This is a genomic window from Companilactobacillus nantensis DSM 16982, assembly GCF_001435815.1.
Classification (GTDB): Bacteria; Bacillota; Bacilli; order Lactobacillales; family Lactobacillaceae; genus Companilactobacillus; species Companilactobacillus nantensis.
In genome coordinates this window covers 57,672-115,342 of record NZ_AZFV01000006.1, presented here as the reverse complement: position 1 = coordinate 115,342, position 57,671 = coordinate 57,672, and the positions used below count along the sequence as shown (strand labels likewise).

The following is a 57,671-nucleotide window of genomic DNA, read 5'->3' as shown; positions in this document are numbered from 1 at the left end:
TTAAATTACACCAATTAAAATGGTTCATTAAGGGCGCTAACGCCGAGAATTACAAAGCAGTTTTAAATCAAACAGTTGACGAGAACAACGCTTGGTATGATAAGATAGCCGATGAATTACTGGACGAGGGTGAACTTCCTCCTTCAACAGTTAAAGAATATTCTGACTATGCAATGATTAGTGAAGATGGTAAGAACAAATACTTGAGTGCCGAGGAAATGCTTCAAACAGTTGTTGATGACTTCAGTACCGACAATATGTTTGTGACACGTGCTATCAAGTTAGCTGAAAATGAAGATCGTCCATTTATGGCTCAAATTTTAGTTCAACTATTAGGTTTCAATAACCACCAAATCAGAATCTATCAAGCTTTATTAGGCAAGAGTGCTCATGAAGGTTTTGAAGAGGAAGACGATGAAGATTTCGATTAAGGAGCAATAATTAATGGCAAAATTAGCGCATGACCATACTGCAGAAGATTGTGTGGAGTTAGTTTCGATCTTTGAAAATTTATCAAAGGCTGATAAAAAGACCATCGCAACGTTGGTGACTCACCATCACTATAAAAATGGAGAATACCTATTTTCCGCGGGCGATGCAGCTGATTCACTAATTATCGTCGCGCATGGTCAGGCAAAAGTTTTCCAAATGTCTGCCAATGGCAAAGAGCAGATGCTCCGGATTTTACAAACAGGGGACTTCGATGGCGAAGCAGCCTTGTTCGCAAACTCAGATCACAACAGTTTTGCCCAAGCTTTAATGGACACCGCCGTTTGTCAGATAACCCGAAGTGATTTCCAAAAGTTGATGCAAGAGACACCAGAACTAGCCGTCAATATGGTTAATGCCTTGGGACGTCGAGTAGGCCAACTTGAGCAACAGACAACCGAGGTCACTACAGCAAGTGTCGAAAGTAGGTTGGCAAATTATCTTTTGGAAACAAGTGCTGGCTTAGATGACGATGTGTTCACCCTTCCACTTAAAAAGAAAGATATCGCAACGTATTTGGGGACGACGCCCGAAACAATCAGTCGGAAATTAACATCCTTGGATAAACAAGGCATGATTGAAAAAATCACCAATAATAAATTTAAAATCTTAGACGCAGATCGATTGATGATGATTGATTAAAGATAGGGAGCTAACCGCCCCACCGTAGCTCGTTTCAGAACCGTCGCTAATATAATTTTTCAGTTAATGAATTATCAAAAAAATCAAATAAAAAAATCCCTGGAATTCCAGGGATTTTTTTGTACGATAAATTTCTTGAATATGACTTATGAATGAATAAAAAATATTCAAAAGATAAATTAGCCGGAGGGAGTACGACGATGGAGTCAGCAGTGACAGTGGTGTTAGGACGTTTCGTCCTTACAGCACAAGACGTGTTTTGAAATTCGCGATTTGTGCGAAGTTCAAAACCGAGGTACGAGATCTTGGCTCGGACCAGTCTCACAGCAGACTCCATCGTCGTGCTCCCGGAGGCGGCAAACAAAAAGCCATTTGTTTTATTAAGGAAATATGTTACTTTAAACATAAATATATTAATAAATCGTCATATAGAGACTATAATTGGTATAGATATATTTTAGTTAAGAAGGAGGATACGATGCGCAAAATATTTTTCGCAATACTCATTGCTTTAGGAATTGTCAGTACGGGGATGACTACAGTTGTGAAAGCTGATGATACGAATAAATTTGGCATCACGATTGATGGAAATTTTGATGACTGGAAAGATAAACCTAAGGTTGATATTCATAACCCTTGGAATAGTGATCCGGTCAAGCAGGAATCGCTGCTAACTGATGGTAAGTATATTTATTACTACATTACTATGTCAAAATCAGGTCAAGATAATTATCCAATGCAAGTTAACAGTTATGAGTTGACAGTTGGAGGTAAAATGCACGATATCAATATTAAAAACGCATGGGATTTGCCAAAGAATGCTAGTAAAAAAGTCATGTTACAAGATTCAACCATGGGTGAATATAATATGGTACATTCTCCAGCCATCATAACTACTTATGAAAAAAATGGTAAAAGTTATTCAGCAATGGAAGCAAAAATGACATATTCTGATTTACATGCAACTCAATTTACGGATCAGGATATTTCAATGGCAACGCCAATTCTAGGATCCCAGGTTGTCCATGCAAAAGGTGCCAGCACGGGACCAGTTGTGTTAGCAAGTGTTGGTTTTGGGATAGCGGTACTAAGTCTCTTCACAGTACCAAAATTAAGAAAAAAGTTTGCCAAATAAATAAAAAATAATTATAAATTATTGCCATTTTTGAAAATTGTTATTATTATGCTGTCTTCTCTTTAATGGACAAATGTGTATACATTAGTCATATTATGTCTATTTCATGATGATATAATGGAATTGAAGAGAGGGGATTGCATGAAAAAAATAATTTTAGCAATGTTAGTTCTATTAGGATTAGCATCTTTTAGCGTGACGACAAATGTTCAGGCTGCTGTTACAAGCAATCCAGCAAATAATACATCAGGTATCAAAATTGATGGTAATTTTGATGATTGGAAAGATAAGCCAATTACTGACATCACATCAGGAACCGATGATTACAATGTTAAACATGAATCTTTATTAGCTGATCAAAATAATATTTATTTCTATTTGGATATGTCTCCGGAACACGGTAATGGATATAGGGATATGCAAACGGCAGGGTATGAAATGACAGTTGGTGATAGACAATTTTCTTTGAGAATGATTGATTTGGGTGATCTCCAAGAAAATAAACCGCAGAAAGTTAGATTTCAAATCTGGGAAGATGATGCTAATAATCAGGGTCGTGTAAATAAGGCTTCTACAGAGACTGAAGCCTATGTTAATAAAGTTCCGACAAGTGTTGATAAGAGAGTTGTACATGGATATACTGATGAGCTTGAATTTAAGATGCCATTATCAGAACTAGGTATCACAGGAACAACATCACAAGAAATAACAATGACCAATAAGACATTAGGTGACCAAACTTTGCACGTTATGGGTGGAAGTACCGGCCCTGTTGTATTGGCAATTAGTGGCTTTGCAATTGCTTTATTAGCAGTTGTTAAAATGCCCAAGATAAACGAATTAAGGAAGTCGCTGCATGAATAGTATTTTGCTATTCGGCATTATCATTTGGATATATATGCTGTCAGTTCTAAAAAGAGCTAAACTGACGGCATTTTCTTTTATCGTCGGTAGTGTCGGTTTTTTCTTCATTTTAATGGCTATGAGTACACCATATTGGATATGGTTTTTTACCCATGCAGTCATTGATGGAGTGGCGGGTCTAACTAAGTTGGGCCATATGAGCCAGATTTATCCGAAATATGGTCTAGTTTATATTGTTAACAATGTGTCGCCAGTTACGATGCAAATAGATTATGAGTGTTCCGGCATCATTGAGACGATGGCTTATGTCGGTTTGTTAACTTTTTATCCGACCTATTCACGGAAGGAAAAAGTTTTCTATTTGTTGCTAGGAATGCTTTGGATTTACTTATCTAACGTCTTACGTTTGATGCTGGTTATCGTCATGGTTCATTTCGGAGGCGCCGGTCTCTTTTATTTGGCACACTCGATTTTGGGCCGAATTGTTTTTTATCTACTGGTTATTACACTTTATTACAATGTCTTCACATATTCTCGACTATCCCAAGGAGTATATAAAATTTTTAAAGAAAGAATAAATCGAGCATGAGATATTTTTGGTATCTAACAGTCAGGCAAATGGGATTTTGGTTAACCTGGATCTTGATTCCAATCATTGTTGAGATAGTTCCTGCATTTATCTCAGCGTTTATTTTGATGTTCAAAAATAGACATCCGGTTGCCGAACCCGTACCAATGAAATTACCTTTTATTACGGTAATTGTTCCAGTTTATAATTCAGAAGATACGCTTTATAACTGTGTTAAATCAATTAAGGAATCAACCTATCCAAGCAATTTGATTCAAGTTATTTTAGCTGATAATCAAAGTACGGATAACAGCTTTGGTGAATTTGCTCGAGCCCAGACTGATTTTGGTTTGAATATGCAGTTGATCAAAACCAAAAAGGGTAAAGCTAATGCTTTAAATGCATCAATTTATCAGTCAATCGGGACTTACATTATTAATATTGATAGTGATGGGACCCTTGAAGAACACGCTTTAATGAATGTCGTGTTGAAGTTTGAAAACAATTTAGATATTTCGGCATTAACAGGTACAATTTTGCCACGCAAAGATATGGTCAAACGGACGAAAAAGTTCCCACTACGACTATTACGGAAAAATGAGTATTTCGAGTATGCTCAAGCATTTCTATCAGGTCGAGTTATTGAGTCATACAATGACCAATTGTTTACCATGTCAGGAGCCTTCTCGGCCTTTCGCAAGTCGACGATTATGAAAACTTTTATGTACGATACGAAAACTTTGGGTGAAGATACGGAAATGACATTCCAAATTCGGGATCGTTTGAAGAAAAAAGTTTTGATTTGTACGGATGCTATTTTTTATATTGAACCGATTAGTGGTTTAGATGAATTGTATCGTCAAAGACAGCGTTGGCAACGTGGTGAATTGGAAGTCGCTAAGTCATATATGAAAAATGATGCCAGTCTAAAGAACTTCTTTACTAACTTTTTAGTTAGACGGATGTTGATTGACCATACGTTTATTTTTCCTAAGATGATTTGGTTGTTTGCCAGTTTCGTTTTACTATTTTTGCGCTATTCGCCGGTTATTTTAGGGATGTCGTATGTCATTATTTATCTTTTGTACGTCATGGTTTCAATGCTGAATTATGCCTGCGTGAGAATGTTGTTGAAACGGTTTGAAAATGAAGAACGATTTTACGCCAAACTTTCTTGGGTCGCATTAACGTTGCCAATGTACAACTTTATTTGTTCGTGGTTCAGATTGATTGGTTCACTCAATGTTTCTGGCAATGAGCAATGGAATTCGTTGAGTTTTAAGGATGAGTCTAACAACGCCGTTAAAGTTGTGAAAGGCGATGTTCGGAATTTAGAGAGGAATCGAAATTGAATATAAATGGTTTTGAAACATACAGTACTTATAAATTAACATCATATATTAATGCCAGTCACGCTGTCCGTTGGGAAGGTGGCATGGGTAAGGAACACATGCATACGTGGGCTGTTATTTGTGAGATTCACGTCAATGATAATCAGATGGTGCCGTTCAATCAGATTGAAAATGAATTGAAGGAAGTTTCCTCACGTATTTCTGGTAAGTTTTTGAATGAAGTACCACCATTTGATCATGTTAATCCAACATTGGAAAACTTGACGACGTATTTTTTCCAAGTTATCACAGAATTATTGCGGAAAAATAATGCCATTTTGACACGTTTGGAAATTGGTGAATCACCAACGAGATTTTATTGCATAACTTTAAAGTAATAGGTGATGAGGATGAAAGAAAAGTTTTTTAGATTTGGGAGTAAACTAGTTAAATATTTGTTTTACTTCTTGTTTTTACTAACATTTTATTTTGCCATCACTTCACCCAATTTGATTTTAGGTGACAATAGTATAACGGGAGCAGGAACAACGTTTTATACGACGATGTTCATCATTTTGACCGTTATTTTATTAGTGACTTTTTATACGTATAACTCATGGTCAGATTTATTGAAATTTTGGTTCGTTGATCGACAGTGGATTACCGCTAGCATCACGCTTGGCTTAGCTGTTGTCGTTCAAATTATTTTTGTTTGGAATATGCATCCAGCTATTGGATTTGACCCGGGAGCTTTGCATAACGCACTGTACAATACAACTGATCCTGAAACTAGAGGATATTATTCATTGAATCCAAACAATATGCCGATTATGTTGTTGATGCATCAATTAGCACTCTTTTTTCACAGCAAATCCTGGCTGTTGTTTGATTTTATAACGGTATTTCTAGTTGATCTTTCAGCCTTATTTAATATTCTTTGTATAGAGATTATTAATCATAAAAAAATTCCTTTGGCAATGTATATTCATGCGTTATGGCTAATGCTGTTTCCGATGATTATTGTCCCGTATACTGATGCGTGGGTATTACCACTAGTTTCGTTGTATACTCTGCTATATGTTTTACTCAGATATGGAAAATTTGCTTGGGGTTGGAAAATTCCGATTGCTTTATTATGTGGTGTGTCCATTGTTTTAGCATATTTTATGAAACCTTCAGCTATTGTTGGAGTTATTGCCATAATTTTGATTGAATTTTTATATCTTTTCAAAGGAAAATTTTCAAAAGAAAAATTAGTTAATGAATTTATTTTTCTTTTAATTGTTATCATTGGAATGGTTCCAACATATTCCATTACTAATTATGCTATTGATCATCAAAAATATATTGTTGTTAATACTTCTCGTGCAATTCCACCAATTCATTTTATGAGTATGGGTGCTTCTGGTGATGGTGGTTATAATGCCAAAGATGCGTTAATGATGGCAAAGTTGCCTAATAAACAAGCTCAAGTAGATTATTCAAAGAAAATGTTGATTAAACGTTTGAAAAAAATGGGCTTTGTTGGATACATTAAATTCCTCTTTAAAAAACATGCGAACAATACAACTGACGGAACCTTTGCTTGGATCAAAGAAGGGCACTTTATTAGAGGTAATACGAAACCGTCGCATAAGGGATTTGCAGGTAAAATGCGGAACTTCTTCTACTTGTACGGAACAAATTTAGGAGATTTTCGTTATATTGCCCAAGTTTGGTGGGTCTTTTTGTTAGCGACGATTGCTTTCAATTGGAAAGATAATCGGAAGTTGATTCAAATGTTACGATTAACAATTATTGGTGGGTTCATCTTCTTGCTACTATTTGAAGGTGGCCGTAGCCGGTATTTGATTCAGTATTTACCAGCATTCTTGATTCTAGCTACATTATCTTGGAGCAATTCTTGGAAATGGATTAAAGGGATGTTTTCTTGGGTTGATTCAAGTGAAAAATCTTAAAACAAAAATAACGCAGATTATAATTAATCTGCGTTATTTTTATGGATACGTGTTATCCGTATGATTTTGTTAAATCTAATTGATATGTTCGGTAATTGATGATATTTTAATTACACTAAATGGTGTATATGGGAGATTAAAATATGTTTACTCCAGAAGAAATTCTGCAAAAGAGTATTACCGCCGGGGTCAATAAACTGAAGAAGACTTTGATTGCGAAGATGATTTTGGGATTCATTGGTGGGGCAATGATTTCCATCGGCTTTTTAGCTTATGTCCGCGTGACGGCTTCAATTCCGAACGATTTGGCAAGTGTGAAGGCTTTAGTTGGAGGGGCAGTCTTTCCGATTGGGCTGATTGCCATTCTTTTAGCTGGGGGTGAGCTAGCAACTGGTAATATGATGGCCGTGGGAACTTCGATTTTCTCTAAGAAGGCTAACTGGCTTGATTATGCTAAGAACTTGTTTATCATCACGTTATTCAATTTTATAGGGGCTGTTTTTGTTGCCTACTTCTTTGGACATGTGGTTGGTTTAACGCATGCTGCACCATTTCAACAAGCAGTGATCAACATTGCCGCTGGTAAAACAGGAGCCAGTTTTTGGTCAGCTTTTGTCTCAGGGGTTGGTTGTAATTGGCTAGTTGGTTTAGCAGTTTGGCTATCGTTTGGTGCCAAAGATGCTGCCGGAAAAATCTTGGGTATTTGGTTCCCAATTATGATTTTCGTGGCAGTTGGATTCCAACATAGTATTGCCAACTGTTTCATTATTCCGGTCGCTATTTTTGAGGGTGGAAGCACTTGGGGCTTGTTCTTCCAAAACTTTGTGCCAGTATTTCTGGGAAACATTGTTGGTGGACTAGTCTTCGTGGCTGGGTTTTATCATTTAAGTTATAAAGCTAAAGATTAAAGTTATTACAAACTATCGTTATAATCCATGATAGTCCAAGTTAAAGTTCCGCTATATTGTTTGGAACTAGATAGACCATAGTTTTTCAAAAGCAAACCTGTGTCAGCTGTCCAATTATTGAGATTAGCAATGGAAGTTGTCGTTTCCTTATCGTATGAATTGGCATCTGAAGCAATGACCGCAGGATTGTTTGTCAAAACAGTAGTGTTGTCGGAACTCTTGTTGACCAAAACACCGTTGAATTTAGCATCACCATTAGTTAATTCGGAAGCTGAAACTTGCAATTTCCAAGGATTACGATAGCTAGTTACTGTAATATCGTAGTCGTTAGCTCGTTTAATGTAATCCTTCAGAGATACATAATTAATAGTCTGGAATTGTAAATATTCATCAGCATTCATTTGTAAAAGATGATTAGGTTCGACTTGAACGTTGTAAGTGGCGCTGTTAGAAGTAATACCATCATTGTCAGAGGCAGTAATCGTTACCTGTTGCGTTTCATTATTTGGGAAAAGAGACCAGAAATCTATTCCGGCATCTTCAATGATCTTCCGAAGGGGAATTTCATTGCTTAGACTTGCACTATCAGCTGGAACAGTAACGTCATAAGTAAAGTTATGACCTTCCAAACTAATTTGGTAATGAATCTTGTCGTTGGCAGCAAAGTTAGGACTAGTTTTACCAGTGTAATCAAGATTTGTATCCAAATTTAATGTGGCATTGTCTTGTTGATAGATTAATGTAATTGGATCAGACATTTTATTAGTTAAATTTAATTTCCAATCTTTTTTATACATAATTGTGAAATCAGGGGTACTGGTTGATGAAATATCATTAGAACCTGTGAAAACAGCTGGTTGATTCTCAACGGCAATGTCGGCCTTAGTGTCATTTACGGCGACACCGTTGATGATGATATCGGCTATTTTTGATTTGGCAGATTTGTCACCAAGATTTTGAAGAAATTGGTAATTGATTGTTTGTAGTTCTGTTCCGTCAGTTGTTACGGCAGAGGATGGGATAGGTTCTGAGTCACCATTCTCATATTTGATTGTCCCAATACTATTATTGGCTGTGTCATATTTGATATTCTTTGGCAACTTGATTTTTGCGACAATATCTTGCCAATCTTCACGACCACTGTCGTAAGTTAGCTTGTAGTCCAATTCTAATTCGTCATCAGCGGCTACCTTACGGTCGGTGCCATCGTTACTTGAACCACTGTCGGGATCATCATACATAACCTTGTTAAGAGTTTTGTCAGTAAGGGTTGTTTTAACGGAAGTGTTAACTAAATCTGGGATTGATTCAACTGACACCAGTTTGCTAGCAACTTCACTATTTAAATTATTATTTGCTCCTGTAAATCCCCAGTAAATTTTACTTCCCTTTGTGATTGTTCCCAATTGACCCATATCAACAGTAATGTTTTCATCTGTTCTATCTGAGGAAGTGTTGATTGATCCATCGATATCTTTGTCATTATATGAATAAGAAACTGTTGCTGTTTTTAAATCGTCTGAAGGCATCCATTTGAAGGTCAGATGATGCCAAACAATAGGATTTTTATTTGGATCTGTGTCATCTGCTAAATCAGCTTCTCTACGATGAATGTGGAACATGGAATATGCTTTTGTAAATGGATAAGATGTGTCAGTTGGGACCCCTGTAAGTCCATACTGAGTATTGGTTGCATAGTAAGTGTTGGGATTAGCTGGATATGTTAGAGCAATATGTCCAAAAGCCCCCCCAGATCCCAATGATGTCTTGTCAGGAAAGCCGCTAGGTGCAGAAACGCTAGAATTTTTAGTATCAAAACCGTTCATAGAGTAGTTTTCGGAAGTTAACAGGGTTTCCCTACCAGAATATTTAATTGGCGGATATGGCGAGTCAGTCATGATTTCTTGATGCTGTGTGTCAAATTCAAGTGCAATACTATTTTGGATAGCCGTTTTAGCAACGTCACTAGAATTAATTAATGAACTTTTGGTAGTTTTATCGTATCCATAAACACCCAGTCCTTGTTGACCAGCGCCCATTTGAGTCGATCCATTAGGATTGTTTTGGAGAACAAGTGCCAATCCTTGACCATTAATTGTCTCGGAACCACCACCTGAACCGAAACTTAACCAGGCAGAAATTGTTTGAGGCTTACTTGCATCAAAAAAAGCTGTACTCATGTTAGACCAGGCTGAGCCATAAGAGCCGGTAGCATTTGTAACTGAACCATCAAACATTCCAGTATTATCAGCACTATTAGTTTTAGTTCCATGAGCCAAAACTAAAACTTTATTATTATCAGAAATAAAAGCTGAATTTGACTTGAATCTAAATGAACTATCAGAAGAGTTATTAGTAGGATCTTTAATAGTGAAGTAATTACTCATTAATAATCCTGTTGGAGCAGCATTGACAGTTTCTTGATCTTTAGAACTCAAATCAGCGTCCGCAGCAATGACTGTTTTAAAATTGAAAGACATGAAAATAGTAACAATTGAAATAATAGAAATAAGCGATATATTTAATCTTTTACGGTGTCCCATTGTTTTTCCCCCTCAAAAAAAAGCAAATGAAATAGTATACATAATGTACACTATTACTAACAACTATTTAATTCATAATCCGATATAAATCTATATAAAAAATGAATCGGTATATAAACCAATAAGTTGACTTTTTAATAGTGAAATAAGGTTAAATCAGCCCAATATTGGACTGATTTGTATTTCTTTCGAAGCCAAAAGCTTGCTGTGTCAGAAATTGGTACTATTTATAATTTAATTAATGATTATTTTATCAACCGTATAAATGATATCCGACTATATTTCGCTTTTTAATTGATATTATTATAGGTTGGTCTTCTTTGAAATCACTAAAATTTAGTGGTAACATTATATAACTTAAATTTAAGAGGTTATTATGATGACAAACAAACCTAAAGTTAATGAAGTAGACGAAAAACAAAAAGAGCAAGCACATTTAAACGATGTTGTTGCTCAAATTAAGAAGTCTGAAAGTCGTCTCCAAGCACATATGGATGTTGCTGAAGAAGATTTGAAAGTTATCAATAATGCTTTTGATGACATTCATATTGGAATGGATGGCGATTCAATTTCGATGGATGCGGCTTTGTCCATTCATCAACAACAACAAATGCTCGACGAAAGAAATAATAGTTGGCAACAATCAAGACAACGTTTGGGAATTCTTCAAAAACTAGAAAAGACACCATTCTTTGCTCGTTTGGATTTCCAAGAAAAAGGGGAACCTAAGAAAGAAACAGTTTATATTGGTTTGAGTTCATTTACTGATAAAGCTGATCATTTCTTAGTTTATGATTGGCGCGCACCGATTTCTTCTATTTACTACGATGGAAAATTAGGTGACGTAACATACCAAACACCAGATGGTGAACAATCCGTTGATTTATTCTTAAAACGTCAATTCCTAGTTGAAGACGGCAAAATCAAGGCTTATTTTGATACCCAAGAGACAATCGGTGATCAAATGCTTTTGGAAGTTTTGGATGGAAAATCTTCAACTCATATGAAGGGTATCGTTAAGACGATTCAGAGTGAACAAAATAAGATTATCCGTGATACTAAGTCACGACTCTTGTTTGTTCAAGGTGCTGCTGGATCTGGTAAGACATCAGCTATTTTACAAAGAATCGCGTTCTTACTGTATAGATATCGAGGAACTTTGACATCAAGTCAAGTTGTCATGTTCTCACCAAACTCCTTGTTCAATGACTATATTAAAAATGTTTTGCCTGAAATGGGTGAACAAAATATGGTTCAAATGACATACAAACAATTTTTGGCACGTCGTTTACCAAACTTGAATGTGGAAAGTTTGTCAGAGCAATTTGAGACGGTTGTCGATACAGATAGTAAGAATATTAGTAAATTTGTCTCTGACATTGAATTTTTCAAGATTATGACTAACTATAGTAAATTACTTGGTCAAAGTGGAATTGCATTTAAGGATATTAAGTTCCAAGGCAAAGTTTTCATTCCTAAAGAAAAAATTCAAGAATTTTATTACAGCTACGGTCCACAATATAATTTGGGCAATCGTTTGGATGCGACAGTTGACCGTTTGATCAAGTTGTTACATCGTAAAATTGGAGCCGAAATGCGTTCAAACTGGGTTTCTGAACAGATTGAAAACTTGAGTAAAGAACAATTACAAGCTTTGTACAATACGGCTGATCAAGAATTTAAAAATGGTGACGAAGAGAAGAGATTTTTGGCTCGTAAAATTGTCACAACAATGTTGCAAGGCGTTTATAAAAATATCAAACACTTACGTTTCTTGAATGTTGCTGCTAACTACTTAAACTTTTTGAAGGCAGTTCCAAAGATTGTTGATTTGAGTAAATACGATATAACTGATAAACAATGGGAACAATTCGTTGATAACTTTGTCCAAGGATTCCAAGATAAACAAATTTCAATGAATAACTTGAGCCCATATCTTTACTTGTACGATTTAGTGACAGGTAAGCATGGTGAGTTGGATATGAAGTTTGTCTTTATTGATGAAATTCAAGATTATACACCGTTCCAATTGGCTTATATGAAGTTTAAGTTTCCTAGAGCACGTTACACAATGTTAGGTGATTTGAATCAATCGATTTTCACCAAGAAAAATAGTCAAACGTTGCTATCAGAGGCCCAAAACCTCTTCAATGCTGATGAAACAAGAGTTGTTCAATTAGTTCACTCATATCGTTCAACTAAGCAAATCACTGATTTTACCAAGGCTATTTTGACCAATGGTCAACGAATCGAACCATTCAATCGTGACGGAGATTTGCCAAATCTGTTAATGTCACAAAATGTTGATGAGGCGATTCAACAAGTGATTGGTCAACTTAAAGAAAATGATGAACGTAAATTTACGACTGCTATTATCGCGAAAACATTGGATGATGCAGCTAAATTGCATGAATTGTTGAAGGCGCAAGGTGTTGAATCAACGTTAATTCGTTCAGAAAATCAACGTTTAGCAACTGGGACAATTGTCTTGCCATCATTCTTAGCCAAAGGATTGGAATTTGATGCGATCATTATGTGGGATGCCTCAAAGGATAAATTTGATGAAGATGAACAACAATTGGTTTACACAATTGCCTCACGTGCAATGCATAAATTGACAATTACTTCGATTGGAGAATTGTCACAATTATTGCAACGAGTACCAGAGAAGTATTATCAAGTGGCTGAACCTAAAGCTTAATAGGTAACAAAAGAGCTCATCATATGGTGGGCTCTTTTTATTTTTCGTTTACTTCAATACTTTTGTATTGATGTTCAAGTCGTATTCGAATTCATCATCAGAAATTAACAAATCGGAATCAATTTTACTAAAAAGGTCAATGTAGCGTGAACTTCTTAATCCGTTTAAGCAAAAAAAATAATTTACTTAAATTAATAAAAAAATTTCAAGAAAATGACATATATCATAATAGATAATGAATATTTATAATTTTTAGTATCATTTGCATAATATAATCCAGTATATTATATGTAGGGAAAAGTTTTTTACTATTATTGTGAGGGATTAATAATGAAAAACATCAAATTAAAATATATATTATTTACGATGATTCTTTTAACTGCTATAGGTGGGTTACTTAAATTAACAACAACAGCAGAAGCTGCGATACCAACAACTGAACAAGTCTATCAAAATGTTCCGGATGGACTTAAATTAGATGGGCTGATTGAACACCCTGATTATGATGGAACCCCTAATAATGCAAAACTAATAACTAATTATCCGACTAATATTATTGAAATGTTGAATTCGGCTAATGGTAGAAGCCAAATTAGTTCATTTTGGGGTAAAAAATACAGTGATTCCAATCAAACCAAGTTATATAACTCTTTTAGATTGGATAAACCTCAAACTATTTCGGCTTGGGTTTATTTGGGCGACGTTTTCCATAATTATCCTGATGATCCCGGGGTAGATAAAATTAATTACGATAAGACTATATCAAGCAAAAAGGTTCCTGATGGAATGGCATTAGTTTTGCAAGATGATTCAAGAGGTGCCTCAGCAATTTCTACCGCTGTTGGAGGAACAGGAAAAGGAAAGCCTTCATATGGTGAAACTTTGGGAGTCTGGTCGGGTAGTACAGTTGATCACACGGCACTTACTTCTAGTTCATCTACCGATTTTACTGAATTTAATACAGGTGCCATTCAAAATAGTTTTGCTGTAGAAATGGATACTTTACAAAACTATAAGAAACCCGGTGCCTCAACGTATGGTCAAAGTGGAATCGATGATTATTTTGATGCTAATTCAAATATTAAGGGACAGCATATATTGGCGGGATACCCCGGTGCTAAAGATGCATATATTGTTGAAAGTGGGACTTATGGGTTATTTTTTGGTGGAAATTATTACTTTGCCTCCCTTGTAAAACCGGATGAAGGTAGTGGCAAGTATAACCTTGAACTATCTGGATATGGAAGGTCGGAATTTACTGCAACGGTGAATCAATCATGGAAACATATAACCTTCCATTACACACCACCAACTGATAGTTCCAATATTGGTAAATATAGATTTGATTTTAATGATCAAAATCGTGACGGTACTGCTACAGGTTACTTTTCAAAAGATACCAGTTCTGGATCTATAAATTTGAATAAAATGAATAAAACTAGCAATAATATCCGTTGGGGATTTACAGCATCAACAGGTTCCGCAAATTCTTCTCCGAATACATATTCAATTGTCATGCAACAGATGCCGAATACTGCTAACGTGGAAAATACGGCAAAACTTTTTGATATGTCACAATACGATGACCACGGACAATTAGGTCGGGAAATCGGAGATTTGCTCTCGGATAGTGCATATAAAACTGATCCTAATTCGAGTAATCCACTAGCAGGATTTGATAAGAAAAAATTATACAATGTGGCAAATAATGATAAATTGCTTTTTCAATATGATTTGAATTATGATTCAGGAACATTAGGCACGGGTGATATTACTACACAAGTACATTTGCCATCTAATGTTGATTTCAAAACGGGATTATCAAGTAGCATCAGTGATGGAAGTATTGGTAAGGTAGTTTATTCAGGCGCAGGTTCTGATCCAAATAAATCATTCGAAATATCATCTAGTGATGTTGTTAGCGATACTAAGAGTGGTGACCAAGTTTTGAATATAACATTGCCAAGTATGGATACTGAAGGACAACGGGCAACCATTTATCTTTATGGCCAAGCTAATGCTGCTACTACGCCATTACTAACGAAAGGTGAAGAAACTTCTTATAGAAGTGATTACTATATTTCGGATGTTACATCACCAACATTTATCATTAATGACCAATTAAATATTGCTTCGGATACAACGGAACAAACAGTTAATTCTGATGAAGATGTAAAACTGACAGGAACTTTGAATTACGCCGGAAATTCCACTTTTGATGGTAAAGCTGTTGAAATGCACACTAAAATTAATGGGACAGAGATTCCAGCAGGTGAGGCTGTTGCAAATTCGGGTTCAAAAACGGGTACTTATACCATGATTTCCTCCAGTTCAATAAGTTCCGGTAGTTCTTTGAAAATTGGTAAAAATACAATTGAAGTTTATGCAGTGGATTCACTAAATCGGATTTCTAATAAGATTATTTATACTGTTAATGTCAATGATTATAAAAACTTATTGTTGAAAACTGTTGGTGATACTGCGCTGACGTTTAAGTCTACAGATCCAGTGTCGTTAGTAGGGGAAACTTCTTATAGTGACGGCAGTGAAATAGACTTAAAAAATCTGACATGGCACTATAAGATAGATGATGATGCTTATGATAGTCAGATTGTTAATTCAGCGACGCAAACAAATCCGTTACATCCTAAATTTGATTTGCCTGCAGGAAAATTGACTCCAGGTACACATAAAATTAAGCTTTATCTTGATGACGGAGTGCGTGATTCTCAAGAAATCGAATATACAGTAACAATAATCGATAAAAAATTACAATTAACAGCAACTGGTGAAGACCCACAGACTGTCCAAATAACTGATCCATTCACATTATCGAGTGAAGCTACTTATAGTGATGGAGATGCCGTTCAATCTAAAGATTTACAAGCTTATATTCAGATTGATAACAGTACGAAATACGTTCAAACGACAGTTAAAGGTGATGATACTTCAAATCAACCAGCTAAACTAAGCATTGAACTTCCAGAAGGTTTGTTAAGAGTAGGTCCACATACAATTAAAGTTTATATGTCTGATTCTGACAGAAATTCAAATGAAGTTACGTATAACATTAATATTATTAATCGAACTTTGACTCTGACACCAACGGGGACTGATTTGAATCAAACGGTGCATGACAACAGTAATGTTAAATTAGGCGGTAGTTACGCTTATTCTGATAATTCTGATTTTGCTAATGCTATAACGTCAGTTAAATATCAAATCACTAATGCTGATGGTAATCAACAAGCCGAAGTTACCCAAGATGTGACTAAAGATGTAACGAACAAGGGTGAGTTTACAATTGAATTAGAACCAATTGGAGCTGATTTATTCGATACTAATAGTCAACAATCAGTTGATGATTATCTCAAGACTGCTACTGGATTGAAAGTTGGTCGTAATGAAATTAAGGTTACGGCTTATGACGGAACGACAGCATCTCAAACTTCAGCTACATATGTTGTCAATGTACCTGATATAACGCCGACGATTGAAGCAACCCAGTCAGAATTAATGGCAATCTCCAATTTACCTGTCAGATTACCAATGACTTTCACATATCCTGACGTTGATGCAATGGCATATCTGCTTCAAGCTAAAGATTTAGCGGTCTTTGCCCAAGTTGATGGCAGTACCGATACACCGGTTATGACAGTAGCTGATCGTCCAAAAGAAACGGATAAACAAATTAGCACACCATATAAACTTGATCCTAAGTCCACATGGACTGATGAAACGGCAACTGGAAATTATAATTTGAAAGCCTACGTTATGGATCGTTACCTCAGAAAGACGAATACGGTAGATTATACTGTCAAAGTATTACCAAATGGAGCGCAAGTAGAGGTTGAAAATTACCGTTTCAAGACGATTGATCCACAAGGAAAGCTTGTACCTAAATATGTTCAGCGTGATGGTAACTGGAATATTAAAGTAGACAGTTACAAATCAAAATGGCAACTTCAAGCACAAGCCGATAATATGAAACGCCAAGATGAAAATGGAAATTATAGTGAACTTTCCAATTTACAAATGGTTGATTTAGATGAGAAGAGCGGGATGCCAATTTCTCTATCGGAAAATCCAGTAATTGCGACTGGTGATAGTACTAATTTGGCAGATCCGGTTTCTTACTCTTTGTTTGATGAGAACGCTGACCCTAATGCGGGTATTATGTTAGGAACGCGTGGAGTTCCATTATCTGGTAAATATCAAGGTATTGTTACTTGGTCACTAAGTGATGCAGTATAGCAGGTCGGATATCCTATATTGATGGGGTATCCGTCTTTTTTTGTATATAATCACTTAACAACTTTTTATAAATGGATAAATCATTTTCAAATTCTTCATCAGAAATTAACATATCTGGATTTACATGATACAAAATATCGGTCTGAATTCCCAAATCATTGAGAGCGTCTGCCATATCTTGCATTGTTTTGACAGCATGAGTTGTTTCATTTTGAATTTTAATCTTTCGATTAGCAATGTATAGTTCAGGTGAACCCAGCCCCCGTCCTAGATTGAAAATATATTCAGCATATTCTTTATTCAAACATTCGATGACCTGTTTGATTACTGATATATCGAGATTAAGTTCCAGGTTTCTTCGTGAAAAAATTGAAATAGACGATTCATATCGGTTGCCATATTTTAAATCGTCGATAATGTTTTGAACATCTTCTGAATAAAAGAGTTGGTTTGCCACCTGCTTAATAGCTTCTTTGTTCATGATTGTCTCCTATCTTTTTTTTAATATTTAAGTTGTGAGGTCATTATACATCATTATGCGAACGTATGTTCGATAAAATGAAAATTTAACTAAAAAAATTTCGTCATGTTTTGAAAACCATATCCATAATCGAATTTATTGTCACGGCCTTCGGAATGACTTATGTTTAAGATATAGAAAAACTTTGGAGGTCAGCTGTATGGTTAAATATGATTATGACGTACTTTATATTGGAGCCGGTCACGCAACGTTTGATGGGGCAGCACCACTAGCTAAAACGGGTGTTCAAGTTGGTGTTATTGAAAGTGGCCTGATTGGTGGAACTTGTCCTAATCGTGGCTGTAATGCCAAAATAACTTTGGATGAACCAGTTAAGTTAGCCCGAGAAGTTGAACGAATGGGGGATGTTTTGGCTGGTGATGTCAAAATTGATTGGACTAAAAATGTTGCCCACAAGCAAGAAATTATTGAACATTTACCAGATGAGTTAACAAACCGTTTGGAAAGTAATGGCGCAACGATAATCAGGGGTCACGCAACGTTTAAAGATAATCACACGCTAATTGTTGATAATGTGGGGGAGGTTACAGCTGAAAAAATTGTTATTGCGACTGGCTTAAGACCGCATCGATTAGATATTCCAGGGACTGAATTAGCTCATGATAGTGAAGACTTCATGAATCTAACAAAATTGCCTCAAAAGATTACAATTATCGGTTCAGGGTACATTGGCATGGAGTTTGCGACGATTGCTAACGCTGCTGGAGCTGATGTAACAATGATGCTACATTCAGACAAAGTTTTACGTAATTTCTATCAACCGTATGTTGAAATGATTGTGGCTGATTTGAAACAACGTGGGGTTAAGTTTATTGAAAATGCTAATGTTCAGGCATTTGAACAGCTAAATGAAGGTTATCAAGTTAACTATGGAACTGATCAAAAGCTAAAAACCGATTGGATTTTGGATGCAACTGGTCGAATTCCTAATCTGGACAATTTGGGATTGGATAAAGTTGGTGTTAAGTATGATCATAGAGGTGTCTTCGTTAATGATTATTTACAAACAAATGTTGAGAGCATTTATGCAGCAGGGGATGTTGTGTCTAACGACTTGCCTAAAGTTACACCAGCAGCTTTCTTCGAATCGAAATATTTAATGAAACTATTTTCTGGGCAAACGAAAGATCCAATTCAAATGCCAGTTATTCCATCAGTTGTCTTCACTTCGCCACGAATTGCTAAGGCAGGTGTTTCTGTGGAAGAAGCTGTTAAGAAAGGCTACCAAGTTTCCGAAAATGATTTAGCTAGCTATTGGTATTACAAAGTTGATAAAGAACCGATTGCTCAAAGCAAACAAATTCATGACAAAGCCGGTCACTTGATAGGTGTAACGGAAATCAGTGATCAAGCTCAGGATGCGGTCAATGCTTTACTACCAGCCATTGAATTCAAAATGGATCCTGAGCAAATTAGTCGCTTAACTAGTTTATTTCCAACAATTGGTTATGCTGCTTGGCATCGTGCATAAAACTAAATACGAAAAAAGACCTGCAATCCAAAATTTGAATTGCAGGCCTTATTTGTCTTTAGTTTAAAAAATTACTTTCTCCAATAACCGTGTTCTTGATCAACAGCGGCTTGTGCTACTAAGTTCAAGTAATTAAATGGTTCATCAAAATTAGGTGAGAACAACATATCAAGGAAAGCCAATTCGTCGATAGTGTTGCCGTTTTGAATTACGACTGAAATAGTGTTGGCTGATTGTGATACTTCATGGTCAGACATCATTTGAGCTCCTAAAACCTTACGAGTATTGCGGTCGTAAACTAATTCAATTGTGATTTCAGCAGTTGTGGGCATGAAATCAGGACGATAGTTACCATGATAATAAGCAATACCTGTATTGAAATTAGCTGCTTTAGCTTTTTCATGAGTTAAACCGGTACAAGCAATAGTTTTGCCGAACAATAACATTCCGGTCGTTGCTTGGGTACCGATTGATTTGAGACGTTTGTCTAACACGTTGATACCAGCTAAAGTACCTTGGCGAACGGCATGTGATGCTAGGGGTATATAAGCTTGACCCAATGTTGGATTGTAACGGACTTCAGTCGCATCACCAGCCGCAAAAATATCAGGGTCAGATGTACCCATGTATGGGTCGGTAACGATAGCACCGTTTTTTGATAAATCAACTTGACCCTTGAGTAGATCTGATTGAGGGATAACTCCAGGAGCGATGGCTACCATATCAACGGAACAATCACAGCTAGTTGTTTTAACGTTGACCTTTTCGTTTTTAAGGTCACTGAATTGTGTCACTGTTGTATTAGTTAAAACTTTTACACCGTGTTCAACAAGCATTATTTCAACTTTTTTGGACATTTCAGGGTCCATATATTCTTTCAAAACATGGGGACCACGTTCAATTAAAACCACTTCGTGACCGGATTTAATGTAGCCTTCAGCTAATTCGACACCAGCATAGCCGGCACCAACAATAGCGACGGTGTGATAAGTTTTGGCGGCTGCATAAAGTTCATGTGCTTGGTCGCAAGTTTTGCATAACATTACTTTAGGATTTTCAATACCACTAATAGCAGGAATTGCGGTGATGGATCCAGTAGCCATAATTAATTTGTCGTAACTGTCGTGAACTAATTCTTTTGTTTTCAAGTTTTGTGCCAAAATGGAATGTTCTTTAGCATTAATACTGATAACATCGTGAATCATGCGCATCTTAACGCCCTGTTTAGTAAATTCATCGGGGTTGGCGTAAAAAACATCGTCAAGATTTTTAACTTCACCACCCAAATGGAGGTAAGTTCCGCAAGATAAATATGAGATTTCTGCATGACGTTCGTAAACAGTTATGTCAGCATCTGGATAATACTTTAAAATTTGTTTCATGGCCGCAATCCCAGCATGCGTACAGCCAATAATTACTACTTTCTTTTTCGTGATATTGCTATCCTTTCCTAATGACGTATACTACAAGTATACAATGGTTACTACGAATGTAAACTCATCTTTTGGGGGGATGAATGTATGAAACCGATTTATCGTTACTTTGTTCAACCGCAATTGGATGGACAGACAAAAACAGTTTTTGGATATGAATTATTGATCAAACAATTGACACCTGAGGGCTGGAGATTGCCTGAATCCTTCGCGGCTATCGATCCACAAATCATTTCTGACTTATTGTTGGAAACAACACGAATCTTAGGTATAAAAGTTCAATATTGTTCAGTAAATATTAGTCGTGAGCAATTAATGGATACAACCGTCGCTAAAGCAATTATCCAAAGTCAAAAACAACTTTATCCAGCAAAATTAGTCGTTGAATTAACCGAAGAAAAGGGACCAGAATGTTATCCTGATACAAAGTTGATTCCACATTTACGGAGATTTATTGAATATGGCATGCAAATATCTTTGGATGATGTTGGTACAGGAATTAATGATTTTAAGAGTATTCAAGAAATCTTGCCACTGGCATCAGAAATCAAATTTGCCTTACAAAATTTCCGAACAGGTTTAAAAGACCCTAAAATTCAACAAAAACTACATTTCTGGCACGCTATCAGTGAGGAATATGGTTTGCGCATGATTCTGGAAGGAATCGAAAATACTGACGATGCTAAAATGAGTAAAGATTTTAATATTTCATTACGTCAAGGCTACTACTATGGAAAGCCAAAACTATTGAGATTGCCTGGAGACCCAGTTGATTTTGGATTTTAAGACGCTCTCTACAATATAAAAGCCCACAATTAATGATTTTTTCCATTAATTGTGGGCTTTTATTATGCTTTATCTAAACTAACTCAATAAAGTAATCGTAACTCGATTCAACTTCTTAGATAGTTCAAATAACTTCTCGTAAGTTGGATCATTTTGGTAAAGTTCAATTTTATTCTTCAATTGTTTTTGTTCGAATTGAGAGAAATAGAACTTCAAATCATGATTACCATACAATGTAGCTAACAATGCAAAGGCATCAGGTGAAATCTTATCGCCTGTTAAAATTTCTTTACGTAAGTCGGCAACTAGTTCACGTTTAACACTTCGATTAGGTAAGTAGTTGTTAGTCTTAAATACTAAACCAGTGACAGCTTTAGTGACATCAACTTTATCAACTAGTGAATCACCGATTTCGTTGTAAATAATACGAGTGATTTTTTCGTTGGTTGCCATTGCACGTAAGACGTGATTGACACTCTTACCTTGGTTCTTGTTGATGATTTGGAAAAATTCGTTCAGATATTTCTTGTCGTCGGGCAAAACCTTGTTAATGATGACACTGTTGTCTGTTAAATCGATAATATCATTCAGTGCTAAGTCGAAAAATGAGCTTTCGGCTAAATAGGCACGACGTCTGGTATTCTTAAAAATACGAATACTACCTTTTTCGTTACACGATAAAATAAAATATTTTTGAGGAATATTTAAATCCATAAAGTGCTCCTTAATTTGACACTAGCTCTGATTTCCTAGCTAGCATTGCTTTAATTTCTGGTATTAACTCGTCTTCTAAGAGATTATAACCTTGCTTGGTAAAGTGTAAACCATCTTTTTGTAATAATTCCTTCAAGTTAGCACAATTTGCCATATCGTGCAGTAAATCAATATACGATACGTCTAGTTGTTTGCTGATATGTTCCGTTACCAACTCGAATTGCAGTTGTCGGGTCCATGGTCTGGTTGGATCTTTAATCCAATCAATGTACGGAGGCGAGAGCAAAATAACACGTTGGGTTCCTAAAGTTTCTATTATACTAGTCAGATTAGCCGCAAATTTACCGGGTTTGATTTCATCATCTGTGGAAATATCGTTGGCACCGAACCCCAAGATAACAATTTCAGGATTTAGTCGCGCCACTCGATCAACACGTGTCATAGCATTATTGGTTTTGTAGTCCGAAATCGACATATTAATGACTTCATAACCAGGAAAGTCTTTTCGAATGCGTTTAGCTAGCGTATCGCTGGCTTTACCATCCCGAAATCCCATCATGGTCGAGTCCCCAAATAATACTATTCTCTTCATATATGTTTCCTTTTTTGAAAATGTTCTATACTATACTAGAATACCAGAAAACTAATAAAAGTTAATTATAATCTGTGGTGGGTTGGGTGTTTAAATATGCCGTCTCCGGATATGGAAATATTCTCCTGCTGTGCGGACCGGGCCGAGCCAAGGTCTCGTCCCTCGGTTTGAAGCCTTGCAGGTTCGGCAAGTCTCCAAACTCGCCCGGTACTGTAATGGCTAAAGCCATAACACTACTTTCACGGCAGGAAAATATTTCCATATCCTACGACTAATTTAGTTGTTGAGAGTTTTGTATGAGTGAGTTAACCGACATAATATATTTATTTTAAATAGGTAAAACTTTGTGTTAATATCCCTATTTTTCAGATGTATATTTGACTTATACTAAGGAAGTAGTCCCACGCTACCTCGAATTTTTTTAACTTAAATTTACTATATATTCAATAATTAAAGCGTATTTATAATCGAATTAATAAGAACTAGTCGGAAGGAACAAGAATTTAGGTCGCTGTGAAGGTGGTGTTAGCACTTTAGTGCTTACTCCACTGGACGAGTTTTGAAACTCGCGTACTTTGCGAGGTTCAAAATCGAGGGTCGAGACCGTCCTTTGGCTCGAGTCGGTCCCATAGCGACCTAAATTTCTTGTTCCTGGAGACGGCATATATAAAAAGACTAAATTAAGCAGGGTAGAATAATATGCAAAGTTTAACTAACTACGATGAATTTACTCGAAAACAATGGGAAAGTTTCCATGGTGAATATACTAAACAAGCGATTACTGACGGCGAGTTAAGGAAAATCAAGTCTTTAGATGATGAGATTTCGATTGATGATGTGCGTTCAATTTATGCGCCGATTCGTCACTTGCTTCATATTTATTTGAAAAATTATCGCAAGTTGTCAAAATTAAAAAATGAATTAATTAAGCGTTCAACGCGGAAGATTCCTTTCATCATTGGCGTTTCCGGTTCAGTGGCTGTGGGTAAAAGTACAACTGCTCGTTTATTGAAGATTATGTTGGAACGTGCTTATCCGCAATACAAGGTTTCGCAAATGACGACTGACGGTTTTTTGTATCCTAGCAAAGTTTTAAAAGAACGTAATTTAATGGATAAAAAAGGTTTTCCCGAAACATACGATATGGAAAAACTTTTGAAATTTTTGGGTGATGTTAAGACTAAAGGTGGCAAAATCAAGTATCCACTTTATTCTCATAATATTTATGACATTATTCCGGACCGCTATGAAGAAACAGACAATCCTGATATTTTGATCGTTGAGGGGATAAATGTATTACAATTGCCTCATAACGAACAGATTTATGTCAGTGACTTCTTCGACTTTTCAATTTATATTGACGCTGATGTGGAAGATATTGAGGAATGGTTTTTGAATCGCTTCGAAAAGCTACTAGATTTAGCTAGAAACGATCCTAATAGTTACTACTACCAATTCACTCAGATTCCGGAAAAGAGTGCTATGGACATGGCAAAGCATGTTTGGGAGACAATAAATTATCCTAATTTGCGTGATTATATTAAGCCAACCATGAACCGTGCGAACCTGATTTTACACAAGTCAGAGGACCATCAAATCGATAAAATTTATCTTCGTAAATATTAAGCGCATACAATATATGACATGGAACTGAATTTCGTATACAATAGAATAAATAAAAAAATGGGGGAAATTGATTTGAGCAAGCAATGGCCTGATGCTGATAGCATCATCGTTCTAGACTACGGTAGTCAATATAACCAATTGATTACTCGTCGAATCAGAGATATCGGTATTTACTCTGAATTATTACCAAACACTATTACTGCTGCAGAAGTTAAAGAAATCAATCCTAAAGGTATTATACTTTCTGGTGGACCAATGAGTGTCTACGACAAGGATGCCTTTTCAATCGACCAAGACATTTACAAGCTAGGTATTCCTATCTTAGGTATTTGTTACGGTATGCAATTGATGTCTTATAACCTTGGCGGAAAAGTTGAATCAGCTGACAACCGTGAATACGGACGTGCTGACATTACTGTTAAAGATACAGATTCTGTATTGTTTAAAGGCTTACCTGAAAAGCAATATGTATGGATGAGTCACGGTGACCTTGTAAGAGAAGCACCTACTGGCTTTAATGTTATTGCTACAAGTAAGAATGCACCTATTTCTTCAATCGCCAATGACGAAAAGAAGATGTATGGTGTCCAATTCCATGCTGAAGTTAGAAATACTGAATTCGGTTTGGATATCTTAAAACACTTTGCCTTTGATGTTTGTGAAGCTGAAGCTAACTGGTCAATGGATGATTTCATTGATCAACAAATTGAAAAGATTCGTGAAACTGTCGGTGACAAGAAAGTTCTTCTTGGATTATCTGGTGGTGTCGACTCTTCAGTTGTTGGTGTTTTGCTACACAAAGCCATTGGTACTCAATTAACAAGTATCTTCGTTGACCATGGTTTGCTACGTAAAAACGAAGCTGACCAAGTTATGGATAGTTTGAAAGGTAAGTTTGGTTTGAACATCATTAAAGTTGATGCTCAAAAACGTTTCCTAGATAAACTTGCTGGCGTAACTGATCCAGAAAAGAAACGTAAGATTATTGGTAACGAATTTATCCAAGTGTTCAATGATGAAGCAACTAAGCTTAAGGGAATTGATTTCCTAGCTCAAGGAACACTTTATACAGACGTTATCGAAAGTGGTACAAGTACTGCTCAAACAATCAAATCACACCATAATGTTGGTGGACTTCCAGAAGACATGCAATTTAAGTTGATCGAACCATTGAGAACATTGTTCAAAGATGAAGTTCGTGAACTAGGTGAAAAACTAGGTATGCCACATGACCTAGTTTGGCGCCAACCATTCCCAGGCCCAGGGCTTGGAATTCGTGTAATTGGTGAAGTTACCGAAGAAAAACTCCAAATCGTTCGTGATAGTGATTGGGTCCTACGTGACGAAATCGCTAAGAACGGCTTAGACGAAAAAATCTGGCAATACTTTACAGTCTTACCAGGAATTCGTTCAGTTGGTGTCATGGGTGATGGTCGTACATACGATTACACAATCGGAATCCGTGCCGTTACATCAATTGATGGTATGACAGCTGACTTTGCTCAAATCCCTTGGGATGTATTGCAAAAGATTTCGGTTAGAATCGTAAATGAAGTAGATCACGTTAACCGTGTAGTTTATGATATTACGAGCAAGCCACCTGCAACTATTGAGTGGGAGTAAGCCAATAAAACTTGAAGGCGAATCCCGGTAATTCAGGCTTCTTGACGCGGTACTACTGGCAAAAACCATGTAAAATAACATGGTTCCCAGCCAAAACCCAGCCAAAATTATTATAAAAAAATAAAGCTCTGACAGTTGATGTCAGGGCTTTTTTGATGCAATTAACTAAAGGTTGAAAGTTCCAAAATAGGCCTTATCTATTGGTATTAAAGAGATAGGGTATGAAATATTAATTATTTTCTATTTTTAAGTATTACCAATTAACTTCGCAAAGTTATTTGGTAATACTTTTATAAATTCATCAGAAATAGTATTTAAGATTGAAGAAGCACTGCCAGAGTCGTTAACTGGTAGACCATTTAATTGTTTTATTAACTAATTGAGTGCATCAATAAATGCAATATCGTGCAAGCAAAAAATATAATCGTAAAAAATATCTCCTAGAGTTTGATCATCGATATTTTCTCTTTGATTTAGTGTGAGAATGTTGTTCTCCCCAAACAATATAGTTGTCTTTATTTTCTTGTTTACTTACAAACACTAATTTAACCATAACTTTTTTGTCATCCGCATCTATACTATTGGACTGTATAAATACTTTTCCCTTGCGGACTATTTAGTTCGACAAAGGTTGGCATAAAGTGTTTTTGTATTCATAAGACGATGTCAATAGTGTAAGTAGCCCTTCTTTGTTTTTTTTCAACGTATCAATGCCGGGTAATCTCTGATTGAGAACATTCGAGAAGAAGTAAACCAACTGTCAAAAAGAACGTATTTTGCTTTTAAACTGTTGTTAATCACGAAGTCTAACAGCTCTAGAGCCACGTCGTTCATCTTGCAGTTATAATTCAATGCTTAAGTGTGTTGTTAATGTAAATATTTTATTTAACTTAAAAATGGTGTAAAATACAAACACACGTTCTAATGGAGGGAAGAGTTGGATTTTACAAAAAAAATAATTAATTTATTTGAGAAAGATGTTGCAAATGTATATGAATCAAGTCCGAGACAGTCACAGGTTCAAATGGCTCTTGACGTTGAGGATTTTTTAGTTAATTCGCTAAAACAAATTATGTTTGTTGAAGCACCAGTCGGAACAGGGAAAACACTTGGGGTATTGGTTCCAAGTCTTCTTTATTGTAGTGAGTTTAGACATAGGATTACTTATGCAACGGCTACTAAAAATTTGCAGTCACAAATCATGAATACCGAAATACCGCAACTTGAAAAATTGCATCTGGTTAGTGCTAGGGAGACGGTCTTAGCGATGGGGAAATCTAACTACGCATGTTTAAGTCAATTGAAAGAAAATGAAGATTCGTTTTTATCGAGTCGTTATTCTGAAATATATAATGCAATTGTGAAGTCTAAGACTGGTTCTAGAGATGAATTGGAGAAAGCTTTTTCAATACATTTTTCAGATAATGAATGGAAGAAAATTAGTCTTTCCGAATATGTAGGGCGTTGTTCTGATTATTTATGTAAAGGACATGGATATCGTGGAGAATTTAATCGTAGACATACTGTAACTATTACTAATCATGATATGATTATCCAATCATATATAAATGAGATAAATCAAAAAGGTCCTATTGTTCCAATTATGGGCGGGGTTATGATAATCGATGAGGCACATTTGTTTGATGAGAACTTTTTGGGTCGAATACAACAAAAGTTAAGCTTAAGGGAATTACAAAAGTTTTATGAAAAATTAACTGTTGATGGGAAAGTTGGATTTGAAAATATAAAAAAACTTTTTAATAACTTATATAACCAAAATTATGGTAAATCGGGACGGCATCCCATAACAGATAAAACCCAAAGTGATTTACGTAGTATATTAAAAAACTTACAGAGTTTGGAAATAACCAAGGAGGATAAGTATGATTATTCTTTTTCCAATGCACTTTATAATGTAACTACGAGTATAGGTTACATTTTAAATAAAAAAGATTGGACTTGCTGGCTCTCTATTGATGATGGTCCTTGTTTTAATATGATTCCAAACCACTTTTATGATGATTTGGCAGATGCAATTAAATTCTTTGCCAAAGGGAACAAAGTTATATTTCTATCCGGTACATTGACGGCAACAGACAATCCAATTGGAGAACTGGAAAACAATTGGAAGTTAGAAAATTTTAAATATAAATTGTATAATACTCCTTTTAATATTTACGATCAGGCATATATATATGTTCCTAAGGGAATTTGTGATCCAAAACATAAAGAATCTCATCAGAGGGATGTATTACATGAATTAGATAATATTTGTAATAATGTTTCAGGAGGAATCCTTTTACTTAATAATTCTTTGGAAATGATGGACTCTATCAGTTCGGCGATTGGTAAAAGATTTCAAGGTAGAAAAGTGTTGAAGCAGGGGGAAAAATCAAACGAAATGTTGACTTCAGAGTTTAAAAGAGATAAAAATAGTATTTTACTTGGGTCAGGTAGTTTCTTTTCTGGTTTTTCTATTCCAGGAAATGCATTACAAGCGGTTGTTATTACTTCATTACCCTTTCCAGTTCCAGATGATCCGTTTGTACAACTACAGCAGAGAGAGTTTGGTGTAGAAAATAAGAATAAGTTTGTAGTATTACTAAATATGATGTTGAAAAGATTGGAACAAGGAATAGGGAGACTTATACGCCAGAATAGTGATTATGGAATTGTATGTATAACTGATCCAAGAATATATACGCATAATTATGGAGAATTAATAAGAAACTGGATGTCTTTGAATGGCTATAATATTAGAAATGGGTCTGAATCAATGAGTCCATTTCAGAAACAAATTTCTGGTATTGTTGAAAGGCAACTTGACGTTGATAAAAAAAGTTATAACAAAGAATTATTAAATATTCCAAATATTGTACGAAAGAGGCAAAAGAACAGTAGTGATAAATTACGTTCTACGTATAAAAAAAATATTGGCAATGACGATATAATCGATGATTTAAAGAAGTCTGCGAATAAACGTGTGCGAGAAATTAGAAAAGAATATCCTAAAGCTAAAATTACTTTAACGGGATTCTCTAAAGTAAATACCATTGAGGACTTGGCACAAGTCTTAGTAGACTCAGCTTTTACGTCAGGTATTGATAGATCTGAATTTGTAGATATCTTACCAATGTCTAAAGAAAAATGGGATAGTATCCATCCCAATTCCAGATTGTCTGGACCAGTGGTTGTTACAAAAGTTGATGATTGATATATAACACGTGTAATACTTAATAAAGTTTTATTCTTGAGCGAAAAAGGCAGCATGTTAGTTTATTTGAAATAATGGATAATGATTTTTTAGATAGTTAAAAATAAGTAGCTAGTTTTGATGGATCGTTGTCTGTCAAAGTTAACTACTTATTTTCGTATCTGCATTAATTTAATAGTCCAATACTACCGATAAAAGCAATAAAATAAACACTTTCAACCTTTAGTTTATAATTTATAACATTATTTTTAAGTCACCTGCTATCATTGAGTGGTAATAAGATTATTATATATAATACGTAATTTCTATTGTTGATACGTTAGTTAATTGTGTTAATTATAATAAGGTGAGGTAGGTTAAATTGGAATTTTTAGAAAATTTGAAAAAGAATAATCAATTTCCAATAATCTTTATTGGATCGGGAATTACACAGCGTTACTTTTCAAATGCGCCTACGTGGGATGCATTATTAAAAAAAATATGGGATGAGTCTGATGTAAAACAGACTTATTATTCGAGATATCATGAATTGGAAACTAAGTTTGGTGAAAATACATTTAAAATATATACAACATTGGCTGACGAATTAGAAAAGCAATTTGATTCAAGTTTTTATGCAGAGAAGGTTAAGCTAAAAGAATTAACTCCAGAAATGGCACATAGTATTAAAATTTCACCATTTAAAACAAGAATTGCTGAAATATTTTCAGAACTATTATTAAATCCCAATACAAAAAAAGAATTAAAATCGTTTAAATCTATGCTTTCTAAAGCAAGACTTATAGTAACCACTAATTATGATGACTTTATAGAAAAACAATTAAATAATGCAATTAAAGTTAGAGTTGGTAACCAGGGATTGTTTGAACCAGCGGGAGATTTGAATGAATTGTACAAAATTCATGGGTCAATTAAGAATCCAAATTCCATAATAATTACAAGTAATGATTATGAAACTTTAGAGAGAACATCCGCAATTGTTAATGCCAAAATTCTTAGTCTGTTAACAGAATCTCCAATATTATTCATTGGTTATTCATTAACTGATAAGAATATTCAATCGCTTCTAACTGATCTGGCAAATAATATGCCTTTTAAAATTGAAGAAGCGGCAAAAAGAATAGGTGTTGTTAAATATGAATCGGAAAAAAACGACATTACTGAAACTATGATGGATACTGAATTTGGTGTCCACTACACTCAATTATCAACAGATAATTATGAAAAAATTTTTACAACAATTTCTAAAATCAATCAGGGCTTTCCACCTTCGGAAATTTCAAAATATCAAAGTGCAATTAAGAAAATAATTGAAGTTAAGGGTGAAAGAGGAGAATTGAAACAAGTATTAACGTCTTTTGTCGATTTGGAGAATTTGCCTCATGAATTAGAGAATAAAAATTTGGTTGTTGCACTAGGTGATAATCGTTATCTTTATCGTTTTCCAGACTATGTTGATTATGTTAAATCCTATTTTTTAGGAGAGAATCCAATGCCAACTGAAATAGCATTAAAATTTATAACGTCAATGTCTGTTCAATCGCCGTTACCAATTTCTAAGTTTGTAAATAAGCCGATCAGTTTGAATGAGAAAGATAAAAATAAGATAAACAATCGACTTAAAAAATTTGATTTAATGTCGAAAATAAAAACAACAGTAAATGTACCAAAGGCGTCCAAGAATGTATTGGAAGAATATAGTGACAAGACACCTGTGGAAATACTGTCATTAAACGATGACATTAAAGCTAATGTAAAATTAGCATACTTTATTAAAAATATTGAAAAAATTGGAAGTACTGATTTTAAGTCACTAATTGAATATATTTTAAAGAATAAAGACGATGGATTTATCAAAAAAACAAATGCACGAAAACTATTTATGGTTTATAGTCTTTTTACGGAACCGATTGTTAAAAAAATTGATTAAATAAAAAAAGCTAGACATAAGATTACTTATGTCTAGCCTTTCCTTATCCCACAAAACAAGCGTTACGGGGCCGTAACTGTTTTTTGCTTACTAAAGAATATCAAATCATTAAGTACTTTTCAAGCTTATGGTCTTAGAAATGATATTAATAAATTATGAAAAAGATATGTCTAAAAACTCATAATTTAGGCAAAAAAAAGAGATTTTTTTCTGAGTTGAAAAAATAAGTAATCCCAAATTTATTCTGAAAACACAAGTTTAAGTGCTAACATATAAAAGTATCTATCTATTTAATTGCCAGTTCAAAAAGGGGGATTTGAATCATGACGCAATCAAAAACAAATGTACTCGCTGTTACTATCGCAATTTATATTGCCACTTTCGTTAGTGCAGTGGAGGGGACGATACTGTCGACTGCTTTGCCGACTATTGTTGGTAGTTTGCACGGGGTATCGTTAATGAATTGGGTCTTTTCTATTTATTTATTGGTTACGGCAATGACGACTCCGATATATGGAAAATTGACTGATGTGATTGGCAGAAAACCAGTCGTCCAAATCGGTTTAGCAATTTTTACCTTCGGATCATTGATGAGTGGATTATCTGGATCAATGCTGGAATTAGTATTTTGGCGAGCTATTCAAGGTGTGGGGGCCGGTGCTTTGCCAACTGCCACTGTGACCATAATTGCTGACTTGTATCCATATGAGAAACGACCACAGATTTTAGGACTCAATAATTTAGTTTGGGGCATCGCCACTTTAACAGCACCATTGATTGGTGGTGTGATTGTTAATACTTTAAATTGGCATTGGGTATTCTTCATTAACATCCCACTGCGATTGCTAATAATGGTCTTATTCCAATTATTTTTGCATGAATCTAAGCAACAAAGTAAGGTCAATATTGATTATCAGGGTAGCTTTTGGTTAATGTTCAGTGTGCTATTTTTGATGTTAAGTTTTCAATTCTTGAGTTATAAAAATTTAGATTGGCTCAGTATCGGAGTATTCTGGATAGCTAGTATCTTTACTATGTGGCAGTTTATCAGACATGAACGTCATGCGGAAAATCCGGTTATATCATTACAATTGTTCAAAAATAAATCCTTTATGGTTCAAAATGCAGTAGCCGCGTTGATCAGTGGCTATTTGATGGCCATTACAGTTTATATTCCGATTTGGGTACAAGGTGTTTTGGGGACACCAGTTACTTATGCTGGATATGCCGTAACTCCGCATTCGATATTTTGGATTATCGGTTCATTCGTAACTAGTTACTTGATAACTAAATGGACGCCGAAAGAAATTCTAAGATTTAGTTTAGACATTGTATTGATTGCTGGACTTTTATTAGCGTTCATTCCGATGATGACTAAATTCGGTTGGTTCTTGGTTGTAACTGCCATTAGTGGTTTCGGATTCGGAATGACAATCGTAACAACAACGGTTGAATCGCAACATCTAGTTTCAAAAGATAATGTTGGTGTAGCGACATCATTCAATACATTAGCTAAAACATTGGGACAGACTTTGATGGTTTCTATCTTTGGAATCATGATGAACGCTGGAATACAACATGGGATTTCAACACATCAGGGAACAAATCTAACTATGGTCAATCAATTGATTAATCCTAAAACGGCACTAAGTCTAGCTGCTAATGACTTGCCGGCATTGAGACAAGTATTGTATGGAGGATTACATTGGATTTATATACTAGGATTGGTTGTTATTATCTTAGCCATTCTTATTAATAAATTTGGATATAAAAATAAATAACACATTGGAATAAGGGATGTAAAATTCCCATATTCCTAATGTGTTATTTTTATTCGTAATATCGTAATGTCTTCTCTAACTCATCCTTTACAGCATTGACGAGTGAGACTGGTGATTTAACGCGGACTCTTGAACCTTGACTCATAATCCACAAAACTAGTCCTTGAGTATAGGCATTGCCTTCAATAAGGACTTCATTATCAAGCGTTTGTTTTATCTTGGAATCTGGTAATCGGTCGAGGGCTGTTTGGGGATAGCCGGAATAATAAAATTCAAAGTTAACTTTATTACCATAGCTCAACAAGTAAGTATTATTTCGTTCTGAGCCATCGTCCTTTTTTAATTGGCGTGGCATTTTGATTTTGTCGGCTTTTGATGCAGCATATTCTTCAAATCGATCCAGACGGTAGGGAAAACTCTGGTTTGATTCTTCATTGTACATGACAACATAGAAATAAAAGGTGTCGAAATAAATACTTATAGGTAGTGCCAGTCCTTGGCGTACGAGTCCAGAACTACTGTGATATTTATAATCAATTGTCAGGTGGTCATTAATATAATTTGAGAAATCGTTGATACGTCCTAATAAATTGTATTTAGATTCAACTGGTACATATTTTGCAACGGTACTATTGGTTAGTTGAATGGCTTTGTTACGGTCTTCTTTTGATAATTGACTCAGAAGTCGATTACGCAGTTGAGCAAATTCAGCTTTGTTAAAGGAACGAGTACCAATGACTATTTTTAGTAATGCTAGGATTTCTTCAAATGGGATATCGGTATTTTTAGTGATGCAATAGCGAGGGGGATTAGTCTTGGTGACAAAATTTAAGTTCACATCACTATCTTCGATATATTCTCGAATAGATTTTATATAGCGCTCAATAGTTCTACCTTTGACATCATAGCGAGTTTCCTCATCTTTAAGGTAAAGTGTTTCGCCTTGTATCATACGGATGAACATTGAAGCAACACGATCATTTACACTCATAGTTATTCCTCCTGAGGGGAGCCATCGAATTTTTGTTTTCTTCTTATTCAATATGAATACTATAGTATTTTTACGCGACATATTATGACGTTTCAACTATTGATGCCAAAATTTTCTAACTAACATAACGTTTTTTCATAATAAAACAATTACAATAAAAGGTATGTGCTTTACATTAAGTAACTCTTAATTCAGTTGCTAATGCCACAGTAAAAAAATATTTAAGTATACACTATAATTAATAACAAAAATTATTATATTGGAGGGGCAAAAACATGAAACTAAAATGGACCAAATATAATAGTTTAGAACTATTAATGATAACCCTAGGCTGTGCCATTTATGCCTTCAGTCTAGATATGATCTCCATTCCCAATGGTTTAGCTGATGGGGGCCTGAGTGGTATCACCTTGATTATTCGCTATTTCTTCCACATTAATCCTGGTATCAGTACCTTAATTCTTAATATCCCACTAATTTTAATTGGTTTCAGATACTTGGGGAAACGGGTGATGTTCTATACACTTTATGGAACGGTTTGCTTGTCATTATTCCTAATATTGTGGTCTCATCAAACAATCATTGCTCCATTGCCATTAAGACATGATTTGTTGCTGGCATCCCTAGCAGCTGGAGTTTTATCTGGTCTCGGTATTGGGATAGTTTTCCGCTTCAATGGCACCACTGGTGGTAGTGATATCATCGCACGTGTCGGGCAGTCGAGTTTCGGCGTGTCGTCTGGTAAAGGCATCATGATTATGGATTACATGGTATTATTTTTATCGCTATCATATTTGGATTTTTACCATATTATGTATTCGTTAATTGTTAGTTACTTACTAGCAAGAATGATTGATTTAGTTCAAGAAGGTCCTAATCGCGCTAAAGCCGTGTTCATTATTTCCGACCAGTATAAAGAAATTACGCAATTAATTGATATTACATTGGATCGTGGCTGGACACTTTTGAACGCTGAGGGTGGCTACAATAATGACAAAAAGCAGGTCATTTATTTGATGGTCCAACCGCGGGAAGTTCCGCAGTTAAAGCAGGTAATTAAATCGGTTGATGATAAAGCTTTTGTGACGGTACTTGATGCACATGAAGTTATCGGTGCAGGATTTAGTTATGAACGGAAAAAATATCACGTTAACTTACTGAAACATTAAATGGTTTTTCGAATTTTTTTTAAAGTGAAAAAAAGGTCCACTCAATTAGAGTTGGCCTTTTTTTCGTATAAAAATATATTTTTTTTTATTTATCCTTTATACGTCAAAATGTGTCACACGAAGGTGCTAAAGTGATTTTTGTAATAAGTTATATTTTCGGGGGGATTTTATGAAGGCGGAAGATGACATTTTTAAGAATATGAAAAAACTACAGGATTTAAAATTTTCTATTTATGAATTAAGCAATAGAAGAGTAGATTTTCATAGTTTTGATATTTTAACGCTTCAACATTTACCGAATCCGATTCAATTAGATGATGAATTTAAGAGTTTAAAAAAAGACCACACAATTGAACAAATTGCATGGTCGATTATAAAAAAATATGATTTATAAATTCTTGATTCTCATAATTAATTTGGCTAGATCTCGACGCTTATCTTCTGGAAGAGTAGATAGATAGTTGAGCAAATTTAATGTGTCGGGATCTTGTAAGTTTTTGTTTAGAAAGAAATCAGATAACTGTAAATTAAGAGCAAGTGCAATGCTGTTTAGCTTTTGGATTTTGATATTGTCCAGTTTTCCACGTTCAATTATTGAAATTAAACTGGGAGATGAACCAGATTTTTCGGCTAATTGTTCAATGGTCATATTAAGATTTTTTCTTTGTTTACGAATTATTTTACCGATTTCTTCAAGCATTAAATTTCCTCCAATCAGTTGATGTTATTTGTAATTTCAATAGTAATGCAACTCTTGTATCTATGAAAGGTTACCACATATATGTTTAATTTCATAAAAATAAATGTATGTACATCAATGTGTCGGAATGAGTAGTTGAAAATAATCTATTTTGATTTAGTAATTATGATGTGGATATTGAGATTTAAAAGTAGTTCATTGAGAAAATGTTATCAGCAAAATTTAAAAAATCATCTTGTAAATATACAACTGTATATATATAATGAAACTGATTTAGGCATATGTATGTATAAAAAGGAGAGAACATTATGAGAAAAAGTACTATAGGTAGTCTTATTATTGCGGGATTCGCGGCAGTTTCAATCGGGGCATTCAGTAACATTACAAATGTATCAGCGGCAGGAATTACAACTACACGTAGTAATATTGTTAGAATCTACAATCCACAAGGTAATTTGGTAACAAACCGTGCTTTGGGACCACATACAGCATGGAAGGTTGGAGAAACAAAGATTATTAATAATGAAAAAATGTATCAAGTTGCTACATACGAATATGTTAAAGCTTCAGAAACTGACTATGATGGACCAGCTACTTCAGTTGTAACTAAAGATGATTTATATGGAACATGGATAAGTGATAGATCAGATCTTAGATTCTTTGTTGATACCTTTGCCAATGATATTGGAAATGACACGTATGGTTATTATTATAGTGTTGCTAATATTAGTGGAAATCAAGTCACTATTACTTATAAAGAATATGGTAATTCTGTGAATAGAAGTGGGAGCACAACGTATACCCTTAATGGTAATTCTTTGGAATCGAACACTACCCATGAAATTTGGTACAAACAAAATTAATGTAAAATCTATTATAAGCATTAAAGATAGATAAAAAACCACTGTTACAGATAGTATTCTGGTTCTTTCATAAACTTGATTACTCTTATAAAGTACAGCAAATAAGAATGAATAAATTCCATATGCACTAGAATTTATTCACTCTTCTTTCTGTAACAGTTTTTTAGTTATATAAAAATTAAAATAACAATTTAACATAAAAACGATGAAACACGCGTGAATCAGGTCATTATTATTGACCAAATTCACGCGTGTTTTTTATTTCTTAAAATTTAAAATTTCTCAACAAACTCATCAATCTCTTTAAGATAAGTTTCCTTTTGAAAATCACTGATCCAAGAAGTTTCAAAAGAATTCTTAGCAAAAGTAACCAATTGTGCAGCAGTCAAATTATATTTTTTAGCCAAAGCTTCGTAGTTATCAGCAATATAACCACCAAAGTAAGCTGGATCATCAGAATTAATCGAAACTTTAACGCCTTGTTCCATCAATTCAACGATTTTTTTACCCTTCATATCGTTAGTAACAAAACCATTGGATAATGGACAACTCGTCAATCCCAATTGTTTTTGATTTACCCAATCAACTAAATCTTGGTTTTCGACGATATTTGTTCCATGGTCCAAACGGTCAACCTCAATAATTTCTAGCGCCTGTTTAATATGTTCAATGGAATCAACCTGGTCGATATCAGCGTGCATGGTTGTGTGGTAACCCTGACTGGCAGCGTCGCTATATGGACGAGCAAATTTCAATGGAGGATTGTGATGTTCATCGGAATCTAAACCAATGCCTAAAATCATATCACGGTAAGGTTTAGCCATTTCCAGAACTTCATTAGCCGATTTAACTGGCATATCACGTAAGAAGCACATGATTAAGTGTGCATCAACATTAAAAGCGGCAGCATCAACACAAGCACGGTGATAACCTTTGATAAATGTTTCAAAAGCTATCCCACGTGTTAAATGAGCTTGAGGGTCAAAGAACATTTCAACGTGGCGAACGCCATTTAACTTAGCCTTTTTCAAATATTCTAAAGCTAATTGATAAAAGTCATCTTCAGTTTGAAGCACGTTCATCCCTGGATAATAAACAGCTAAAAATGATGCCAGTGAATCATAATCATATGACTTGCGGACGTCTTCAATTGTAGTTTGACCAATATCAACCCCGTTTTTTTGTGCTAACTTCAATTTCAATTCGGGTTCGAGGGTTCCTTCCAAATGTAAGTGAAGTTCGGCTTTAGGTAAGCCTTCAATGAATTCTCTAGTAATTGTTTTAGGCAACAAAATGATTAACTCCTTAATCAACTTTATTTTTATATTGTTAAGAATAACAAGCTTAAAACGAATAATCAACCGTTTGGAATAGAAATATTTTTATAAAAGACGAACAATATACCGATATTAGCAAATAAACAATCGCATTTTTCTTGATATTATATTTCAAATTTGAGATAATCCATTTGTAAACGAGCGATATGCTCAGCACAAAGGAGATTAATTATCATGGATGCACCAATGGGGCAAAAAAGTTTTATTGAGAAATTATTTCATTTGCAAGCTAACGGTACAACTGTTCGCCGTGAAGTTTTAGCGGGACTAACGACTTTTGTTTCGATGGCTTATATTTTGTTTGTTAATCCGCAAGTTTTGGGTGACGCGGGAATGAACAAAGGAGCTGTTTTTACAGCCACAGCTTTATCAGCAATTTTAGGATCAGTTTTAATGGCCGTTTTAGCCAACTATCCAATTGCAATTGCACCAGGATTAGGTGATAACGCCTTTTTCACTTACTCAGTTGTTTTAGCCATGGGGATTCCTTGGCAAACAGCGATGGCTGGAGTTTTCATTTCCAGTGTCTTGTTCTTGATTCTCTCACTCGTTAAATTACGTGAAATTGTCATTGATGCAATTCCACATGATTTGAAATTAGCCATGGCCGCCGGTATTGGTATTTTTATCGCCTTTGTCGGTTTCCAAGGTGGTGGCTTAATTGTTGGTAGTAAATCAACACTTGTTGAAATGGGTTCATTAACAGTTCCAACAACATGGTTAACAATTTTTGGCTTAGTCGTGACAGCTTTCTTGATGGCTAAAAAAGTTCCTGGTTCTATCTTTATCGGAATGGTTTTAACAACTATTTTGGGCTTAGTTACGAAACTGATTCCATTACCAAGTCACATTATTTCTTCGATTCCTAGTATGAAACCAACATTTGGAGTAGGGGTTGCGCACTTAGGCGATATTAGTCAGCCACAATTGTGGGCAGTCGTGTTGATTTTCTTATTAGTTGCTTTCTTTGATACAGCAGGTACTTTGATTGGTTTAGCATCACAAGCTGGCTTTATGAAAGATAACAAAATGCCACGTATCGGTGGTGCTTTAATGGCAGATTCAATTTCAATGCTTGGCGGTGCTGTTATGGGGACAACACCAACAGCCGCATATGTTGAATCAAGTGCCGGAATTGCTATCGGTGGTCGAACAGGTTTAACTTCACTAGTAGTCGGCGTTTTGTTCGCCTTAGCAATGTTCTTCTCACCACTATTAACCGTCGTTACTTCAAACGTTACAGCACCAGTCTTGATTATTGTTGGTATTTTAATGGCTCAGTCAATGAAAGAAATCGATTGGAGCAAATTTGAAATTGCCATGCCAGCGTTCTTAACAATCGTTGGGATGCCACTGACATATAACATTTCTTACGGTATCGCTTTTGGGTTCTTAGCATATCCACTAACAATGCTAGCAGCGGGACGTCGCAAAGAAATTAATCCAATTATGTACATTTTGTTCGTAGTATTTATCATCTTGCTTTACACGATTAATATTTTACCTAAATAGCCTTTCGTGGTTTTTCCGAATAGTTTTAGGTAGTTTCAAAGTTGGTTTCAATACTGAGATTTATAAAATTATAAGACTTGCAGAAATAATAATTGTCATAAATTCAAGTGATGTGCTAGTTGATTAATAACTACAAATTCAATCTTATTTTTGATAAACGTTTACCGTAACTTGATATATATATATAAGCATTAAAGGTTCCAAAGTACTTGTTATTTAGTAAGTCATAACAAAAATAACGAATAAACTAGCCGGAAGGAACAAGAAATTAGGTCGCTGTGAAGGTGGCGTTATGGCTTTAGCCATTACACCACGGGACGAGTTTAGAAACTCGCGATTTGTGCGAGGTTCAAAATCGAGCCGAAAGACCTTGGCTTTCGGCGGTCCCATAGCGACCTAAATTTCTTGTTCCTGGAGGCGGAATACCACAGCATATTACAACTAGGAGGCACTATCTTGTTAGACATGAATGATTTCAAAGATTTGATTCGCGCTGGGGCTGCTGAAATTCCAGCTGATACAGTAATCAAAAATGGACAATTAGTTAACGTATCAACAGAAGAAATTTATCCGACACAAGTAGCAATTTACAAAGACAAAATTGTGGCTGTCGATGAAGATGTAGCTGATTATATTGGACCAGAAACTAAAATTATTGATGCTCAAGGTAAGTACTTAGTACCTGGGATGATTGATGGCCATATTCACGTTGAATGTAGCAAGTTGAGTATGACTAGTTTTGCCAATGCCGTTGTCCCACATGGAACAACTAGTATTATTTCTGGTTTGGATGAATATATTTCCGTAATTGGTCTCAAAGGTTTATCAGAAATTTTTAAAGAAATCGATCAAACTGATTTGAAGTTATTCTGGGGTGCGCCTTTCAAGACTCCGTATACGATTCCACAATCAACCATTGCTGAAAATATTGATTCTGATATGCAAAAAGAATTGTTAAAACAAGCCAATGTTTATGGTGTTTGGGAAACGGTTCGTGAAGATATTCAAGAACTCGACGAAGACACTTTGAAGACAATGCTTTATGCCAAAGCTGCTCACAAGCCAGTTTGGGGTTGTTCGCCAATGGCTCGTGGTAAAAAATTGAATCAATATTTGATGAGTGGCGTGCGAGTTGATCATGAAAGTTATGACCACCAAGAATTGTTGGAAAAAGCTCGTAAGGGTATGAACGTTGTCGTTCGGGAATCTTCAGTAACGCATTTCTTGAAAGAAAATATTCGTGCCATCACTGAAAATAAAGCAAATGTAGCCCGCCATGTTAGCTTTTGTACTGATGATGTTACTGCCACGGACATTGCTGAACTAGGTCATTTGGACCACGTCGTTCGTTTGGCTATCAAAGCAGGCGTGTCACCAATTACAGCGATTCAAATGGCAACCATCAATTCAGCCGAAGCTTATCGAATTGATGATCAAGTTGGGATGATTGCGCCTAATCGTGATGCCGATATTTTGTTTGTGGAAGACTTGAATCAATTTGAAATTGACTCAGTTATTTCTAAAGGTAAGGTAGTTACCGAAAAATCCGATACTAAAGTTAACTACTCACCAGAAATTATGAATTCAGTTCAAGCAGAAAAACTTTCAGCAGCTGATTTTGTTTACCAAGTAGACATTGCTGAAGGAACGGCCACTGTTGAAACTATCAAGAGCGTTGGTCCATTTGTTCGCAAACGTCGCGATGTCGAATTAGCTGTTAAAGATCATGCAATTCAAATTGATCCAGCTAAGGATGTAGCTTTAGTATCTGTGATTGAAAGATTTGGTATTAACGGTAATAAATCACTCGGCTTTACTTCAGGTTGGAACTTGCAAGCCGGTGCCATGGCCTCAACTGCAGCACCAGATGACAATAATTTAATTGTTATGGGTGTGGATGCAGATGATATGGCTTTTGCTGCTAACGAATTAATTGAACGTGGCGGTGGACAAATTGTTGTTAAAGATCAACAAGTCTTAAGCTTCCTACCATTGCCAATTGCCGGGATTGTTTCTGAAGCTAGTCCCGAAGAAGTAGTTCAACAAGAGAAGAGTATTTTAAAAGCCGCTCGTGAACTAGGTAGTGAAGTAGCTGATCCAATGTTTTATATGACATTTCTACCAATCACAGCTATCCCTGATCTAGCAATTACTGATTTGGGACCAACGGATTGTATTAGTCTACAATTATTCGATCCGGTTTTAAGTACTAAAGAAAATTAATTTGAAAACAAATAACTGAATATAACAAAACGAGAGTGGAACAAAACATGGTCAGCTTTCGAGCATTAAGGCAAATAGCTCCAGTAATCCGATTTTGGATTGCTGGAGCTATTTGTTTTAAGCGGAAAAAGCTATGTTTTGTTGCACGTTTATGCTGCATGTTTAGGAAAAAAGCAGTTATATCACAGCCCCGCCTTTCAAATTGCAAGAGTTTTTTGATGCCAATGTGAACTAATGAACAAAAAATATACCTAAATCATCATTTATAACCATCGAAAAAATACGCTCTGTATACTTTTTGCCAATAACTAACCAATCCCATAAAACCGCCGTATAATCAACAATACAGTAATTAATATCTTTTCATCAAAAAAGAAGTGCAATTACTAATAACTATTCTATAATGAAATTATAAAGAGATGTTTAAACTAAAATAGTTAATTGATTCACATTAGTTTGAAGGGAAGTGATTGGGTTGGTATTACAAGCTGAACTAACTGAAAAAAGCTACTTGTTCAACACTGGTAAATCGTTCAAAAGTTATGGTTTTCTAGGATGCCACCTGCACGATAATAAGCAAGCTGAATTCAATGTTTGGGCTCCGAATGCGAAATCGGTTGCGGTCGTTGGTGATTTTAATGATTGGCAAGATAGTCCACTGGAACAAATTAAGGACACTGGTATTTGGCATCTTGATTTAGCTAACGTAGCTGCCGGTGATTTGTATAAATTTGCGATTGTGGGACCTGATGATGAACGAATTCTCAAGATTGATCCATATGCCACACAGTTTGAAAGAAAACCTGGGGATGCGGCTGTTGTCACAAGTCCGATTACGCATAAGTGGCGTGATGGATTGTGGTTAGGACGAAGAAAACGAAGTAATGCGGCTGAGCGGCCAATGAATATTTATGAAGTTCATCTTGGTTCTTGGAAACGTCATGCTGATGATAGTTATTATACGTATTCAGAAATAGCTGCTGAATTGATTCCTTACGTTAAAAAATTAGGTTATACGCATATTGAATTGATGCCGATTATGGAACATTTATTGGATGCTTCATGGGGTTATCAACAACTCGGTTATTTTGCGACAACTAGTCGTTTTGGTACACGAGACGATTTCTTAGCTTTTGTTGAAAAATGTCATTTAGCTAATATCGGTGTAATTGTTGATTGGGTACCCGGTCATTTTATTCGCAATTATGATGCATTATATCAATACGACGGAACGCCGACGTTTGAATATCAAGATGCGAATCGAGCTGATAATAAACGCTGGGGTGCTTGGAATTTTGATCTCGGTAAGGCTCAAGTCCAGAGTTTTTTGATTTCTAGTGCGATGTATTGGCTGGAAGAGTGTCACCTTGATGGACTGCGAGTGGATGCGGTATCGAACATGCTGTATTTGGATTATGACGATGGCAAAGAAGGTTTGATCAATAAAAATGGTGATAATCGCAACCTTGAAGGTATTGAATTTTTACAAAAACTCAATCAAACCATTCATGCAGCACATCCAGACGTTTTAATGATTGCCGAGGAGTCGTCGGCATATAAAGGTGTAACGGATACGGTGGAAAATGGTGGCCTAGGGTTTGATTACAAGTGGAATCTCGGTTGGATGCATGACACATTGAAGTTTTTCGAAATGGATCCAGTTTATCGTTGCGATAATTTCCGACTACTAACGTTTGCGTTTGTTTACATGTATAACGAACAATTTATTTTGCCATTCTCACATGATGAAGTAGTTCATGGGAAAAAGTCGCTGATGCACAAGATGCCCGGTGATCGTTACAACCAATTCGCTAATTTGCGGACGATGATGACTTATTTATTAGCTTTTCCCGGTAAAAAATTACGTTTTATGGGCTCGGAATGGGGTCAATTTTTGGAATGGCGTGATTGGAGTCAGCTCGAATGGGTTGATTTAAAAGATGCCATGAATCACCAAATGGATGATTTTACGAAAGCTTTGAATGATATTTATCACGATGAAAGGCCGCTTTGGGAACAGGATTATGAGCCTGCGGGGATGATTTATTCCAATACTGATGATGCGGCTAGTTCTACGATGGGATTTATTCGCCAAGGTAAAAGAAAACGTCAATTTGTGGTAGCCGCGTTTAACTTTGTGCCAGTTGAACGGAAAGATTATCGAATTGGGGTGCCATATTCAGGTGAATATGAATTACTGATTAACACGGAAGATGAGCGCTATGGCGGTACTTGGACCAAACTGGAGACTAATTTCACAGCAGACAACACACCTTTTCATGGTCAACCAGCGAGTTTTACGGCAACACTTCCAGCTATGGGAGCGCTCTTGATTAAACCAATCAAACTTAATAGAGGGTGAGTCATTATGAATGAAAATGATGAAATGTTAGCAATCATTCTTGCCGGCGGCCAGGGTAGTCGTTTAGGTAAGTTGACAAAGTCGACAGCGAAACCAGCAATTCCTTTTGGCGGACGCTATCGGATCATTGATTTTACATTAAGTAATTGTGCTAATTCTGGTATTAACACAGTCGGGGTCATTACTCAGTATCAACCTTTGGAACTCAATGCCCACATTGGCAATGGTTCTAGTTGGGGTTTGGACGATCAAACAGGTGGCGTGACAGTCTTGCAGCCATTCTCTTCCACTGAAGGTGAAAAATTCTTCGAAGGAACGGCCCACGCCATTTACCAAAATATTGAATATATTGATCAACAAAATCCTAAGTATTTACTCGTTTTGTCAGGAGACCATATTTATAAAATGGACTATCGGGCAATGTTGGAATATCACAAAGCTAAGAAAGCATCCTTAACGGTTGGAGTTATTCCAGTAACTCCAGAAGAAGCTAAGCGTTTTGGAATGATGAATACTGACGAAACAGATCGCATTATCGAGTTTGAAGAAAAACCAGAACATCCAAAGAGTAACAAGGCTTCAATGGGAATTTATATTTTCAACTGGGAAACTTTGCGCAACTATTTAACAACAAGTTTCAGTACCAATAAAGAATTAGAAGACTTTGGGAAAAATGTTATTCCAATGTACCTCGCTAATAATGAATCTGCCTATGCTTACTCATTTGAAGGCTACTGGCGTGATGTCGGAACGATTCAAAGTCTTTGGCAAGCTAATATGGAATTTCTTTCACCTTACAATAGCTTGAATATTGGCGATCACAATTGGCGTATCAATTCTAAAGCGCAAGTATTGCCACCAATGTATTTAACAGCGACAAGTAATATTAATAATTCCATGGTTGTGGACAGTTGTTATGTCGCTGGAGAAGTCGACCATTCGATTTTGTCACAGCGAGTGTCGGTTGGTGCTGGCAGTAGAGTGGTTGACAGTATGATTATGCCTGGGGCAACGATTGGCAAGAATGTCGTGGTTGACCATGCTTTGATTGGCGAAGAGGCTGTGATTGGTGATGATGCAGTTGTGAAAGGTACGGAAGATGATATTGCCGTAGTTGGTTATGGCGAAGTTCTGGGGGTAAAAAAATCATGAGACACAATACTGTAAGTGCAGTTATTAACTTAGTTGAACCTTGGGAAAATCTTGAACCATTAACGCTTGACCGACCAGTAGGAACTCTACCTTTTGGCGGACGTTATCGTTTGATTGATTTTCCACTTTCCAGCATTACTAATGCCGGCATTCAAAACGTCATGATTGTTTCACCACGCTCAGGTCGTTCAGTTGCAGATCACCTTCGTAGTGGGAATGATTGGAACCTTGATACGATTCGTGGCGGGTTATTTAATTTTCCATATAACGATTTATCATTGATTGCTCCACAAAAAAAAGAAACTTTAGTTCACCATTATTACGACAATACGATTCTCTTTTTGAAACGCAGTAATAGTGAATTTACCGTCATTATGGGTACGAGAAATGTTTGCAATATTGATTTAAAGGCGTTATTACGTTATCACCGTGAACGCGATAATCCCGTGACAACAGTCTATAAGAGTATTGATGCCAATGAAGCTTGTCCTAATACAAGTGTTTTGCAGTTGACTGACAATGGTATGGCGACCGCTGTTTTGCCAGCTGCTAGTAAAAATGTTTCGCCTAATGAGAATGGTAAATATGCTAAGAGTTTGAATATTTACTTGTTGAGTACGATTGATTTGATTGATATTTTGAAAGAAGCCAATGAACGTGGCGACCTGGTTAGCTTAGAAGATTTAATGTTACAAGCCGTTATTCAACACAGTGCCAATGCCTTTGAATACACTGGTTTCTACGCTAATATTCACGACATTGAAAGTTACTACAATGCTAATATGTCAGTCTTGAAAGAAGATAATTTCAGATCATTACTGTACACACAACGACGGATTTATACCAAGGTCAAAAATGAAATTCCAACCTTTTTTGCTAAGAGTTCGCACGTTAAAGGTAGTCTCTGTGGGACTGGTGGTTATATCGAAGGGCAGATTGATCATTCAGTTATTTTCCGGAATGTCTTCATTAACCGCAATTCAGAAATCAAGGATTCGGTTATCATGCAAGGTACTCGCATCGGGGCAGGGACAAAAATCGAGAACACCATTATTGATAAAAACGTTGTCATCGGTCCTAATTTACAATTGAAAGGCACGCCGGAAAAACCACTTGTTATCGGTAAAGGTCAACGTATCTTTCAACAAGAGGAGGTTGCAAATGACTAAAGTTTTATTCGCTGCAGCAGAGGCGGCACCATTTTATAAAACAGGCGGATTAGGTGATGTTAGTTTGGCATTGCCACAAGCTTTGCATCAAGCCGAGTTGCCGATTCGCGTGGTGATTCCATATTATGGCAAACTGTTTCCAGAGAAGTATCAAGAACTTGTCAAAGATGTAATGCACTTTACCGTTCGTGTGGGTGAAAAAACGAAGTATTGTGGCATCAAGACGTTAACTTTAAACGGACTCAAATATTATTTAATTGATAATGAAGAATATTTCGGTCGTGACAATATTTATGGTTATTGGGATGATGGGGAAAGATTTGCCTTTTTCCAACTAGCTATTTGTGAAATGCTGGAAAAAATCAATTATATTCCGGATGTTTTGCACCTTAATGACTGGCATACTGCTTTTATTCCGGTTCTATTGAAAGATAAATATCAGTGGATCAATGCCTATCGCCATATTAAAACTGTGCTGACAATTCATAATATTCAATTCCAAGGTGTTTATGATCCAATTATTCTGGGCAGTCTTTTTGGAATTGGTCGTCGAACATTTAATGAGGGTAGCGTGGAATATTACGGTAATGTCAACTTTATGAAGGGTGGCATTACTTACGCTGATGCTGTAACAACTGTTTCTCCAAGTTATGCTAAAGAAATTCAAACGCCCGGTTTTGGGGAAAATTTGGATGGAATTTTACGTGATAATTCTTACAAATTACAAGGGATTATTAACGGAATTGATATGCAAGTTTACGATCCAGCAACTGATCCAGCAATCGCCGCACATTACAGTGTCACTGATATGAGTGGTAAAGCGGTGAATAAAAAAGCCCTTCAAAAGGCCGTTGGCTTGCCTGAAAAAGATGTCCCAGTCTTTGCGGTAGTTTCTCGTCTGACGAGACAAAAAGGGATGGACTTATTGTTAGATGCCTTAGATGACTTTTTGAAGACTAGGGATGTCCAAGTGATTATTTTGGGAACTGGTGATCCAGATTTGGAAGAAGGCTTCCGTGGTTATCAGCGTGCTTATGCTGATAAATTTGTTGCCAAAATTGATTTCGATGTCAAACTAGCTCAACAAATCTACGCTGGAAGTGATGGTTTCATTATGCCGTCAGCCTTTGAACCATGCGGTTTGTCGCAGATGATGGCTATGCGCTATGGCAGTGTCCCAATCGTCCATTCCGTAGGGGGATTACGTGATACAGTTGTCCCATTCAATCAATTTACAAAAGCAGGAACTGGCTTTGGCTTCGATGATTATCAAGCTGATGTCTTGGGTAAGATGCTTAATTTAGCTTTTGATGTTTACGATAAAGACCAAGAAGCTTGGCAGAAAATTAGAAAACAAGGTATGACACAGGATTTCGGTTGGAAAAAGTCGGCTCAGAAATATTGCGATTTGTATCAAGAATTGGCCGATTAGTCAGTTTGGATCTCTTAGAATAGAGGCATAAATATGGAATTGAAAGAAGCTCAGTTTACAAAAGATTTTATCAATGAAATCAGAGCGACCTACGCTGTGGACTTAAAAGACACGTCACCAATGGAACAATATATGGCGTTAGGACATTTAATTAAGCGTTATAACGGGGAAAGTTGGACTGATACGTCACGTAGTTATCGTAAAAATGATGTTAAGCAAGTCTATTATTTTTCGATTGAGTTTTTACCAGGACGATTGTTGCAGTCGAACATGTTGAATTTGGGTATTACTGATGTGGTGAAAAAAGGTCTAAAAAATTTAGGATTGAATTTTGACAAAATTGTTCAAGCTGAACCTGACCCTGGTTTAGGTAATGGTGGTTTGGGACGTTTGGCTGCTTGTTATATGGATTCAATGGCAAGTATTGGTATGGCCGGTAATGGTAACGGAATTCGTTATCGTTATGGCTTATTCAAACAAGTTTTCATGAACGGCTATCAAGTTGAGTTGCCCGATGATTGGCTGAGAAATGGCAATGCTTGGGAAGTCAGACGAGAGAACCGTGCCTGTTTAGTGAGATTTGGTGGACACGTTTGGTTACAGGAACAGCCCGACGGGAGTTTAAAACCAGTTTATGACCATACAGATGATGTTTTAGCTGTGCCATATGATACGGGGATTATTGGTTATCACAATGTGGTCACAAATACTTTACGCTTGTGGTCGGCTGAATTGCCACCAAATGAAGAGCAGACGTATTATTCTCAAGAACAACGGGACAATATCGACGATATTACTAAAGTTTTATATCCTGACGACAGTAATGCTGAAGGCCGTTCATTACGTTTGCGGCAAGAATATTTCTTCTCTTCAGCGGGTGTTCAGAGTATTGTCCGTCACTATGCGGCAAATCATACGAGTTTTAAACATTTCCCACAAAAAGTGGCGATTCATATTAACGATACCCATCCAACGCTAGTTATTCCGGAATTGATGCGGATTTTGTTAGACGAATACGATTGCCCTTGGAACTTGGCTTGGCAAATTACAACGTCAACGATGAGTTATACCAACCACACAATTATGCAAGAAGCACTTGAGAAGTGGCCAATAGATATGTTTCGGGGACTGTTGCCACGAATTTATCAAATAGTTGAAGAAATCGACCGCCGGTATCGTGCAGATAAAGCACCTGTCTTTGGACAAAATATTGTCGACCGAACAGCCCCTTTAGGCGATGGACAAGTTAGAATGGCTTACTTGGCAGTTATTGGTAGTCACAGCGTTAATGGGGTAGCGCCGTTACATACAGAGTTGTTGAAGAAAGATGTCTTGGCTGATTTGTATCGAATTTATCCCGAGAAATTCAACAATAAGACGAACGGAATTGCTGACAGACGTTGGCTCGAAATTGCCAATCAGCCTTTAACGAAATTAATTGATAGTAAAATTGGTAAAAAATGGCATGCTAATCCTAAATTACTTCAAGAGTTATCTGCGTATGAAAATGATGATAAGTTTTTAAAACAGTTAGCTGAAGTGAAAAAGATTAACAAACAACGGCTAGCTGATTACGTTCAAGCGGAAATGGGAATTACGATTCGGACGGATGCTATTTTTGACGTGCAAATCAAGCGACTCCATGCGTATAAGCGCCAAGTTTTACATATGTTGGAAATTATCCGTGAGTATTTGGAAATTAAACGAAATCCGGATCAAGCAGTAACGCCACGAGTTCATATTTTTGGTGCTAAAGCTGCGCCAAGTTACCACTACGCTAAGTCCGTTATTAAAGTTATTAATGCCTTGGCTGATTTAGTTAATAATGACCCTGATATTGGTGACAAATTAAAAGTGGTCTTCATTCCAAATTACGGCGTTTCTTTAGGGGAGTTGATTATTCCGTCAGCTGATATTAGTGAGCAAATTTCGACAGCCTCTAAGGAAGCCTCAGGTACAAGCAATATGAAATTGATGACTAATGGTGCCTTGTCGCTAGCTACGATGGATGGTGCCAATATTGATATTATTCGAGCAGCCGGTAAGAAAAATGAATATATTTTTGGCCTGACAGCTAATGATGTCTATGGATATTATCGTCGCAATGATTATTGTGCTCGAAAAGTTTATGAGAGTAATCCCGAATTGCAACGTGTTGTTAATGCTTTGATTACCAATTTGATTCCAGGGATTAGCACTGAAGGCCATGAAATTTATGATTCATTGTTGAAATATAATGATGAGTATTTTGTTTTGGCTGACTATGCCGATTATGTCAAACAACAAGAACAAATTGCTCAGGATTTCCAAGATACAACTACTTGGCAAAAGAAATCATTGGCTAATATTGCTGCTTCTGGAACATTCTCAGCTGACTATTCAGTGGCCCGTTATGCGGAAGATATTTGGCAAGTACCATATAATCGGATTTTAAAATAAGGTGGTCCTTCGATGAGCATTGTAATTGAGTATGATTCATTTCAAATATCGAAAAAAAGTCCCTTTGGTGCCGTGGTCAAAGGGCAAGAAATTACGTTTAATATTAAAGTTCATGCCAGCGATGCGATTCAACAAGTCATCTTGCACGTTGCTCGTGATGGACATTGGGATACGGAACATCAACTGCAGATGAATCAAAATAGTATTTTTTATCAAACCAAATTTACACCACAGTGTTCAGGCCTTCATTTTTATTACTTTGAAGTGATCACTAGTCAGGAAAGTTGTTTTTACGGTTGTCTCGATGGGGGTTTCGGTGGTGAAGGCGTGACTTATTTGAAACGGTCAGATGTGCAGATGTATCAATTGACCGTGATGAATCAAGTTGAAAAAATTCCAGAATGGTATCAAAAAGGTTTGGCTTATCACATTTTTGTCGACCGTTTCAGCAATGGTAATTCTGATGGTCACATCAATAGTCCGAAACCCAATAGCTTTATTTATGGGCAGAAGAGTGATTTGCCAATGTATATTCGGAACAATAAACAGGAAGTCGTTCGTTGGGATTTTTATGGCGGCAATTTATTAGGAATTGAGAAAAAACTACCATATTTAAAACAATTAGGTGTGACGGTTATTTATTTGAGTCCCATATTTGAGGCTGTAAGCAATCATCGTTATGATACGAGCGACTATTTTAAGATTGACCCAATGCTGGGAACTTTGGAAGATTTTGATCAATTAGTCCGAGCCATTCATGCGGCCGGGATGCATTTGATTTTAGATGGGGTCTTTAATCATGTTGGGGTGAACTCGCGTTACTTCAATCAATCCGGGGCTTACGAAACGCTTGGGGCTGCTCAATCGCAAGATAGTCGTTACTATCCTTGGTTTACTTTCACTAAGTATCCGCAAGAATATGACAGCTGGTGGGGTGTGACTGATTTGCCAACCGTAAATAAAAATAATGTTGATTATCAAAACTTTATTTATGGTAATGATGATTCAGTTATTGATTATTGGACAGCACGTGGCGTTGATGGTTGGCGTTTGGATGTGGCTGATGAATTGCCAGATGATTTTATTATGGGAATTCGCCAAGCACTTGATAAGTATCCAGATCGAATTTTGATTGGTGAAGTTTGGGAAGATGCTTCACACAAAGTAGCCTACGGTAAACGTCGTCATTATTTGGAAGGCGAAATGTTACAGGCTGTAATGAATTATCCGTTGCGTAAGTTGATTATTCGGGTGTTGACGGGAGACTTGAAGCCATCGGAATGGTGGCTGGAGTTAATGACACTGAAAGAGAACTATCCACCAACTGTTTTTAAATATAATTTCAATAATATTGGTAGCCACGATACGACGAGAATTTTGACTAAATTACATGGCAACCGGGACTGGCTGCAACAAGCATTTGGGATGCTATTTACCTTGCCCGGAGTACCTTGTGTTTATTACGGGGATGAAACAGGCTTGATGGGAGGTAAAGATCCGAATAACCGAGCCTTTTTCCCTTGGGATAAGCTAGATGTCAATTTACAACAATTTGTTGAACAGTGGTATCACTGGCGTTTTCAACATCAATGGATCGATGGAGCTGACTTCGCACCATTTTATTTTGATAGTTATGGTGTGGGCTACGTTTATTGGCAAGGTGAAAAGAAATTATTGGTTGTTTTAAATACTTCCTCTAATCAACGACAAATAAATGCGAATGATATGATGCTTGAAGTTGTTCCATCTGATTTGGCAGTGGCGGTTAAGAAATATTTGACTGGGAAAAGTTTGGAACATGGTGAATTTAAGGTTATTGAGAAGTTTTAGAAAAAATTAAATTTAAATATTTAAAAAGACTGGAAAAATTTTTCAGTCTTTTTTGATTTATATTAAAGGATTTGAACCATATTTTTGAGTTGAATGGTCTGCCGAGTCCATAACTCAATAGACATGAATAATGTTCTGAATTTTTGTAAAAAGTTGTATAATCAAATCGATATTTGATTAAAGGATAAAATACTAATTATGGGATTAAATGGATTTGAAGGGATTTATTTTTGGCAATTTTTTTGTGTTGAGATTCTTAAATTAGATGTCAAAAGTATCAAAAAGTAATGAATCGGGGATGAGTATATGAAAAAAGTTTACGATATGGAACGTGAAGAGTTACGCGGTATATTGCAGAACTTATTCGATAATTTTAATCAATATGCCAAGCTATATACTTTAGTTGAAGGTGATGTATATGTGCATGATGCCTACAATGAAATTGCACATAAATTTGGTAAAAGCACAGATGATTTTGAAACACAGATTATGGGAAGCTCTAGTCATTATAAACAAAGAATCTTCGAATTACAGGAACAGTATGAAACGGCTGCCAAAAAAGCTCGTAAACTGGACAAAAAAGTAAAATTCGAAGAAGGTTTGATTGATCCTGAAAAAGATAATGTCAAACAAATGTTATCAGGAGGGGCTATCGCAATAATTGTTTTTTGGATAATATCTCGTTTTTTTCCATTGGCAATTTTGGGATCGTTCTTCTTTATTTGGTTTGAAATTAAAACAATCCAAGCAACCGGGGTAGATAAGCATCGAGAACAGCTCAAAGAATCTATAAATATAGCAACCAATTTTCTTAATCAGTATGAGGGACTTGTTAAAAATGCAGAAGCGGAAGCGTGGTCAGCTGCATTTGAGGAGTTTTGTAATCACTCGGAAAATATCAAATTGATAGAACAGGCAAAGGAAACCACTAGAAAATGCTTAAATGAGTTAAATGAAATTGATTTTAATAATTATGCACTGCTACCTTCTAAATTTGAGGATAATGTTTCAGTAAAAAAATCACTAGATTTATTAGATTCAGGACAAGCAGATAACTGGAAAGATTGTGTTCAAATCATGGCACAAGAAAGCATTCAACAGAAACAATTTGATGAAATGAAACGTCAAACTAAAAACCAGGAGCATATCATTTCTAATCAAGAACAAATGATTCATAATCAAGACCAAGAATTAAATATTTTGAATGTTTTAAATAAAAATGTAGTTACTATTAAGAACAGTATTAAGGAATTAGCAACGAATATTGAAAAAGAAGGACAAGCAGTTAACCGTAAATTAACTGTAGTTGCAGCCAATCAAGGCATGCAAATGTTTCAAGCAAAGAGATTTCATAAGGAACAGCTGGAAGAAATGAGAAAATCGTGTCAAGAGTTGGCCTATCAAAATAGGGTATACAATAATCCAGTTTATTATAATGAACAAAGTGCATAAAACTAATTAAGGCAATCTTTTGACCCATTTGAGTTAAAAGATTGCCTTTTTTAATTTTGAGAGAAACTTAATTAGCAAAAATTTATTGGAATTAATTGTGCCAAAAGGGACTAATTACAAATAATAATTTTACTTTTTATATTTTATTTTTTTGGACGAAATTTATAAAAAAATTGTCGTATAATACAGATTGTATACGAGATTAAAGATAATCTCTTTTATTAGGGAATTAATTTAATCATAGAAAAGGTGGGGGATGCGTGTGAAGAAAATTGGATTAGCTACGCTATTATTGGCAAGTGTATTGGTTGTTTCTGGCTGTGGAAATCAAGAACCAAGTAAACAAAGTTCTAATAGTCAAAAAACAACTAAGACTGTCGTAAAGCGCAAGAAGAGTAATCAACCCAAAGAAAGTACAAAAAAGTCCGATACTCTTTGGGATAGCACCAAAGATAATCAATTGGAGGCCTTTATGGATCAATGGGGTCCTACAATGAAGCAGTCATATGTTAAATATGATGGAAAGAATTCTTTGAAAATTTCAACTGGAATGGTATATCCAGATGATTTATCGAGGGTCACAGTTGAGGGCGCTAATGCGTCAATTGATTGGAGTAAGGACGGTAAAGGTACGAATGAATATGATGTTGTCGCAATTTACAACTATAACGGCGTAGTACCACCACTGCCAAATCATATTACCTACTTTTTTGCCTTTCATAATGATCAACCAATAGTTTTAGTTGATCAAAGCACCAATGGAACACCAAATTTGATTGAAACTGGAAATACTAAATTAAAATCTGGTTTTGATGATATTGTGGCTGGCAAAAAAGCAACAGTCGACTCCGATGAAACAAGTAGTCAGACAACCTCTCAAAGTAAAACTGGACAATTAACGACTGACCCTAAAATGGTTGGAGTTATGGTTCATCAATTAGTTTTTCCAGGAGATGATGTTTCTAAAGAACCATTAGGTATTTATACGGATGGTGGTAATTATTGGATTGGGATTGGAACAGCAGTCACTACGGTTGGATATGAAATTAATGGTAATACTGTAAGTTACTACACCAAGGATTACAGCGGTGGACAATCGACTGCCGACGCACCTTTACTTAAACATGATATTCAATTGAGTGAATTGGAAAATAAATATTATTCAACTGATGAGCAAAAACAGGGTGTTCAAGCAATAGCTGATAAAATGCCAGCGATAGATAGTCAATAGAATTTAATATTTTTTAAGATAAGATAATTTTTAATAAAAAGGGGATCAAATATTATGAAATTCACATCAAAATCAGCAACTTTAGTAGCTGCATTATTAATGGCAACAACAGGAGCAATCACGACATTATCAAGCAATAATACAGAAGTAAACGCCGCTACAGTCGCAACTGTTAAATCCGGTGTTACCGCACAACTTTACAATTCAAACGGTGCTTGGGTTACTGACCGTGCTTTAGCTCCTAATACTGCATGGCGCGTTGGTACAATCAGCAAAATTGCCGGTGTAACAATGTATCAAGTTGCTACAAACGAATACTTAAGAGCTTCTGACTCAACACTTACAGGTCAACCACAACAACAAGCTACAACCAGTTTAGTTGCAACAATGAATAGTAATGGTGGTCCATTGTACTTCTCAGCAACAAAGGGTGATCCAGCACGCTATCAAACAATGGGCGCAAACACTGCTTGGAGAGTTAGCCACGTTGTTTCAAATGGTAAGGACACATTCTACGAAGTTGGTTTAGGAACTTTTGTCAATGCTAAGGATGCTCAATTGAACATGACACCATCAAACGTTGAGACAATTGGCTTTGACCCATACCTAGGTATGAAATAGTTTAGAAATTTAGGTAAGGATAATAATACTATGAAAATCACATCAAAATCAGTCTCAATTATCGCCGCTTTAGAAATGGCTACTACTGGTGTTCTAGCCTTTAATGCGAATAATGCAGACGCTGCTACAGTTGCCACAGTTCACTCAGGCGTCGTAGCTCGATTATATGCTTCAAATGGTAATCTAATTACTAATCGTGCCTTATCACCAAATAGTGCTTGGGCTGTAGGAAAAACTGCCACAATCAATGGCGAAACAATGTATCAAGTTGCGACAAATGAATATTTACGTGCACAAGATTCATCATTAGCTGGTCAAGCACAACAATCATCAAATAAAGTTGCTGGTAAAGCTACTACACTTTTGCCACTATTTCGTGATGATACCAACAAAATGGCCGACCGTTCTTTAGCACCAAATTCAGAATGGGCAATTGGAAAATATATTGTTAATAAAAATGGTCAACAATTCGTGCAAGTTTCAACGCATGAATATGCGGACGCTTCTAATTTAACTTATAATCATCCAATGACAAATCCAACTTATATTGCTGATTTTGGGATTAATACTCACTTCTCTGTTGTTGGTTCAATGAATATGGGTAATGGTTGGGGTACAGGTGATAGTTCATCAGATACTTCGACTGATACTCCTACGAATAATGGAAATGACAATGATGTTTCAAATAATTCTGATATTGATCCTAACTTGAATGCTAATGTTGAAGTTGGTACTAATGGATTAACGTATGAACAAATTCATAAGAGATATCCTAAGGTGTCTGATGTTCGTGAGGCAGTTATAGAAACAATTAATACTGAACGTCAATCTCGAGGACTAGCTCCCGTAGCGGAGGATTCAGGATTGGATTCTATAGCAGGTAGACGTGCTGAAGAAATTTCGACAAACTTTACTCATTATGATGCTGCCGGAAACTCTATATTTGTTAATTATTTACATAAGGAAATTCCTAATATGTATAGTCAAGGAGAAAATATTTTTGGTTCTCCTTGGATGGATCTGACGGATCAAACGGCACTAGGGTATGCAAATCTTGTATTAGATAATTATCGTGGAGAAGGTGTTTCTACAACTTGGAATCACTATTCTGCAATTATAAATCCTAATGCAACTAAGATTGGTGTTGGAATTTATGAGTCTTCAGATGGTAATATTTATACGGCAGAAGATTTTGCAAGATAACTAGTATTTAGAAAATAAAACCCCAACCAATTAAGGTTGAGGTTTTTTATTATCCATTTAAATCAGCTGTATCTAAGTAGAAATATGGTGATTCAATGTGCATAGCAATAATATAAGTATTGTTAGACAAAACGTTAAAACAATCCCAAACACGTTCACTCGGTTGAGTATTAGCCAAAAATTCTTTGATATTGTACAAATAAGGCTTGATTTCAGAATCTTTTAATACAACATGTTGTTTCAACTTAAGTTCTCTTAATTGAGCACCAGTTAAAACTAGTCCAGCCTGCATCTCCAAGTCTTCTGTCATTTCCTCGATAATTTTTGTAAATCTGATATCTAATGTCATTAGATATTACCTCCATTTTTTTATTTGTTCCGAGAACTAAAAAAAGACGCCTGTGGCGTCTTATGGTTTTAAGAATAATATTATTCTTTAAGGAATATGAAGGGGCAAAAAGTTTAAATGTTTGACTTAGAGCGACCTCTAAGTGTTAAATTACAATTCGTATTCTCAATTAATAGAAAATTAATTATAAAAAACAGAGGTAATATTAATGACAAAAACATGGATGATTACAGGAACTTCAAGTGGATTTGGTAAGGAATTGGCACAAATTGTGGCCAAACAAGCTGATACTAACTTGGTGGCAACAGCTCGTAAGACAGCGGATTTAGATTATTTGGATGCTTTCGATACCAAGCATATAGACAAGGTTATTATGGACGTGACCGATGAAACAGCTGTGCAAGCTGGTGTGGCAGCAGCTAAGAATAAGTTTGGTGGAATTGATGTTTTAGTTAACAACGCTGGTTTAGGTTATTTTGGAACAATTGAGGAAAGTAATGAGAAAGATGTTCGTAAAATGTTTGAGGTTAAC

General features: G+C 35.9%; 43 protein-coding genes (2 of these 43 cut by a window edge). 34 read left to right on the top strand and 9 right to left on the bottom strand.

What is annotated here, in order from left to right:
* From FD31_RS04025 to FD31_RS03985, 9 genes are all read left to right on the top strand, one after another.
* Positions 1–431, top strand: the 3' portion of a protein-coding gene (locus FD31_RS04025; protein ID WP_057891475.1) for a ferritin-like domain-containing protein. 124 nt of this gene lie to the left of the window's left edge; the window shows 431 of its 555 coding nt (coding positions 125–555); its start codon lies beyond the left edge, outside the window; it ends in the stop codon at positions 429–431.
* A gap of 13 nt (positions 432–444) precedes the next feature.
* The gene (locus FD31_RS04020) at positions 445–1,131 is read left to right on the top strand and encodes a Crp/Fnr family transcriptional regulator (protein ID WP_057891474.1); all 687 of its coding nucleotides are present in this window, start codon (positions 445–447) and stop codon (positions 1,129–1,131) included.
* Positions 1,132–1,609: 478 nt separating this feature from the next.
* Positions 1,610–2,266 (top strand): Firmicu-CTERM sorting domain-containing protein, encoded by a 657-nt coding sequence (locus FD31_RS04015; protein WP_057891473.1) that lies wholly within the window; start codon positions 1,610–1,612, stop codon positions 2,264–2,266.
* A 141-nt stretch (positions 2,267–2,407) separates the two neighbouring features.
* The gene (locus tag FD31_RS04010; protein WP_057891472.1) at positions 2,408–3,130 is read left to right on the top strand and encodes a Firmicu-CTERM sorting domain-containing protein; all 723 of its coding nucleotides are present in this window, start codon (positions 2,408–2,410) and stop codon (positions 3,128–3,130) included.
* A complete protein-coding gene (gene xrtG, locus FD31_RS04005) occupies positions 3,123–3,719 on the top strand; it encodes an exosortase family protein XrtG (protein ID WP_057891471.1) in 597 nt (198 codons plus the stop codon). The genes FD31_RS04010 and xrtG overlap by 8 nt, the downstream gene beginning before the upstream one ends.
* The gene (locus tag FD31_RS04000; RefSeq protein ID WP_057891470.1) at positions 3,716–5,050 is read left to right on the top strand and encodes a TIGR03111 family XrtG-associated glycosyltransferase; all 1,335 of its coding nucleotides are present in this window, start codon (positions 3,716–3,718) and stop codon (positions 5,048–5,050) included. Before xrtG ends, FD31_RS04000 begins: the two co-directional genes overlap by 4 nt.
* The gene (locus FD31_RS03995; RefSeq protein ID WP_235805324.1) at positions 5,047–5,427 is read left to right on the top strand and encodes a 6-carboxytetrahydropterin synthase; all 381 of its coding nucleotides are present in this window, start codon (positions 5,047–5,049) and stop codon (positions 5,425–5,427) included. The genes FD31_RS04000 and FD31_RS03995 overlap by 4 nt, the downstream gene beginning before the upstream one ends.
* Positions 5,428–5,439: 12 nt before the next feature.
* Positions 5,440–6,987: a TIGR03766 family XrtG-associated glycosyltransferase gene (locus FD31_RS03990; RefSeq protein ID WP_057891469.1), complete on the top strand. Its 1,548-nt coding sequence runs from the start codon at positions 5,440–5,442 to the stop codon at positions 6,985–6,987.
* Between the two features lie 143 nt (positions 6,988–7,130).
* Complete coding sequence (locus FD31_RS03985; RefSeq protein WP_057891468.1) at positions 7,131–7,895, top strand: formate/nitrite transporter family protein; 765 nt, start codon at positions 7,131–7,133, stop codon at positions 7,893–7,895.
* Between the two features lie 5 nt (positions 7,896–7,900).
* Here FD31_RS03985 and FD31_RS03980 read toward each other — a convergent pair whose 3' ends face one another.
* Positions 7,901–10,438 carry a hypothetical protein gene (locus FD31_RS03980; protein ID WP_057891467.1) on the bottom strand — a complete coding sequence of 846 codons (2,538 nt, stop codon included), beginning with the start codon at positions 10,436–10,438 and terminating at the stop codon, positions 7,901–7,903.
* Positions 10,439–10,817: 379 nt separating this feature from the next.
* On the opposite strand from FD31_RS03980, the gene helD reads away from it, so the two are divergent.
* Entirely contained in the window at positions 10,818–13,139 is a 2,322-nt protein-coding gene (gene helD / locus FD31_RS03975) for an RNA polymerase recycling motor HelD (protein ID WP_147007291.1), read from the top strand.
* Positions 13,140–13,469: 330 nt separating this feature from the next.
* Positions 13,470–17,393, top strand: a complete 3,924-nt coding sequence (locus FD31_RS03970) for a hypothetical protein (RefSeq protein ID WP_057891465.1) — start codon at positions 13,470–13,472, stop codon at positions 17,391–17,393.
* 13 nt (positions 17,394–17,406) lie between these two features.
* Here the strand turns inward: FD31_RS03970 and FD31_RS03965 are convergent, their stop codons facing one another.
* Entirely contained in the window at positions 17,407–17,874 is a 468-nt protein-coding gene (locus tag FD31_RS03965; protein ID WP_057891464.1) for a hypothetical protein, read from the bottom strand.
* A 199-nt stretch (positions 17,875–18,073) separates the two neighbouring features.
* On the opposite strand from FD31_RS03965, the gene FD31_RS03960 reads away from it, so the two are divergent.
* Positions 18,074–19,405: a dihydrolipoyl dehydrogenase family protein gene (locus FD31_RS03960; RefSeq protein ID WP_057891463.1), complete on the top strand. Its 1,332-nt coding sequence runs from the start codon at positions 18,074–18,076 to the stop codon at positions 19,403–19,405.
* A 71-nt stretch (positions 19,406–19,476) separates the two neighbouring features.
* Here the strand turns inward: FD31_RS03960 and FD31_RS03955 are convergent, their stop codons facing one another.
* The gene (locus tag FD31_RS03955; RefSeq protein WP_268872414.1) at positions 19,477–20,841 is read right to left on the bottom strand and encodes an FAD-dependent oxidoreductase; all 1,365 of its coding nucleotides are present in this window, start codon (positions 20,839–20,841) and stop codon (positions 19,477–19,479) included.
* 84 nt (positions 20,842–20,925) lie between these two features.
* On the opposite strand from FD31_RS03955, the gene FD31_RS03950 reads away from it, so the two are divergent.
* On the top strand, positions 20,926–21,624 hold the full coding sequence (locus tag FD31_RS03950) for an EAL domain-containing protein (RefSeq protein WP_057891461.1): 699 nt from the start codon (positions 20,926–20,928) through the stop codon (positions 21,622–21,624).
* A gap of 78 nt (positions 21,625–21,702) precedes the next feature.
* Here FD31_RS03950 and FD31_RS03945 read toward each other — a convergent pair whose 3' ends face one another.
* Both FD31_RS03945 and FD31_RS03940 read right to left on the bottom strand, forming a co-directional pair.
* Positions 21,703–22,338, bottom strand: coding sequence for a GPP34 family phosphoprotein (locus tag FD31_RS03945; protein WP_057891460.1), 636 nt, complete (start codon positions 22,336–22,338; stop codon positions 21,703–21,705).
* 10 nt (positions 22,339–22,348) lie between these two features.
* Positions 22,349–22,930: an SGNH/GDSL hydrolase family protein gene (locus tag FD31_RS03940; protein WP_083483575.1), complete on the bottom strand. Its 582-nt coding sequence runs from the start codon at positions 22,928–22,930 to the stop codon at positions 22,349–22,351.
* A 699-nt stretch (positions 22,931–23,629) separates the two neighbouring features.
* Between FD31_RS03940 and coaA the strand changes: the two genes are divergently transcribed.
* From coaA to FD31_RS03915, 5 genes are all read left to right on the top strand, one after another.
* Entirely contained in the window at positions 23,630–24,556 is a 927-nt protein-coding gene (gene coaA, locus FD31_RS03935; protein ID WP_057891458.1) for a type I pantothenate kinase, read from the top strand.
* 57 nt (positions 24,557–24,613) lie between these two features.
* Positions 24,614–26,179 carry a glutamine-hydrolyzing GMP synthase gene (gene guaA / locus FD31_RS03930; RefSeq protein ID WP_057891457.1) on the top strand — a complete coding sequence of 522 codons (1,566 nt, stop codon included), beginning with the start codon at positions 24,614–24,616 and terminating at the stop codon, positions 26,177–26,179.
* Positions 26,180–27,116: 937 nt separating this feature from the next.
* Entirely contained in the window at positions 27,117–29,393 is a 2,277-nt protein-coding gene (locus FD31_RS03925) for an ATP-dependent DNA helicase (protein WP_057891456.1), read from the top strand.
* Between the two features lie 361 nt (positions 29,394–29,754).
* The gene (locus tag FD31_RS03920) at positions 29,755–31,323 is read left to right on the top strand and encodes an SIR2 family protein (RefSeq protein WP_057891455.1); all 1,569 of its coding nucleotides are present in this window, start codon (positions 29,755–29,757) and stop codon (positions 31,321–31,323) included.
* 323 nt (positions 31,324–31,646) lie between these two features.
* The gene (locus FD31_RS03915; RefSeq protein WP_057891454.1) at positions 31,647–33,104 is read left to right on the top strand and encodes an MFS transporter; all 1,458 of its coding nucleotides are present in this window, start codon (positions 31,647–31,649) and stop codon (positions 33,102–33,104) included.
* Positions 33,105–33,153: 49 nt separating this feature from the next.
* Here the strand turns inward: FD31_RS03915 and FD31_RS03910 are convergent, their stop codons facing one another.
* Positions 33,154–34,095, bottom strand: coding sequence for a helix-turn-helix transcriptional regulator (locus tag FD31_RS03910; protein WP_057891453.1), 942 nt, complete (start codon positions 34,093–34,095; stop codon positions 33,154–33,156).
* Positions 34,096–34,370: 275 nt separating this feature from the next.
* On the opposite strand from FD31_RS03910, the gene FD31_RS03905 reads away from it, so the two are divergent.
* Together FD31_RS03905 and FD31_RS03900 are read left to right on the top strand one after the other, a co-directional pair.
* Entirely contained in the window at positions 34,371–35,264 is an 894-nt protein-coding gene (locus FD31_RS03905; RefSeq protein WP_057891452.1) for a YitT family protein, read from the top strand.
* A gap of 169 nt (positions 35,265–35,433) precedes the next feature.
* The gene (locus FD31_RS03900) at positions 35,434–35,658 is read left to right on the top strand and encodes a hypothetical protein (protein WP_057891451.1); all 225 of its coding nucleotides are present in this window, start codon (positions 35,434–35,436) and stop codon (positions 35,656–35,658) included.
* Here the strand turns inward: FD31_RS03900 and FD31_RS03895 are convergent.
* Positions 35,653–35,964, bottom strand: a complete 312-nt coding sequence (locus FD31_RS03895) for a helix-turn-helix domain-containing protein (RefSeq protein WP_057891450.1) — start codon at positions 35,962–35,964, stop codon at positions 35,653–35,655. The genes FD31_RS03900 and FD31_RS03895 overlap by 6 nt on opposite strands.
* A gap of 308 nt (positions 35,965–36,272) precedes the next feature.
* Here FD31_RS03895 and FD31_RS03890 point away from each other — a divergent pair, with 308 nt between their 5' ends.
* Positions 36,273–36,827 (top strand): hypothetical protein, encoded by a 555-nt coding sequence (locus FD31_RS03890; protein ID WP_057891449.1) that lies wholly within the window; start codon positions 36,273–36,275, stop codon positions 36,825–36,827.
* Between the two features lie 272 nt (positions 36,828–37,099).
* Here FD31_RS03890 and add read toward each other — a convergent pair whose 3' ends face one another.
* Entirely contained in the window at positions 37,100–38,116 is a 1,017-nt protein-coding gene (gene add / locus FD31_RS03885) for an adenosine deaminase (protein WP_057891483.1), read from the bottom strand.
* Positions 38,117–38,338: 222 nt separating this feature from the next.
* Here add and FD31_RS03880 point away from each other — a divergent pair, with 222 nt between their 5' ends.
* The 12 genes from FD31_RS03880 to FD31_RS03825 all read left to right on the top strand — a co-directional run bounded on the left by FD31_RS03880 (position 38,339) and on the right by FD31_RS03825 (position 56,790).
* Complete coding sequence (locus tag FD31_RS03880) at positions 38,339–39,676, top strand: NCS2 family permease (RefSeq protein WP_057891448.1); 1,338 nt, start codon at positions 38,339–38,341, stop codon at positions 39,674–39,676.
* A 465-nt stretch (positions 39,677–40,141) separates the two neighbouring features.
* Positions 40,142–41,899 carry an adenine deaminase C-terminal domain-containing protein gene (locus FD31_RS03875; RefSeq protein ID WP_057891482.1) on the top strand — a complete coding sequence of 586 codons (1,758 nt, stop codon included), beginning with the start codon at positions 40,142–40,144 and terminating at the stop codon, positions 41,897–41,899.
* 475 nt (positions 41,900–42,374) lie between these two features.
* Positions 42,375–44,261 carry a 1,4-alpha-glucan branching protein GlgB gene (gene glgB, locus FD31_RS03870; protein ID WP_057891447.1) on the top strand — a complete coding sequence of 629 codons (1,887 nt, stop codon included), beginning with the start codon at positions 42,375–42,377 and terminating at the stop codon, positions 44,259–44,261.
* A gap of 6 nt (positions 44,262–44,267) precedes the next feature.
* Positions 44,268–45,413 (top strand): glucose-1-phosphate adenylyltransferase, encoded by a 1,146-nt coding sequence (locus FD31_RS03865; protein WP_147007288.1) that lies wholly within the window; start codon positions 44,268–44,270, stop codon positions 45,411–45,413.
* Positions 45,410–46,582, top strand: coding sequence for a glucose-1-phosphate adenylyltransferase subunit GlgD (gene glgD / locus FD31_RS03860; RefSeq protein ID WP_057891446.1), 1,173 nt, complete (start codon positions 45,410–45,412; stop codon positions 46,580–46,582). The genes FD31_RS03865 and glgD overlap by 4 nt, the downstream gene beginning before the upstream one ends.
* A complete protein-coding gene (glgA, locus tag FD31_RS03855; RefSeq protein ID WP_057891445.1) occupies positions 46,575–48,014 on the top strand; it encodes a glycogen synthase GlgA in 1,440 nt (479 codons plus the stop codon). The genes glgD and glgA overlap by 8 nt, the downstream gene beginning before the upstream one ends.
* Before the next feature lie 33 nt (positions 48,015–48,047).
* Positions 48,048–50,453: a glycogen/starch/alpha-glucan phosphorylase gene (locus tag FD31_RS03850; RefSeq protein ID WP_057891444.1), complete on the top strand. Its 2,406-nt coding sequence runs from the start codon at positions 48,048–48,050 to the stop codon at positions 50,451–50,453.
* Between the two features lie 18 nt (positions 50,454–50,471).
* A complete protein-coding gene (locus FD31_RS03845) occupies positions 50,472–52,283 on the top strand; it encodes a glycoside hydrolase family 13 protein (RefSeq protein WP_083483578.1) in 1,812 nt (603 codons plus the stop codon).
* Between the two features lie 306 nt (positions 52,284–52,589).
* Entirely contained in the window at positions 52,590–53,735 is a 1,146-nt protein-coding gene (locus FD31_RS03840) for a hypothetical protein (RefSeq protein WP_057891443.1), read from the top strand.
* 262 nt (positions 53,736–53,997) lie between these two features.
* Positions 53,998–54,966, top strand: a complete 969-nt coding sequence (locus FD31_RS03835) for an Lreu_0056 family protein (RefSeq protein ID WP_057891442.1) — start codon at positions 53,998–54,000, stop codon at positions 54,964–54,966.
* A gap of 54 nt (positions 54,967–55,020) precedes the next feature.
* The gene (locus FD31_RS03830; protein WP_057891441.1) at positions 55,021–55,587 is read left to right on the top strand and encodes an SLAP domain-containing protein; all 567 of its coding nucleotides are present in this window, start codon (positions 55,021–55,023) and stop codon (positions 55,585–55,587) included.
* Positions 55,588–55,617: 30 nt separating this feature from the next.
* Positions 55,618–56,790, top strand: a complete 1,173-nt coding sequence (locus tag FD31_RS03825) for a CAP domain-containing protein (RefSeq protein WP_057891440.1) — start codon at positions 55,618–55,620, stop codon at positions 56,788–56,790.
* A 49-nt stretch (positions 56,791–56,839) separates the two neighbouring features.
* Here the strand turns inward: FD31_RS03825 and FD31_RS03820 are convergent, their stop codons facing one another.
* The gene (locus tag FD31_RS03820; protein ID WP_057891439.1) at positions 56,840–57,139 is read right to left on the bottom strand and encodes a hypothetical protein; all 300 of its coding nucleotides are present in this window, start codon (positions 57,137–57,139) and stop codon (positions 56,840–56,842) included.
* 208 nt (positions 57,140–57,347) lie between these two features.
* On the opposite strand from FD31_RS03820, the gene FD31_RS03815 reads away from it, so the two are divergent.
* A protein-coding gene (locus FD31_RS03815; protein WP_057891438.1) for an SDR family NAD(P)-dependent oxidoreductase crosses the window boundary here: on the top strand, positions 57,348–57,671 show its 5' end (the start). The gene runs 501 nt beyond the window's last position; only the first 324 of its 825 coding nucleotides appear in the window; it begins with the start codon at positions 57,348–57,350; its stop codon lies beyond the right edge, outside the window.

What these genes read in the sequence shown, in the direction of transcription:
- xrtG (WP_057891471.1), top strand. Translation starts at nt 3,123, where the DNA reads ATGAATAGTATTTTGCTATTCGGCATTATCATTTGGATATATATGCTG.
- FD31_RS03890 (WP_057891449.1), top strand. Translation starts at nt 36,273, where the DNA reads ATGAGAAAAAGTACTATAGGTAGTCTTATTATTGCGGGATTCGCGGCA.
- helD (WP_147007291.1), top strand. Translation starts at nt 10,818, where the DNA reads ATGACAAACAAACCTAAAGTTAATGAAGTAGACGAAAAACAAAAAGAG.
- FD31_RS03875 (WP_057891482.1), top strand. Translation starts at nt 40,142, where the DNA reads ATGAATGATTTCAAAGATTTGATTCGCGCTGGGGCTGCTGAAATTCCA.
- FD31_RS03945 (WP_057891460.1), bottom strand. Translation starts at nt 22,338, where the DNA reads ATGGATTTAAATATTCCTCAAAAATATTTTATTTTATCGTGTAACGAA.
- FD31_RS03910 (WP_057891453.1), bottom strand. Translation starts at nt 34,095, where the DNA reads ATGAGTGTAAATGATCGTGTTGCTTCAATGTTCATCCGTATGATACAA.
- FD31_RS04000 (WP_057891470.1), top strand. Translation starts at nt 3,716, where the DNA reads ATGAGATATTTTTGGTATCTAACAGTCAGGCAAATGGGATTTTGGTTA.
- FD31_RS03880 (WP_057891448.1), top strand. Translation starts at nt 38,339, where the DNA reads ATGGATGCACCAATGGGGCAAAAAAGTTTTATTGAGAAATTATTTCAT.
- FD31_RS03900 (WP_057891451.1), top strand. Translation starts at nt 35,434, where the DNA reads ATGAAGGCGGAAGATGACATTTTTAAGAATATGAAAAAACTACAGGAT.
- FD31_RS03820 (WP_057891439.1), bottom strand. Translation starts at nt 57,139, where the DNA reads ATGACATTAGATATCAGATTTACAAAAATTATCGAGGAAATGACAGAA.
- FD31_RS03905 (WP_057891452.1), top strand. Translation starts at nt 34,371, where the DNA reads ATGAAACTAAAATGGACCAAATATAATAGTTTAGAACTATTAATGATA.
- glgA (WP_057891445.1), top strand. Translation starts at nt 46,575, where the DNA reads ATGACTAAAGTTTTATTCGCTGCAGCAGAGGCGGCACCATTTTATAAA.
- FD31_RS03970 (WP_057891465.1), top strand. Translation starts at nt 13,470, where the DNA reads ATGAAAAACATCAAATTAAAATATATATTATTTACGATGATTCTTTTA.
- FD31_RS03950 (WP_057891461.1), top strand. Translation starts at nt 20,926, where the DNA reads ATGAAACCGATTTATCGTTACTTTGTTCAACCGCAATTGGATGGACAG.
- FD31_RS03985 (WP_057891468.1), top strand. Translation starts at nt 7,131, where the DNA reads ATGTTTACTCCAGAAGAAATTCTGCAAAAGAGTATTACCGCCGGGGTC.
- FD31_RS03915 (WP_057891454.1), top strand. Translation starts at nt 31,647, where the DNA reads ATGACGCAATCAAAAACAAATGTACTCGCTGTTACTATCGCAATTTAT.
- FD31_RS03960 (WP_057891463.1), top strand. Translation starts at nt 18,074, where the DNA reads ATGGTTAAATATGATTATGACGTACTTTATATTGGAGCCGGTCACGCA.
- FD31_RS03990 (WP_057891469.1), top strand. Translation starts at nt 5,440, where the DNA reads ATGAAAGAAAAGTTTTTTAGATTTGGGAGTAAACTAGTTAAATATTTG.
- FD31_RS03865 (WP_147007288.1), top strand. Translation starts at nt 44,268, where the DNA reads ATGAATGAAAATGATGAAATGTTAGCAATCATTCTTGCCGGCGGCCAG.
- FD31_RS03825 (WP_057891440.1), top strand. Translation starts at nt 55,618, where the DNA reads ATGAAAATCACATCAAAATCAGTCTCAATTATCGCCGCTTTAGAAATG.
- FD31_RS04020 (WP_057891474.1), top strand. Translation starts at nt 445, where the DNA reads ATGGCAAAATTAGCGCATGACCATACTGCAGAAGATTGTGTGGAGTTA.
- FD31_RS03965 (WP_057891464.1), bottom strand. Translation starts at nt 17,874, where the DNA reads ATGAACAAAGAAGCTATTAAGCAGGTGGCAAACCAACTCTTTTATTCA.
- FD31_RS03940 (WP_083483575.1), bottom strand. Translation starts at nt 22,930, where the DNA reads ATGAAGAGAATAGTATTATTTGGGGACTCGACCATGATGGGATTTCGG.
- coaA (WP_057891458.1), top strand. Translation starts at nt 23,630, where the DNA reads ATGCAAAGTTTAACTAACTACGATGAATTTACTCGAAAACAATGGGAA.
- FD31_RS03830 (WP_057891441.1), top strand. Translation starts at nt 55,021, where the DNA reads ATGAAATTCACATCAAAATCAGCAACTTTAGTAGCTGCATTATTAATG.
- FD31_RS04010 (WP_057891472.1), top strand. Translation starts at nt 2,408, where the DNA reads ATGAAAAAAATAATTTTAGCAATGTTAGTTCTATTAGGATTAGCATCT.
- FD31_RS03850 (WP_057891444.1), top strand. Translation starts at nt 48,048, where the DNA reads ATGGAATTGAAAGAAGCTCAGTTTACAAAAGATTTTATCAATGAAATC.
- guaA (WP_057891457.1), top strand. Translation starts at nt 24,614, where the DNA reads ATGGGGGAAATTGATTTGAGCAAGCAATGGCCTGATGCTGATAGCATC.
- FD31_RS03980 (WP_057891467.1), bottom strand. Translation starts at nt 10,438, where the DNA reads ATGGGACACCGTAAAAGATTAAATATATCGCTTATTTCTATTATTTCA.
- glgD (WP_057891446.1), top strand. Translation starts at nt 45,410, where the DNA reads ATGAGACACAATACTGTAAGTGCAGTTATTAACTTAGTTGAACCTTGG.
- FD31_RS03840 (WP_057891443.1), top strand. Translation starts at nt 52,590, where the DNA reads ATGAAAAAAGTTTACGATATGGAACGTGAAGAGTTACGCGGTATATTG.
- FD31_RS03895 (WP_057891450.1), bottom strand. Translation starts at nt 35,964, where the DNA reads ATGCTTGAAGAAATCGGTAAAATAATTCGTAAACAAAGAAAAAATCTT.
- FD31_RS04015 (WP_057891473.1), top strand. Translation starts at nt 1,610, where the DNA reads ATGCGCAAAATATTTTTCGCAATACTCATTGCTTTAGGAATTGTCAGT.